Genomic DNA, 50208 nt, shown 5'->3' on the forward strand with positions numbered 1-50208 from the left:
GGCGTGGGCGGCGGCCTCGCGCTCGCGCGCCTCGGCGCGGAAGCGCTTGCGCGCGGCGCGCTCGACGGCCGCCTCCTCTTCGGAGAAGCGGCAGCCGCAGAAGTTCTGGCGGTAGAGGCCCGCCTCGCGCGAGCGGCGCGTGGCCTCGGCGTAGCAGGGGCGGTAGTCCTCGAAGAGGGGGCGGACGCCCGCAGCGCGCGCGGCCCGCCCGAGCTCCTCGCGGATGACGTCGGTGTACTGGTAGGGGCTGACCGAGAGCGTGGTGCCGAGCGCGTCGAACCCGTTCTCGGCGGCGAAGCGCGCGGCCTCCTCGAAGCGCAGGCGGTAGCACGCGCGGCAGCGCGCCTGGCGCGCGGACTCGGCCTGGGCCGAGTGCGTGGGCGTCCCGTCGCCTGCGGCTCCGCCGCGCGTTGCGCCCGCGGGCTCCGCGCTCGCGGCTGCCGTCGCTCCCGCAGCTGCCGTGCCCGCCGCAGCTTCCGCGGCCCCGCCGCCTGCCGCATCCGCCACGTCCCCGGCGATCACGCCGAAGCGCGCGCGAGCGGCGTCGCCTATGCGCCCGGCGGTCGCCTCCCAGGCCGCCACGTCGTAGCGGCCCTCGGTAAGGCTGAGCCCCACGGAGGCGGCCCACCCCCTGATCGTCTCGAGGCGGCGGGCGTACTCCGCGGGCGGGTGGATGTTCGAGTTCGCGTAGTAGACGTGCGGCTCCACCCCGCGCTCGCGCAAGAGGCGCACCGGCTCCATCGAGCAGGGCCCGCAGCAGGCGTGGAGTAGCAATTTCGTCGGGTTTTCGGCGGCTGAAGTCATGAAGGGTATACTACCATGCCACATCGAAAGCATGCGAGCGATCAGAGGAAACACCTTATGGAAGACACCCCACAGCCCGTAACCCCCCCGAAAAGCGACAAGAGCGCGCCCGCGGCGCCCCGCGCCTACCGCGCGGTGTTCTTCGACCTCGACGGCACGCTTCTGCCCATGGACATCGACGCGTTTCTGAAGGCGTACTTCGCGGGCATCGTGCGCTACGTGGCCGCGCGCGGCCTTGACGCGCAGGCGTTCCAGGCGGGGCTCGGCCGGGGAACCCGCGCCATGATGAGCCATGATATCGGCGAGGTCAACGCCGACGCGTTCTGGGGCGAGTTCTTCGAGCACGTCGACGAGCAGGCCGCCGACTGGCATGCCGTCTGCGACGGGTACTACGCCACCGAGTTCGGGGACATCGGCGCCGACGTGAGGCCGAGCGAGCCCATGGTGCGCGCCGTGCACGCGCTCGGGGAGAAGGGCTACCCGCTCCTGCTCACCACCATGCCGCTGTTCCCGCCCCGCGCCGTGGCGTGGAGGCTGGCGTGGGCGGGCCTCTCCCCCGACCTCTTCGCGCGCGTCACCGCCTACGACAACTCGACGGCCATCAAGCCCCAGCTCGCGTACTACGCCGAGAACCTCGCGGCGTGCGGCGTGGCGGGCTCCGACGTGCTCATGGTGGGCAACAACACCGTGGAGGACATGGCCGTCACGAAGCTCGGCGCCGACATATTCCTCGTGACCGACTACCTGCTCGACCCCGTGCCCGGCGGCTTCGACCTCGCAAGCGTCAAGCACGGCACGGCCGAGCAGTTCGCCGCCTGGGTTGATGAGCTCCCCGTCTGCGCGAACCCCGTCGGAGGCGCTGATGAGGGCGTCATCTCCGCCGAGGCGCGCGAGGCGGCCCTCGAGGCGAACGCGGTCGACGCGGCGGATGCGGAGGGTCCGGCCGATCCGACCCCCGCTCCCACCGCGTCCGACGCGGCGAGCCCGACCCCCGCGCCCGAGGGGGTGTCGGCCTAGTGGCGCTCTTCGAGGCAGCCTGCGACGCCACGTGCGGCCACGCCCGCGCGCTCACCTACGAGACGGCGCACGGCGCCTTCCAGACCCCCATGTTCATGCCCGTGGGCACGCACGCCACGGTGAAGGGCATCCTGCCCGACCAGCTGCGCGACCTCAAGTCCCAGGTGGTGCTCGCGAACACCTACCACCTCGCCATGCGCCCCGGCGCCGACCTGGTGGCCGAGGCGGGCGGCATCCACGCCTTCATGCGCTACGACGGCCCCATGCTCACCGACTCGGGCGGCTTCCAGGTGTTCAGCCTGGCCGACACCGTGAAGCTCTCCGACGACGGCGTCACCTTCAGGAGCATCTACGACGGCGCGAAGGTGCACTGGACGCCCGAGGAGAACATGCGCATCCAGCAGCAGATCGGCGCCGACATCGCCATGCAGCTCGACCAGTGCGCGCCGTACCCGGCCGAGCGCGCGTTCGTGCAGAAGGCGGTCGACTACTCGAGCGCCTGGGCGCGCCGCTGCCTGGCCGCGCACACGCGCGCCGACCAGACGCTCTTCGGCATCGTGCAGGGCGGCATGCACCTTGACCTGCGCCTTGAGAGCGTCCGGCGCCTGCGTGAGATCGAGGAGGACTCGCTTGCGGCGGGCGGGCGGCGCTTCGGCGGCTTCGGCATCGGCGGCTACTCGGTGGGCGAGAGCCACGAGGTGATGTTCGAGACGCTCGGCGAGGTGGCCCGCGCGCTGCCGGAGGACCGCCCGCGCTACCTCATGGGCGTGGGCAACCCCACTACGCTCGTGCGCGCGGTGGCCGAGGGCGTGGACATGTTCGACTGCGTGCTGCCCACGCGCACGGCCCGCATGGGCACCGCGTTCTCCAGCACGGGCCGCATGAACATGCGCAACGCCAAGTACACGCGCGACTTCGGGCCGCTCGACGCGCAGTGCGCCTGCCCCACGTGCCAGAACTTCACGCGCGCCTACGTGCGCCACCTGGTGAAGCAGGACGAGATGCTCGGCGGCATCCTGCTCTCCATCCACAACCTGCACTACCTGCTCGACCTCATGCGCCGCGCCCGCGCGGCGGTGCTCGCGGGCGCCTACGACGAGTTCCTGGCGGCGTGGATGGCGAGCCCGGCGGCACAGGATTATTGATGCCTGAGAATAAATTGGCTGCAAGCGGCTGCGGTCTGGCCGATGCTGCCCGTTTGTGGCACAATAGGCAAGTTAACGCATAAGACACGTGAAGCACCTCTCGGGCGGTTTGCGCAAGCGGACCGCCCGAGGGCTTTTGAGGAAGAGAAGACGAAAAGGAGCATCTCGCCCATGGCTTTGGAGCGCAACGTCAAGAAGAAGCCGGCGCGCACGCACGACCGCCGCAACATATGGCTGCTCGTCCTCACCACCGTGCTGGTGGTGGTGTCGGTGGCGCTGTTCGTGCCGCCGCAGGAGAAGATCAACCAGGGCCTCGACATCCAGGGCGGCCTGTCGGTGGTGCTCACGGCGAAGTCCGACGACGGCGGCGCGGTGACGGCTGACGACATGGAGAAGTCGCGCGCCATCATCGAGAGCCGCGTGAACGCCCTCGGCGCGTCGGAGGCCACGGTGCAGGTGCAGGGGTCTGACCAGATCCTCGTGCAGATCCCGGGCCTGTCCGACACCGAGGAGGCGCTCGCCACCATCGGGCGCACAGGCTCGCTCACCCTCGCGCGCCTCGACTCGTTCACCGACCAGGAGGTGGTGAAGCAGATCCAGAGCGGCCAGTACGCCAACGAGGCCACCTTCACGGACGACTACGGCAACACCTTCCCCACGGGCGAGACGCAGCACCTCACCGTCGAGCCGGGCACCTACACGCCGCTCGTCACGGGCGAGAACATCACCAACGTCACCATCGACCGCGCGAGCGAGACGGGCACCGACTACGCGGTGAACGTCACGCTCGACGCCGAGGGCGCCGCCGCGTTCGCCGAGGCCACGGCCGAGCTCGCGCCCACCAAGGGCGAGATCGTCATCATCCTCGACGACGAGGTGCAGTCCGCGCCGCGCGTGCAGTCCGAGATCCCCAACGGGCAAGTGCAGATCACGGGCAACTACACGCAGGAAGAGGCGAAGAACCTGCAGACCATCCTCGAGTCGGGCTCGCTGCCCGTGAGCTTCGAGTACGCCCAGAGCCAGGTGGTCGGCCCGACGCTCGGCCAGGACGCGCTGGCCTCCGGCGTGCTGGTGGCGCTCATCGGCCTGGCGGTGGTCATGCTCTACCTGCTGGTGTTCTACCACGGCCTGGGCCTCATCACGGCGGCGGCCATGCTCGTGTTCGCCGTGCTCTACCTGGGGATCCTGGCGGCGCTCTCGGCGTTCGGGCTGTTCAGCCTCTCGCTTGCGGGCGTGGCGGGCATCGTGCTCACCATCGGCATGGCGGCTGACTCCTCCATCCTCACGCTCGAGCGCTTCCGCGAGGAGATCCGCATGGGCCGCAGCGTGCGCGCCGCGTCCATCACGGGCGTGCGGCACGCCATCCTGACCTCCATCGACGCCGACCTGGTCACGCTCGTGTCGGCGCTGTCGCTGTTCTTCCTGGCGAGCGCGTCGGTCAAGGGCTTCGGCCTCACGCTGGCGCTCGGCATCCTGTGCGACATCGTGATGATGCTCCTGTTCAAGGCGCCGCTCATCCGCCTGCTCGCGCCGAAGGCCATCGCGAGGCACCCCGGCTTCTGGGGCACGCGCGACTCGGTCGAGGCCGCGCGCGCGGGCGAGGCGGCCGCGAAGGCGGCGGAGGCCGACGGGGCCGCGAAGGCCGACGGCGCCCAGGCCGCCGGAACCGCCGAGGCCGCCGGGGCTGCTGGGGCCGTGAAGGCTGCCGAGGCCGGCGCCCAGGCGGCGGGCGCGGACGCCTCGCCGGCGAAGGCGCCGGCGCCGAAGGTCAAGGGCCGCTTCATCAAGCACGACATCAACTTCCTCGGCTACCGCAAGGTGTTCCTCACCGCGGCGGCCGTCGCCATGTGCGCGTGCTTCGCCGTGGTGGGCCTGCGCGGGCTGAACTTCGGCATCGAGTTCGTGGGCGGCACCTCGGTGGCGTTCCACGACACCGGCGAGGTCACCATCGAGCAGATGCGCGACGCGTTCGCCGACGCGGGCGAGCCCGACGCGGTCATCCAGACCACCACGGCCGACGGCGAGGAGGGCTTCCTCGTGCGCACCACCACCACGAGCGCCGAGGACGCCGCGGCGAGCGCCAGCGCGGTCGCCTCCGAGCTGGGGCTGTCCACGGAGAGCTTCGAGGTGACCACCATCGGGCCCGACTGGGGCGCGAGCGTGATCCAGTCGTCGCTGATCGCGTTTCTGGTGTCGCTCGTGCTCATCATCGCCTACATCGGCATCCGCTTCCGCGACTACAAGATGGGCATCATGGCCGTGGTGGCGCTGTTCCACGACCTCATCCTGGTGATGGGCATCTACGCGCTCGTGGGCCGCGAGGTGAACCCCAACACCATCGCGGCGCTGCTCACCATCTTGGGCTACTCGCTGTACGACACGGTGGTGGTGTTCCACCGCATCAACGACAACATGAGCGGCGAGAGCATCCGCTGCACGTTCATGACCATGGCGAACCACTCCGTCAACCAGGTGCTCATCCGCACCGTCAACACCACGCTGACGTCGTTCATCCCGGTGTTCGCGATGCTTCTGTTCGGCGGCGAGACGCTGAAGGACTTCGCGTTCGCCATGTCGATCGGCCTCATCGCCGGCTCGTACTCGTCCATCGCCATCGCCACGCCGCTGTACGCGATGTGGAAGACGCGCGAGCCGAAGTTCGCCAAGCTGCAGAAGAAGTACGGGGCCGAGATCGCCCGCTTCGGGTTCGAGCACGCGGGCAGCGAGCCCATCGCGCAGGTGCCGCTGGCGCGCCTCGAGGCGGCGGCCGCGGCGGCTGCCGCGCCTGAGAAGGCGCCGCAGAAGAGCACCGGCAACAAGAAGAAGCCCAAGAAGCACGGGAGGAGCTAGCCATGGCCGAGCAGGGACGCATACGCGAGGGAAGCGCGCCGAACTTCTGCCCCCCGGTGGAGGAGGGCGTCACGTTCTCGTTCGAAGACGAGCGGGGCGACGTGGTCGAGCTCGAGTTTCTGGGGCTCGTCCTGCACGAGGGGCGCTCGTACGGGTTCTTCTTCCCGGTTGACGAGGACTCCCCGGCGTGCTCGTCGGGCGAGGTGGTGCTGCTCGAGGTGACCGAGGTCGACGAGGAGGGCCAGCCCGCCGCGTTCGAGCTGGTCGCCGACGAGGCCGTCGCGCTCGAGGTGTACGAGGCGTTCCAGAAGGCCACGCGCGACCTCTACCGCTTCGAGTAGGGAGGCGCTGGCAGCTGGCAGGCCGACGCCGGCGTGACGCCGCGCTGCTGCCGCAAGACAAGCCCATCATGCGGGGCGAGGACGGGTTCCTCGCCCCGCGCGCGTTTGCGTCCCTCGTGCCCCTTCTTCTCAACGTGTCGGAAACGCCGAGGAAAATGTCATGGGCGTGTAAGGCTGCGGTAAGGTTCGCTCTCTAGACTTTGAACCGTCGAAGACGGCGGGAGCTGGAGCGAAGGGAGACGGCCGTGGCTGAGGAGAAGACGTCGACGCTGGTCCGCGTGGTGGCGCTGGGACTCGTGCTCATGCTGGCGCTCGGGGCGGCGGGCGCGCACGCGGCCTCGGCGGTCATGGCCGACATGGTGCGCCGCGCGCCTGACGCGGCGCTTGCGGCACCCGCCCCGACGGCGCTCGCCCAGGACGCCTTCACGCGCTCGCTGGCCGTCTCGTCTGCCGAGCGCCCTGAGCCGGCCACGGTCGCCTACGCGAGCGAGCTGGCGGGCGTGGGCGGCGGGCAGGTGGCCGAGGCCCAGGTGGCCTTCGACGACGCGTGGCTCATCGGCGGCTCCCGCGCCTACAACAACGACCTGGCCGCGACGTGCGCCGCGCTAAGCGCCGCGGTGAACGCGCAGTCGAGCTACGGCGCGCCCGGCGGACGCGCCTACGCGGTCGAGGCCTTGGGGGCGCTCGGCTTCCGCGACGTCGACGTGAGCGCGTACGAGGGCCGCAGCCGCGTGGCCGACGAGGTGGCGAACATGCTCACCGGCTCGACGGACGTGGCGGCCTACGCGATCGCGCGCAAGGAGCTCGTCGCCGCCGACGGGCGCGCCTCAGGCGACGTGGTGCTCGTGGGCGTGCGCGGCACCTACGGGAGCGAGTGGCTGAGCAACTTCAACTGCGCGCTCGGACCCGAAGCGGGCGAGGCGGACCATCGCGGGTTCGCGCGCGCCGCCGACGAGGTGCGCTCGGCGCTCGGCGCCTACCTGGAGCGCTTCGGCCTCGACCCGCGCACCACCCACGTGCTCCTCTGCGGGCACAGCAGGGGAGGGGCGGTGGCGAACCTCTTGGCTGCCGACCTGATCGACGAGGGGTCGTACGCCGGCGTGCACGCCTACACGTTCGCCGCGCCGAACAGCACGCGCGCACCCGAGCGCGCCGGCGGGGCGTACGCGGGCATCTTCAACGTGGCGAACCCGGCTGACGCGGTGCCGAGCCTTCCGCTTGCCGCGTGGGGCTACGGCGCGTACGGCACGACGGTCGAGCTCCCCGCGCGGGAGCACGTAGCCTACCGCGCGGCGTACAACCGCATGAGCGCCGCTCGTTCCGCCATCACGCGCTGCGAGGTGGTGGGAGACAGGCGCCAGGGCCCGCTGCCCGCTGACGCGCTCGAGGCGTGCGCGGCGGCGCTTGCGCGGGCGTCGGAGGGCTCGGGCGGGGCGCTCGCGCTCGCGCAGGCGGCAGGTGAGCTCGCCAGCATCGACGTGACCTCGGCGCTCACGGCCCACAGCCCCGACACCTACCTCGCCTGGCTGCAGACCGCCAACCCCGCGACCTTCACCTTCAAGACCCGCTGACGCATGTCCTGCGGCCGGCTCGCTCTGCCCGAGGAGTAGCCCGCTCACCCCGCATTTTTCGCGGGGCGGGGATTTCGCCGAATCGTCGCGGCGCGGGCGCGGGCGCGAGGTTACAATGGCGAACCACTATGACTGAGATACTCAACGCCATCGACTCCTTCGTCTGGGGTCCCGCTATGATAGCCCTGCTCCTGGGCACGCACCTCTACCTCACCGTCCGCACGGGCTTCATCCAGCGCAAGCTGCCGGCCGCCATCCGCATGTCGCTCGCGAGCGACCCCGACGGCAAGGGCGACATCTCCAACTTCGGCGCGCTGGCCACGGCGCTCGCGGCCACCATCGGCACCGGCTCCATCGTGGGCGTGGCCACGGCCATCCTCGCGGGCGGGCCGGGCGCGGTGCTGTGGATGTGGATCGCCGGCGTCTTCGGCATCGCCACGAAGTACGTCGAGGTGTACGCCTCCATCAAGTACCGCGTGCGCGACCACGCCGGCCAGATGCTCGGCGGCGCCATGTACGTGTGGGAGCGCGCCTTCGCGCGCGCGGACGGCTCGACTCCCTGGTGGGCGAAGGCGGGCGCGGTGGCCTTCGCGGCGTTCGCCGTCATCGCCACCATCGGCACGGGCAGCGCGGTGCAGGCTTCCGCCATGTCGGGCATCATCACCTCGTCGATCCCGGCCATCCCCAAGGAGGCCGTGGCGGTGGTCATCGTGGTCGCGGTGTCGGCCGTCATCTTCGGAGGCGTGAGGTCGATCTCGCGCGTGTGCGAGAAGCTCGTGCCCTTCATGGCCGTGGCCTACGCGGCGGGGTGCCTCGTCATCATGGTGCTGAACTGGAGCGTCCTCGGCGAGGCGCTTCTGATGATCCTCACGTGCGCGTTCACGCCCCAGGCGGCGTTCGGCGGGGCCGTGGGGAGCGGCCTGGCGACGGCGCTGCAGTACGGCTGCGCGCGCGGGCTGTTCTCCAACGAGAGCGGCCTGGGGACCGCCCCCATCGTGGCGGCGGCCGCCAAGACCAGAAACCCCGCCGAGCAGGCGCTCATCGCCATGACGGGCACGTTCTGGTCGACGGTGGTCATCTGCCTGCTCACGGGCCTCGTGCTCGTGTCCACCATGATCAGCTACCCCGACATCCAGGCGCAGATCCTCGAGAACCCGAGCATCTACACGGGCGCGGCGCTGGCCTCGACGGCCTTCGCGAAGATCCCGTACCTGGGCACGCCGATCCTCGTGCTCGGCATGGTGGCGTTCTCCTACTCCACCATCCTGGGCTGGAGCTACTACGGCAACCGCTGCGTCACCTACCTCTTCGGCCGGCGCGCCAACATCCCGTACCAGGTGGTGTACGTGATCGTGGCGGCCTTGGGCGCCGTCGGGGTGGGGGACGTGGTCTGGACGATCTCGGACATCGGCAACGCGCTCATGGCCGTGCCGAACATCATCGCCATCCTGCTGCTCTCCGGCCTGATCGCGCGTGAGACGCGCCACTACGTCTACGAGGGCCACCTCGACGAGGCATATGACGCGCCCATCCCCGTCGTCAAGGGGAAGTAGCCCTGCCGCTTGCCGGGGCGGGCGCCCACGCTCGCGCCCGCGCCTGCGCAGCTTCGCATGTCTTCCCTTCCGCCTGCCGTTTGCCGGCGGCCGCCTTGCCACGCGGCGGCGCGTCCTCCCCGTTCGCTGACAGTTTTCAGTTTGTTAACAAATCGAGCGTTCGCTTCTGCCTATAATGCAGCTGCTTTAGCGCGTTAAAGTGCTTCTGCCGAAACGGCTTTCGCCGCACCCCGCAGGTCATCCCATCGGTTGTCCCGTCGAGCAAAACCCCTTTCGACACAAGCTCTCTCGCGTCACGGGAAACGGTTCGCCACACAAGGGAAAAGAGACGTTATGGAAGCGGTAATCGACGTCATCAATGCGGTTGACAGCTTCGTCTGGGGCATTCCGATGCTGGTCCTCCTTCTGGGCTCGCACATCTTCATGACCTTCAGGACGGGCTTCATCCAGCGCAAGCTGCCGACGGCCATCAAGCTGTCGATCACCAAGGACCCGGATGCTCCGGGTGACATCAGCCAGTTCGGCGCGCTGTGCACGGCGCTGTCGGCCACCATCGGCACGGGCAACATCGTGGGCGTGGGCACGGCCATCATCGCGGGCGGCCCGGGCGCGGTGCTGTGGATGTGGCTCACCGGCGTGTTCGGCATCGCCACCAAGTACTCCGAGACGTTCGCCGCGGTGAAGTACCGCGTGAAGGACCACAACGGCAACATGCTCGGCGGCGCCATGTACGCGTGGAAGCGCGCCTTCAAGAAGGACGACGGCACCACCCCGTGGTGGGCGATGCTCGGCGCGGGCGCGTTCGCGGCGTTCGCCGCCATCGCCTCGTTCGGCATCGGCTCGGCGGTGCAGTCCTCCGCCATGACCGAGGTCATCACCACGAACCTGCCGGGCATCCCCACCTGGGGCATCGGCCTGGCCATCGTGATCATGGTGGCGGCCGTCATCTTCGGCGGCGTGAAGGTGATCTCGCGCGTGTGCGAGAAGCTCGTGCCGTTCATGGCGCTGGCCTACGCGTGGGGCTGCATCATGATCCTCGGCATGAACTGGGAGTACGTCTGGCCGGCGCTGTGCCTGATCGTCGAGTGCGCCTTCACGCCGAAAGCGGCGTTCGGCGGCGCTCTGGGGAGCGGCCTCATGCTGGCGCTGCAGTTCGGCTGCGCGCGCGGCTTGTTCTCCAACGAGTCCGGCCTCGGCTCGGCGCCCATCGTGGCGTCCGCCGCCTCCACGCGCAACCCGGCGCGCCAGGCGCTCGTCTCCATGACGGGCACCTTCTGGGACACCGTGGTCATCTGCCTGCTCACGGGCCTCGTGCTCGTGTCCACCATGCTCGGAAACGCCGACCTGCAGGCGCAGATCGCGGCGGGCTCCATCACCGCCGGCGCGCAGCTCACGAGCGCCGCGTTCGCCGAGATCCCCTACATCGGCACGCCGATCCTCGTGTTCGGCATGATCCTGTTCGCGTACTCCACCATCCTGGGCTGGAGCTACTACGGCAACCGCTGCGTCACCTACCTGTTCGGCAAGAAGGCCATCCGCCCCTACCAGGTGCTCTACGTGATCGTGGCGTTTCTGGGCGCCATCGGCATCGGCGACGTGGTCTGGACCATCTCCGACATCACCAACGCGCTCATGGCCGTGCCCAACATCATCATGGTGCTGCTGCTCTCCGGCCTGATCGCGCGCGAGACGCGCCACTACGTCTACGAGGGCAACCTCGCCGAGCTCGACGAGACCCCGATCCCCCAGCTCGAGAGCAAGTAGGGAAGGGCGGCGCGCCCCGCATCCGCGTCCGCAAGGCGGCCCCGGGAAGCCGGGGCCGCCTTTTTCGTTGGCGGCGGAGACGCAGGCCGGCGCGCGGCGCGCGGGGCGTTGCCTTATAATGGCACCCATGACAACTCTTGCGATCATAGGCGGCGGGGCCGCCGGGCTGGCGGCTGCCGTGGCGGCTGCGGAGGACGTGCGTGCGCATGGCGGCGCGAACGCGGGCGCGCCCGCGGTCTTGACGCCAAGCGCGAGCGCGAGCTCGCCGGACGCGGGCGTGCGCGTGGCGGTGCTCGAGGCTGACGAGCGGGTGGGGCGCTCCATCCTCGCCACGGGCAACGGGCGCTGCAACTTCTCCAACGCGCGCATCGACCCGAAGCTCTACCGCAACGCGAAGTTCGTCGAGGCCGTGCTCGGCAACGCCGAGGCGCTCGCCTGCGGCCGGGAGCCCTCGCGCCGGGCGCGCTTCTCCCCCGGCCCGGGCGCCGCCGTGCTCGACTTCTTCGCCGCGCACGGCCTCATGTGGCGCGAGGAGTCGGAGGGGCGGCTGTACCCGCAGGCCAACAAGGCGTCCGCCGTGCTCGACGTGCTGCGCGCCGCGGCTGCGGCGGCGGGCGTCGAGGTGCGCTGCGACGCCCGCGTCGACGTGGTGGAGCCGCCGCGCGCGCCGGGCAAGCCCTTCACGCTGCGCCTGCACGACGGCGCGTTCTTCCGCGCGGACGCGGTGGTGGTGGCCTGCGGCGGGCGCGTGGCGCATGAGATGCTGCCCGACGCGCTCGCGTTCCGCGCGCAGCGCCCGGTGCTCGGGCCGATCGCCACTGAGACGCGCCTCGTGCGCCAGCTCGACAACATCCGCGTGCGCGGCGCGCTCGAGCTGTGGCGCGCCGGCGAGCTTCTGCGGCGCGAGCCGGGCGAGGTGATGTTCCGCAAGTACGGCGTGTCGGGCATCGCGGCGTTCAACCTGTCGCGCCACGCGCGCCCGGGCGACGAGCTTGCGGTGGACTTCCTGCCCCGCGTCGAGCCCGCGAGCGCGTCCGGCTTCCTCGCGCGCCGCCGCGCGCAGCTCGCCTCGATCTTCGGCGATGCGCTCACCTGCGAGGACTTCCTGCGCGGCATGGTGCTGCCGCAGGTGGCCCACGTGCTGCTGGAGAGCCTCGGGCACGAGGACGACACCCTGCTCGCCAGCGCCTCCCTCGACGACCTCGCGCGCGTGCTCAAGCGCTTCGCGCTGGCGGTCGAGGGGCTAGGTGACGTGCGCCAGTGCCAGGTGACGCGCGGCGGCTTCGACGTGGCGGGCTTCGACGTGCGCACGCTCGAGGCGCGCGCGGTGCCGGGGCTCTACGTGGCGGGCGAGGCGCTCGACGTGGACGCGCCCTGCGGCGGCTACAACCTGCACTGGGCGTGGGCGAGCGGCCTGCTCGCGGGCCGCAGCGCCGTGCGCGCGCTCGGCGCTGCGCAGAACGCGCGGGCGGCAGGGGTTGCGGAGGTGGCGCGGGGTCCCCAAGCGGCCGGGCGCGCGGAGGCGGCGCGGAGCTCGCGAAACGCGCAGAATGCGCAGGGCGCGGAAGGCGCGGTGCGCGCATGACGCGGTGCGTGGAGGCGTCGAACGTCCCGGTGTCGCTTGACGCCCTGCTGCCTGATCGCGCGAGCCTTCTGCGCCGGGAGGTCGCCGCGGCGCTCGGCGTCGCGCCTGACGCGGTCAGGGACGTGCGCCTGCTTCGGCGCAGCGTCGACGCGCGCAGGAAGAGAAGCGTCCACTTCGTGGTGACCTGCGCCGTCGAGGTGCCGAACGCCGTCTCGCCGCGCCCCGCCAAGGGCGTGAGCGTGAAGCCCCACGTGCCGCCCGAGCCCCTGCGCGTGCCGGACTGCGCCGCCGCGTTCGCCGAGGCGGGCGAGACGCGGCCCGTCGTGGTGGGCACGGGCCCCGCGGGCCTGTTCTGCGCGCTCTACCTCGCGCGCGCCGGCCTGCGTCCGCTCGTGGTCGAGCGCGGCGCCGCGGTCGAGGAGCGCCTCGCCGCCATCGAGGCGTTCGCGGCGGGCGGCGAGCTCGACGTGGCGGCGAACGTCCAGTTCGGCGAAGGCGGCGCGGGCACGTTCTCCGACGGGAAGCTCACCACGGGGACGAGAAGCCCCCACATCCGCCACGTGCTCGAGGCGTTCGCCGAGGCCGGCGCGCCGCGCGACATCCTCGTGGCGGCCAAGCCCCACATCGGCACCGACAAGCTCGCGGGCGTGGTGCGCAACCTGCGCGAGCGCGTCATCGCCGAAGGCGGGGAGGTGCGCTTCCTCACCCAGCTTGACGGCATCGACGTCATGGGCGGGCGCGTGGCCGCGGTGCGCCTGCGCGACGTGCGCACGGGCGCGGTGCGCGTCGAGCCCGCCTGCCGCCTCGTGCTGGCCTGCGGGCACTCCGCGCGCGACACCTACGAGATGCTGCGATGGGCCGGCGCGGCGCTCGAGCGCAAGCCCTTCGCCGTCGGCGTGCGCATCGAGCACCCGCAGGAGCTCATCGACCAGGCGCAGTACGGCGCGGCGGCGGGCCATCCGGCGCTCGGCGCGGCCGACTACAAGCTCGCGGCGCACACGAGGGCGGGCCGCGGCGTGTACACGTTCTGCATGTGCCCCGGCGGCGAGGTGGTGGCCGCGGCGAGCGAGGAGGGCGGCGTGTGCGTGAACGGCATGAGCCGCTTCGCGCGCGACGGCGCCAACGCCAACAGCGCGCTGCTCGTGGGCATCGAGCCCGACGACTTCCCCGGCGAGGACGTGCTCGCCGGCGTGGCGTTCCAGCGCCAGGTCGAGCGCGCGGCGTTCGGGCTGGGAAGCGCCGGCGGGCGGGCGCCCTACACGGCGCCCGCGCAGACGGTCGGCGACTTCTTGGCGAACGAGAGCGGGCACGAGAGCACGCTCGTGCGCCCGAGCTATCCGCGCGGCGTGGCGTGGGCCGACCTGCGCGCGTGCCTGCCGCCGCTCGTCACTGACGCCCTGGCCGAGGGGCTGCCCGCGCTCGACGCCAAGCTGCGCGGGTTCGCGCACCCGCAGGCTGTGATGACGGGCGTCGAGGCGCGCAGCTCGGCCCCCGTGCGTATCCTGCGCGGCGACGACCTCCAGTCGAAGACGATCGCCGGCCTCTACCCCTGCGGCGAGGGCGCGGGCTACGCCGGCGGCATCATGAGCGCCGCCACGGACGGCCTGCGCGTGGCGGAGGCGATCTGCGCGGACCTCTCCGCATGCGCGGACGCGGGGGAGGCGCCTCGTGGCTGAGTTCTCGGACCAGGTGTTTGACCAGGTGCGGCGCATACCGCGCGGCAAGGTGGCCACCTACGGGCAGATCGCGCGGCTCGTCGGGCGCCCGCGCTCGGCGCGCTACGTGGGCTTCGCCCTGCACGCCAACCCCGCCCCCGGCTCGGACGCCGCCTCCATCCCGTGCCATCGCGTGGTGTTCAAGGACGGCGGCCTGTGCCGCGGCTTCGCCTTCGGCGGCCCCGAGGTGCAGCGCGCGATGCTCGAGGAGGAGGGCGTCGCCTTCGCCGACGAGGAGCACGTCGACATGGGCGCCTGCCAGTGGGATCCCGCCGAGGCGGCTGGGGGCGCGCCTCTCGCGGGCGCCTCCGGCGAGGCGGTCCCCACCGCCCCGCCTCCCGGGTTCGACTGGTCGCGCGAGCTCGGCGAGCTCTGAGCGGCAGGGCGCAGCCCTCCAGCCGCGAGCAGCCAGGCACCCAATCGCCCGAAGGGGGAGGACGCGGCCGAAGCGGGGTCGAACCGCGGGCGGCGCCGTCGCGCCCCGCCCCGCCCGCGCCCTGCGCGCTCCCGTCCGATGAAAGCGGGCCCGCGGTTCCATCGCGGGCCCGCTTTGCCTTATACTGGCGGATAACGGCTCAGCATTCGAAGGCAGAAGGAGAGGCGCCGTGAACCATCCCGCCACCGCCGCCGAGGCCGTTGCCGCCCTCGAGCGCGGCGAGGCCGTGATCTTTCCCACCGACACCGTCTACGGCGTGGGCGTGTCGGTCCGCCATGCGGAAAGCCCCGAGAAGCTCTACCAGCTCAAGCAGCGCGACGCGCGCAAGCCCGTCGCCTGGCTCGTGGGGTCAGCCGGCGACCTGGCGCGCTTCGGCGAGGACGTCCCGGCGCTCGCCTCCGCGCTCGCGCGGGCGTTCTGGCCCGGCCCGCTCACGCTCATCGTGCGCGCGAGCGAAAGCGTGCCGCGCGCGTTCTGCTCGGCGGCGGGCACCGTCGGGCTGCGCATGCCGGACAGCGCCACGGCGCTCGAGCTTCTGCGCCTCGTGGGCGCGCCTCTGGCCACCACCTCGGCGAACCCGTCCGGCGCGCCCGCGCCGCGCTCCTTCGCCGACGTCGACGCCGCCTTCGCCGCGCAGGTCGGCTGCGTGGTCGTCGACGACGCGCCGCGAAGCGGCGTGGCCTCCACCATCCTCGACTGCACGGGCGACCATCCCCTCCTCGTGCGCGAGGGAGGGATCACCGTCGCCGACATGCGGGCGGTGGGCTAGGCGCCGGCGCGCCCGGAGCCGCCTGGCGGGCTGGGCGCTGGAGCGTCCGCCCGCGACGCGGCGCGCCCTTGCGGCCCGCATGCTGACGCAGGCATGCCGCGCAGGCACGCGCGCGGCTTTGACGAGACGCGAAAGGAGGGCTCATGCTCTACCCCGTGGAGCGCACTGCGCTGGGATTCTCATCCGCTGACGGGAAAAGCCAGATCAAGGGTCTGCTGTGGCGCCCGGCGGGCGCCGCGCCGAGCGTGCGCGGCATCGTGCAGATCGTGCACGGCATGTCCGAGCATGCGGGCCGCTACGACGCGTTCGCGCGCGAGCTGGCCGCGCACGGCTACGTGGCGTGCGCGCACGACCACATCGGCCACGGCAAGAGCGTCACGGACCCCGAGGACTGGGGGCACATGCCCGCGCGCGGGGGCGCCGAGGTGCTCGTGGAGGACGTCGACGCGCTCAGGCGCCTGGTGAGCGCCCGCTTCGCGCGCAGCGTCCCGTACTTCGTGTTCGGCCACTCCATGGGCAGCTTCGTCACGCGCGTCTACCTCACGCGCCACGCCGAGGGGCTCGCGGGCGCCATCCTGTGCGGCACGGGGAACAAGCCGCGCGCGGTGTCGAAGGCGGGCAACGTGATCGCGCGCACGATCGCGCGGGTGTCGGGCGAGCGCGCGGCGAGCCCCTTTCTGCGCTCGGTGGCCGACGGGGCCTACTCCCGCGCCGTGGAGAACGCGCGCACGCCGTTCGACTGGCTGTCGGCGAACGAGGCCAACGTCGACGCGTTCATCGCCGACGAGCTGTGCGGGCGCCCGTTCACGGCGGGCGGCTACGCCGCGCTCACCGCGCTCACCTACGACGCGGCGCGCCTCGACCTCGCGGCGAAGATACCGCCCGACCTGCCGATCCTGTTCATCGCGGGCTCACATGACCCCGTCGGCGACAACGGCGAGGGCGTGCGCGCCTCCGCCGAGATCATGCGCGCCGCCGGCGTGGAGTCGGTCGAGGTGGTGCTCTACCAGGGCATGCGCCACGAGATCCTGAACGAGGACGGGCGCGAGCGCGTGTACGCCGACGTGCTCACCTGGCTCGAGGCCCACCGCGCCCCCGCCGCGTAGGCGCCCCGCGCGCCGCTGACACGCCGGCCTCACACGCGCATCACCCCGCCGACACGCCGCCGCCCGCTGCGTCCCTCCGCCGCGCCCGCCCGTGGAGCGCGTGAGAAGCCTCCGAATCCGGCTTCCTGAGCGAGGCGATTCGTCATACAATGCAATCTGCCCAAAACGAGCACGACCGTAAACGAGCACGAGCGCGCCGCATCCCCTCCGCAAGACGCGGGCGCGGCGCCCGAGGGAAAGGTGCAGACCCATGCGCATCAGCATCGCAAGCGACCACGCGGGCTTCGAGCAGAAGCAGCGCCTCGTCGACTACCTGGCCGCCGAGGGGCATGACGTGGCGGACCGCGGCCCCGACTCCGACGCGCGCGTCGACTACCCGGACTACGCCGCGCTCGTGGCCCGCGATGTGGCGCGCGGCGACGCCGAGGCCGGCGTGCTGGTGTGCGGCACGGGCATCGGCATGGCGGTGGCGGCCAACAAGGTGCGCGGCATCCGCGCCGTGAACGTCATCAACACGCAGTTCGCCGCCCTCGCGCGCGAGCACAACGACGCCAACGTGGTCACGCTGTCGGGCCGCTTCGTCGAGCTCGAGGAGAACGAGCGCATCCTGGACGCGTTCCTCTCCACTGGGTTCGGCGGCGGGCGCCACGCGGGCCGCGTCGAGAAGATCATGCAGCTCGAGGACAACTAGCGCGACGTAAGCGACGCAAGCGACGTAAGGAGACCATGCCCCATGACCTTGGAATTCCTCGCCCAGACCGATCCCGAGGTGCGCGCCGCGCTCGCTGACGAGCTCTCTCGCCAGCGCGGCAGCATCGAGCTCATCGCGTCGGAGAACTTCACCTCGCGCGCCGTGATGGAGGCGGTCGGCAGCGTGCTCACCAACAAGTACGCCGAAGGCTACCCGTCCAAGCGCTACTACGGCGGCTGCGAGAAGGTCGACGTGGTGGAGAACCTCGCGCGCGACCGCGCCTGCGCGCTCTTCGGCGCGAAGCACGCCAACGTGCAGCCCCACTCGGGCGCGAGCGCGAACTTCGGCGCGTACCTGTCCCTCGTCGAGCCGGGCGACGTGGTGCTCGGCATGAGCCTCGACCACGGCGGGCACCTCACGCACGGCTCGCCGGTGAACTTCTCGGGCCTTCTGTACCGCGTCGCGTCCTACGGCGTGGACCCCGCCACCGAGCTCATCGACTACGACGAGGTCGAGTGCATCGCCAAGGAGGTGCGCCCGAAGGTTCTCGTGGCCGGCGCCTCCGCCTACCCGCGCGTCATCGACTTCGAGCGCATGGCGCGCATCGCGCACGAGGTGGGCGCCTTCCTCATGGTGGACATGGCCCACATCGCGGGCCTGGTGGCCACCGGCGCGCACCCGAGCCCGGTGCCGCATGCCGACGTGGTCACCTCCACGAGCCACAAGACGCTGCGCGGCCCGCGCGGCGGCTTCATCCTCACGAACTCCGACGAGATCGCGAGGAAGGTCGACAAGGCGATCTTCCCCGGCGCGCAGGGCGGCCCGCTCATGCACGTGATCGCCGGCAAGGCCGTGGCCTTCGGCGAGGCGCTCACGCCCGAGTACGCCGCCTACGTCGACCACGTGGTGGAGAACGCGCGCGCGATGGGGCAGGGCATGGCCGACGGGGGGCTGCGCCTCGTGTCGGGCGGCACCGACAACCACCTGTGCCTCGTGGACCTCACCCCCGCGGGCGTCACCGGCAAGGACGCCGAGCGGCTGCTGGAGGGCGTGGGGCTCACGGCCAACAAGAACACCATCCCCAACGAGCAGCGCTCGCCGTTCGTCACGAGCGGCATCCGCGTGGGCTCGGCGGCGGGCACGACGCGCGGGCTCGGCGCAGACGACTTCTACCAGGTGGGAGAGCTCATCGCCCGCGCGGTGTTCAACGCCGGCGACCCCGGCGTGCTCGCCGGCGTGCGCGCCGAGGTGGACGGCATCCTCAAGGCGCATCCGCTCTACCCGGGCTTGGAGTACTAGCTTTTCGCCTATCGGGAGGACTTTTCGGGTGGGCGGCGCGTCGTCGGATCGAAGCCGAGCCGTCGCCTGCCGCTCACCCGAAAATCATGCGGGTTTGTTATGGAGCCTTCGCAAGTTCTTCACATTCCGCTATGATACGGAAGGCTCTGATAGGGCGCATTGTGTGCAGAGACGAACGAGAAAGTGAGCTATGGCGATAGCAGTCATCGTGGCGATCATCGTGGGCTTCGTGAGCCTCATCCCGTTTCGGGTGGCCACGAAGAAGATCCGCACGGTCAACCCCACGCATTCCATCGACATGCTCGCCCCGTTTCTGCTCACCATCATCGCGTCGTTCGTCATCCTCATCGCGGGCATGATCGCGTGCAAGCTCATCGCGCCTGACGTGGTCGTCGCCTACTCAGTAGCCGAGCTTCTGGCGTTCGTCGTCGGGGTTATCGTCTTCGGCTTGGTCTTGTCGAAGCGTCGATAGAGAAGGGTAAAGGAGAGGTACATGGCTTTTGAACTTACGGGCAATCCCCTGGCGGATATCGCTGGCCCGATTGAGGAGCTGAGCGAGTCGTTCAACTCCACGTTCGTCGTCGACTTCGGCAACGGCTTCGGCATCACGCAGTACACCGTGTGGATGTGCATCATCTGCGTGATAGTGCTGGCGGTCGTGCTCGCCGGCGTGCGCAAGGTCGACATCGCGCCGAAGGGCAAGTTCGCCGGCCTCATCGACTGGGGATACGACGCCATCTGCCGCAACATGGGCGAGGGCGCCATCGGGCACGGCTACAAGAAGCACATCCCGTTTCTGGCCACGCTGTTCTTCTTCATCTTCATCAGCAACGTGATCGGCCTCATCCCGGGCACGAAGACCCCGACCGGCTCGCTGTCCGTCACCTGGGCGCTCGCTCTGGTGTCCTTCATCTACTTCAACTTCTACGGCATCAAGGCGAAGGGCGGCCTGGGCTACCTCAAGTCGATCGCCCCGTCCGGCCTTCCCGTGGTGATGGTTCCGATCATCTGGTTCTTCGAGTTCTTCTCCCTGGTCGTCCGTCTGCTCACGCTGGCCGTCCGACTCTACGGCAACATGTTCGCGGGGCACGTGATCCTCGGCGTGTTCGCCATCATGACCCAGTTCTTCATCCTGGACCTCATCAACTTCGCCAATCCCGTGGGCGTGGCGTCCATCGCCTGGTTCGCGTTCTTGTTCATCATGTACGTGCTCGAGTGCCTGGTCGCGTTCTTGCAGGCTTACGTGTTCACCATCCTGTCGGCGGTCTACGTCGGCCTGGCGACGTCCGAGCACTAAGCGCCCCGCGCGCCCCGCGCGCACAGCGCCCGGGCGGCAAGCCCGCGCGCCCGAAGCGGACCTCGTCCGCACCCCTTGCTTCGGTTTCACCAGCGTAATCCTTGCGCTGAGAGACATATGTACAAGTGTTTTTGAGAAACAGGCTCAAAAACGGTAAAAGGAGGAAACTGTGGAAATTACAATGGTTCTCGCTGCCCTCAAGGTAGTCGGCTACGGCATCGGCACCCTTGGCCCCGGCATCGGCCTCGGTCTGTGCGGCTACGGCCTGTGCATCGGCTCCGCGCGTCAGCCTGAGATCGCCGGCAAGCTGTTCACCAACGCCCTGATCTTCGGCGCTCTGGCCGAGGCTCTGGCGCTCATCGGCTTCGTTCTCACCTTCATCTTCTAAAGACGCCTGATCGTACGATTACATCAAGCTTTAGGAAAGAAGGTGGATAAGTGAAAGCGAAACTGAACAAGAAGTTGGCAAAGGCCGGTGCCGCTGCAGCTGCTGCAGCAAGCCTTGCGTGTGCTTTCCCCACCCTCGCGTTCGCTTCTGAAAAAGAGGGCATCGCGGTGCTCATTCCCGATATGAACGAGTTCATCCCGATGCTCGTCGCCTTCGTTATCATTCTCGTCATCCTCGCGAAGTTCGGCTGGCCGGTGATCGACAACATCGTCACCAAGCGCGAGCACAACATCAGGGAAGCCCTGAAGAAGTCCGAGGAAGCGCAGATCGAGAGCGAGCGTGTGCTTGCGGAGTACCAGAAGCAGCTGGCTGACGCGAAAGCGCAGTCCGCGCAGATCATGGCTGAGGCTCGTGCCACGGGCGATGCGGTCAAGGCTGACATCACCGCCAAGGCCCAGGCCGAGGCCGCTGACATGATCGCCAAGGCGAAGGTGGCCATCGAGGCCGAGAAGAAGCAGGCTATCGCCGACCTTCAGGCGTCTGTCGCTGACACCTCGGTTGACGTTGCCGCGCGCTTGATCGGTGAGGACCTCACCGAGGGCGAGCATCGCCAGATCATCGAGCGCTACGTCAAAGAGGCAGGTAGCTTCAATGCCAACTAATCGTCTTGTCGTCAAAGAGGAAGTTGCTGCGTACGCCGCCGTCATGTTTGACGCCGCGAACGAAGCTGGCGGGCAGGATGCCGTGCTCGAAGTGCGCAACCAGATGGAGGAGATCATCCACCTGATGCACTCCGACATGGACCTCTCCGGGGCCCTGTCTGACACCTCCTATGTCCCTGAGCAGCGCAACGCGCTTGCCCACGCGGTGTTCGCCGAGTGCAACCCGGCGTTCACCGAGGTCATGGCGGTCATGGCAGAGCGCGGGGACGCGGGTCTCCTGAATCGCGTCTTCGCAGCCTACGGGGACGAGCTTGATACCAAGCTGAATTTGTGTGTGGTAGACGTTACGACCGTCGTTGCACTCGACGACAACCTGCGCCACATCATTATTGAGAAAGCTGAGGCCGAGCTGGGAAAGAAGGCGGTGCTGCGCGAGCGCATCGACCCTTCCATCTTGGGCGGCATCATCATGAGCGTGAACGGCAAGCGCATCGACGCGAGCGTCATCTCGCAGCTGAACAACGCGCGCCACGTGCTCAAGGAAACAACAGATGGAGGTGAATGCTAGTGACTGAAATCACCGCTCAGGCTATTGACGCCGCACTGCGCAAGCAGCTTGACTCGCTGAACGTCAGCGTAGAGTCCCGCGAGGTCGGCACGGTCATCCAGGTCGGCGACGGCATCGCGCGCGTCGACGGTCTGCGTGACGCCATGGCCGGTGAGCTTCTCGAGTTCGTCGGGGAGGGTGGCAAGACCGTCTACGGTCTGGCCCAGAACCTCGAAGAGGACGAGGTAGGCGCCGTTCTTCTCGGTGACGTCACCGCAATCAAGGAAAACGACCAGGTCCGCACGACCGGCCGTATCGTGGAGGTTCCCTCGGGCAAGGGCATGCTCGGCCGCGTGGTGAACCCCCTGGGCATGCCGATCGACGGCAAGGGCCCCATCAAGGCCGAGGGTATGCGCCCCGTCGAGTTCAAGGCTCCGGGCGTCATCTCCCGCCAGCCCGTGCACGAGCCCATGCAGACCGGCATCCTGGCCATCGACTCGATGATCCCGATTGGCCGCGGCCAGCGCGAGCTCATCATCGGCGACCGCCAGACCGGCAAGACCGCTATCGCGATCGACGCCATCATCAACCAAAAGGGCACCGACATGATCTGCATCTATGTCGCTGTCGGCCAGAAGGCCTCCACGGTTGCCGGCGTCGTCGAGACCCTCGAGCGCCACGGCGCCATGGAGAACACCATCATCGTGGCTGCCTCCGCGTCCGACTCGGCGCCGCTGCAGTACATCGCGCCGATGGCTGGCGCCGCCATGGGCGAGTTCTTCATCTACAACGGCGAGGACGGCAAGCCGGCCTCCAAGGAGAACCCGGGCCGCGCGGTCCTCATCGTCTACGATGACCTGTCCAAGCAGGCGGTGGCCTACCGCCAGATGTCGCTGACCCTGCGCCGCCCGCCGGGACGCGAGGCTTACCCGGGCGACGTGTTCTACCTGCACTCTCGCCTGCTCGAGCGCGCGGTCAAGATGTCCGAGGAGAACGGCTCCGGCTCCATGACCGCTCTGCCGATCATCGAGACGCAGGCCGGCGACGTGTCCGCCTACATCCCGACCAACGTGATCTCCATCACCGACGGCCAGATCTTCCTGCAGACCGACATGTTCTTCCAGGGTCAGCGCCCCGCAGTCGACGTGGGCATCTCCGTGTCCCGCGTAGGCGGCTCCGCGCAGATCAAGGCCATGAAGCAGGTTGCCGGCTCCCTGCGCCTCGACCTCGCGTCCTACCGCGAGCTCAAGGCGTTCACCCAGTTCGGCAGCGACCTCGACAAGGCCACCCAGGACCAGCTGACCCGCGGCGCCCACATGACCGAGCTTCTGAAGCAGGGCCGCTACTTCCCGATGCCGGTTGCCGAGCAGGTTGCCGCCATCTACGCGGGCAACGAGGGCTTCCTCGACGACCTGCCGCTCGGCGACGTCGTGCGCTTCCGCAACGAGCTGCTCGACTACCTGCGCGCCTCCAAGCCGGAGGTCCTCGCGGCCATCGTCAAGGAGAAGAAGCTGACCGACGAGATCAAGGCTGACTTGACTGCCGCCATCGAGGCATTCAAGAAGTCCTTCGCGACGACGGCATAAGGGACGGTCACTATGCCCAACCTTCACGACATTGAAAGGCGTATCAACTCCGTCACCTCGACGAAGCAGATCACGCGCACCATGGAAATGGTTGCTGCTGCAAAGATTCGCCGCTCGTCTGAGCGGGTGGCGAACGCCCTGCCGTGGGCATGCGCCATCTCGGACATGCTCATCAGCACGGCGAAGTACGCGCCCATTGACTCCGAGCCTCTTCTGCAGACGCATGCGGAGGTCAAGCGCGCCCTCATCGTTGTGGTGACGTCTGACCGCGGCCTTGCTGGCGGCTTCAACAGCAACGTGCTGCGTCACGCCGAAAAACTCATCAAGGAGAAGGAGCGTCAGGGCGTCGAAGTCGAAGTGGCCGCCTGTGGCAAGAAGGCCATCGGCTACTTCAGCTACCGTGGCATCAAGCCGGTGTTCGAGTTCGCAGGGCTATCCGCCGACCCGACGTACGAGCAGGCAGCCGAGCTGTCGATCTACGCCGGCGACGGCTACCATTACGGCAGGCTCGACGAGGTCTACATCGTGTACAACCACGCGAGGAACGCTGCCGAGCAGACGCTGGTCGAGCAGCAGGTCCTGCCGATCAACCAGCAGTCCTACGCTGAGCTCTTAGGGCTCACGCCCAAGGAGGAGGACGTCCTTGACGCCTACCGCGACAAGGACGAAACCATCATGGGCGACATTGATTTCGAGCCTGATGCCGAGTCGGTCATGTTCTATCTGATGCAGGCGTACTTGCGCAACGCGTTCTTCTACGCCCTTCTCGACTCGGCCTCAGGTGAGCAAGGCGCTCGCCGCAACGCAATGAAGTCGGCAACTGACAACGCGACCGAGATGGTCTCGACCTTGACCCGCGTGTACAACCGCGTGCGCCAGGGTGCAATCACCACCGAGATCACCGAGATCGTTGGCGGTGCCGCAGCTTTGGAGGAATAAATGGCTGAAACTAACGAAAAGACGGTCAGCCAGGGTGCCACGGGACGCGTTGTCCGCATCGTTGGCGCTGTTGTGGATGTGGAGTTTCCGCCGGACCAGATGCCGGCCATCTACAACGCCCTGACCGTTAACGCAAAGACCCCGTCGGGGGAGATCAGCACGGTGCTCGAGGTGCAGACGCACCTCCCGGGCGACTTGGTCCGCACCGTCGCCATGTCTTCGACCGACGGCATGGTGCGCGGTATCGAGGCTGTCGACACCGGCGCCCCCATCATGATGCCCGTGGGTCCCGCGACCCTGGGCCGCATCTGGAACGTCATGGGCGAGCCGGTTGACGGCAAGCCCATGCCCGAGAACGTCGAGTGGCTGCCGATCCACCATCCGGCACCGGCGTTCGACACCCTGACCACCACGACCGAGGTGTTCGAGACCGGCATCAAGGTCATCGACCTCATCGAGCCCTACGTCAAGGGCGGCAAGACGGGCCTGTTCGGCGGCGCTGGCGTCGGCAAGACCGTGTGCATCCAGGAGCTCATCAACAACCTCGCCCAGGAGCATGGCGGCACGTCCGTGTTCACCGGCGTGGGCGAGCGCACCCGCGAGGGCACCGACCTGTTCCTCGAGATGAGCGAGTCGGGCGTCATCAACAAGACCTGCCTGGTCTACGGCCAGATGAACGAGCCCCCGGGAGCGCGTCTGCGCGTCGGCCTGGCGGGCCTGACCGAGGCCGAGTACTTCCGTGACCAGGGCCAGGACGTTCTGCTGTTCGTGGACAACATCTTCCGCTTCACGCAGGCCGGCTCCGAGGTGTCCGCGCTTCTGGGCCGCATGCCCTCCGCCGTGGGCTACCAGCCCACGCTGGCAACCGAGATGGGCGACCTGCAGGAGCGCATCTGCTCCACCACCACCGGCTCCATCACCTCGGTGCAGGCCGTCTATGTTCCCGCTGACGACCTGACCGACCCGGCTCCGGCCACCACGTTCACCCACCTCGACGCGAAGACGGTTCTGTCCCGCTCCATCGCCGAGCTGGGCATCTACCCGGCCGTCGACCCGCTGGAGTCCACCTCCCGCGCGCTCGACCCCGAGATCGTCGGCGAGGAGCACTACCGCGTGGCCGTGGGCGTGCAGCAGATCCTCCAGCAGTACAAGGACCTGCAGGACATCATCGCCATCCTGGGCATGGACGAGCTCTCCGAGGAGCAGAAGCTTACCGTGAACCGCGCGCGTAAGATCCAGAAGTTCCTGGGCCAGCCGTTCCACGTGGCCGAGGTGTTCACGGGCAACCCGGGCAAGTACGTGCGCGTTGAGGACACGGTGCGCTCGTTCGCCGAGATCCTCGACGGCAAGTGCGACCACATCCCGGAGCAGTGCTTCGTGTACAAGGGGGCCATCGAGGACGTCCACGCTGCTTACGAGGCTATGCAGAAGGATGAGGACTAATGGCTACGCTCCACTGCACAGTGGCTATTCCTACGCGTGAGCTGTTCTCGGGCGAGATCTACTACGCGAACATCCCGGGCATCGACGGCGCCTACGGTGTCCTTCCGGGCCATGAGATGCTCGTGGCGACGAACAAGTCTGGCGGCGTCCTCACCATCAACCTCGATGCTGCGGGCAACGACCAGAAGAAGTTCATCCTGTACCAGGGTGCTGCCCAGGTCTACAACGACGTGGTCACGGTGCTCGGCCGCTTCGGCAAGGACGTCGAGTTGATCGACGTCGCTGAGATCCGCCAGAAGGCTGATCGGCTGCGCCTGCGCCTCGAGGGGCTTGAGAAGAAGCCGCACCCCGACAAGCAGGACGAAGCTGAGCTAAGCACAGGCCGCGTCAAGCTGGAGTGGTATCAGATGCAGCTTGACTACGCGAACGGATCCACTAAATAAAAACCTCTAACCGAGAGCCTGTTTGAGGGGCCCGCGCCGCAAGGCGCGGGCCCCTTCATTGTCGGGGGAGGGCTCGGGCGCGCGCGGGCGCACGCAGGCCGCAGGCGCCGCTCGGTCAAACTCATGCAAACCTCACCGTTTGTTCGCCTCGAATGCTGGTATCATGACACGCGAACGTAAGTTGGCTTTTTCGCGCACATCCTCCCTAACTCCAGCATGCGCATACGCGATACGTAAGCGAGGCGGTACCCCCATGGCTTTCGTCCATCTGCATAACCACACCGAATACTCCCTGCTCGACGGCGCCACCCACGTGAAGGACATGGTGCGCCGCGCGGCTGACCTCGACATGCCGGCGGTGGCCATCACCGACCACGGCGTGATGAGCGGCGTGCCGGAGCTGTGCGACGCGTGCGCCGCGGTGGAGAAGGAGACGGGCAAGAAGGTCAAGCCCATCTACGGCTGCGAGGTGTACTTCACCACCGACGAGGAGCTGCGCACCGACGTCAAGCCGCGCCTCTACCACCTGCTGCTGCTCGCGAAGAACAACGAGGGCTACCACAACCTGCTCAAGCTCGTGAGCGAGTCACACGTCGACAACTTCTACTACAAGCCGCGCACCACCTTCTCCATGCTGCAGAAGTACGGCCACGGCATCATCGGCTCGTCGGCCTGCATCGCCGGCATCATCCCGAAGCTTCTGGATAACCGCCAGTTCGACGACGCGGTGGAGTGGGCGCGCCGGTTCGCGAGCTGCTTCGATCCGGGCGACTTCTACATCGAGCTGCAGAACCAGGGCATCCGCACGGACGCGGGCTTCACGCAGACCGAGCTCAACCACCTGCTCACCGACGTGGCCCGCGCCGCGGGCCTCAAGACCATCGCCACGAACGACTTCCACTACCTTCTGCAGGAGGACGCCCGCGCGCAGGACATCATGCTGTGCATCGGCACGGGCTCGCTCGTGAACGAGACGAAGCGCATGAAGTTCGCCAACGACCAGTTCTACATGAAGACGGAAGAGGAGATGCGCGAGGCGCTGCGCGACTTCCCCGAGGCGTGCGACAACACCGTCGAGGTGGCGAGCAAGGTCAACGTCGAGCTCGAGCGCGACTCCATCCTGCCGCGCTTCCCCTTGCCGGAGGGCGAGACGGAGGAGAGCTGGTTCCGCAAGCGCGTCGACGAGGGCCTCGTCCACCGCTACGGCGAGCCGGTGCCGCCCGAGGTGCGCGAGCGCGCCGACTACGAGATGGGCATCATCATCCAGCAGGGCTTCCCGGCGTACTTCCTCATCGTGCAGGAGTACATCGAGTGGGCGCGCAGCCAGGGCATCGGCGTCGGGCCGGGCCGCGGCTCGGCCGCAGGCGCCATCGTGGCGTATGCCATGGGCATCACCGACCTCGACCCGCTCTCGAACGGCCTGCTGTTCGAGCGCTTCCTGAGCCCCGAGCGCGTGGAGATGCCCGATATCGACGTCGACTTCGAGGACGAGCGCCGCGGCGAGGTCATCGAGCACATCAAGGAGGTGTACGGCGAGGACCACGTGTCGGGCGTCATCACGTTCGGCAAGCTGCAGGCCAAGAACGCCGTGCGCGACGCGGCGCGCGTGCTCGACTACCCGTACTCCACGGGCGACAAGATCACCAAGATGATCGGCGACGAGCTCGGCATCACCATCGACAAGGCGCTCGACACCAACCCCGACCTCAAGAAGGCCTACCAGACCGAGGAGGACGTGAAGGCCGTCATCGACGCGGCCAAGTCCATCGAGGGGCACGTGCGCGGCGAGGGCGTGCACGCGTGCGCCACCATCATCTGCCGCGACCCCATGAGCGACCACGTGCCCATGAAGCGCGACACCAAGGGCGGCGGCATCATCACGCAGTACGACGGCCACTACACGCCTGACCTGGGCCTGCTCAAGATGGACTTCCTGGGCCTGCGCACGCTGGGCGTGCTGTCGCGCGCCTGCCGCAACATCGAGGCGCGCTACGGCACCAAGGTGGTCCCCGAGGAGATCCCCACCGACGACGAGGGCGCCTTCGCGCTCATGCGCACGGGCAACATGGACGGGCTGTTCCAGGTGGAGGGCGCGCTCTACGTGAGCCTGTTCGCGCGCCTCCCACCGCACCGCTTCTCCGACATCGTGGCCTCCATCGCGCTGAACCGCCCGGGCCCGCTCGAGTCGGGCATGGTGGAGGACTACATCAAGGTGGCCTCCGGCAAGACGGCCATCCACTACTACGACGACCGCCTGCGCCCCATCTTGGAGGAGACCTACGGCACCATGGTCTACCAAGAGCAGATCATGCAGATCTCCATGGCCATGAGCGGCTTCTCCGCCGGCAAGGCCGACAAGCTGCGCAAGGCCATGGGCAAGAAGAAGCTCGACGTCATGCGCGCGCTGCAGGAGGACTGGAACACCGGCGCGGTGGAGAACGGCTTCTCGCTCGAGATAGCGAAGCAGATCTGGGAGGACGCCGAGAAGTTCGCGAAGTACGCGTTCAACAAGTCGCACTCGGCGGCGTACGCCATCCTGGTCATGCGCACGGCGTATCTGAAGGCGCACTACCCGAACGAGTTCATGGCCGCCGTGCTGTCCAGCTACATGGGCAACACTGACCGCCTCATCAAGTACATCGCGAGCTGCAACCACAACGGCACGCCCGTGCTGCCGCCTGACATCAACTCGTCCAACGCCGAGTTCACCCCCGTTGACGAGGGCATCCGCTTCGGCCTGGTCGGCGTGCGCGGCGTGGGCAAGAACGTGGCCGACGCCATCATCGCCGAGCGCGAGGCGAACGGGCCCTACACGAGCCTACACGACTTCGTGAACCGCCTCGATGCCAAGTGCTACAACCGCAAGACGCTCGAGGCGCTCATCAAGGGCGGGGCGTTCGACTCCACGGGCTACACGCGCAAGCAGCTCATGCACTTCGTGGACGAGACGCCGCTGCTCGAGGGCGCGGCCAAGCGCCAGAAGGACCGCGACGCCGGCCAGATGGACATGTTCAGCATGTTCGCCGACACGGACGACTCCTTCAAGGAAGACGTGCCCGAGCCCGACGGCGTGGAGTGGGACAAGCGCACGAAGCTCGCCTACGAGAAGGAGATCATGAAGATCTACGTCTCGGAGCACCCGCTGGCGCCGTACGAGGGCGCGATCGCCCGCATGACGAAGTACCAGCTGGGGGACTTGGCCGAGCGCACGAAGGAGATCAAGAACGCCACGTTCGTGGGCATGATCTCGAACGTGGTGGTGAAGCTCACCAAGCGCGGCACGAAGATGGCCACGTTCACGCTCGAGGACACCACGGGGCACGTCGAGTGCATCTGCTTCAAGTACGACGACTTCTCCGAGGTCATCCAGGAGGACGTGATCGCCAAGGTCAAGGGCAAGTTCGAGCACAGCGACCGCGGCAACCAGATCATGTGCTTTGAGCTGGAGTCCATCGAGCTGTCTGACGAGGACGCGCGCCCCGCGCACCTCGAGCTGCGCATCTCCTCGGCCGAGTTCGACCAGAACCGCAGCCTGCGCCTCAACCGCATCCTGAGGTCCTACCCGGGGCGCGACGGCGTGGTGCTGTTCGTGCAGCAGTCCGACGGCCGCAAGTTCCGCGCTGAGCTGCCCGTGAGCGTGGACGCGCGCAGCCCCATCATGCGCAGCGAGCTCTCCGAGCTCTTCGGCCGGGCCGTGTAAGGGGGGCGAGAGGCGCTCTGCTCAGCAGCATGAGGGTGGATCTCGCGTAAGGTGACTCACGCAGGAAGCCAAACGAAAAAAAGCGCCGACGCGGTTGCGTCGGCGCTTCTGCTGCTTGAGCTGTGCTGCTCGAGCTATTCGACGGGCGTGTAGTAGACGTCGAGGACGGTCTGGTAGACGGCGTCCTTGTCGAGGATGAACTGCTCCCAGGGGCTCTCCTCGTTGTAAACTGATTCGCCTTGCAGGCTCGTGAGGTCGAGGGACTCGACGCCGTGCCCGACGACGATCGAGGCAAGGTAGCTGAACTCCGCCGCGCCGAGGTTGGTGGTAGAGTACGCAGACATGGTGTTGAAGAGGTCGACGAGTACGGAAGGGTTGCTCTTCGCCGTCTCGAGGGCCTGTGAGGCCAGCGCGGATACGAACTGCTGCTGGCGCGCTTGACGGTCGAGCGCTGAGCCGTACTCGGTCGCGTCACGCCACTGCACGTAGCGCAGCGCCTCTTTGCCGTACAGTATCACCGTCTCGCCCTCGCGAATGCTTGTGTTGGGGATGGTTTCCAGCGCCTCCACGGTGACGCCGTCGACGGCGTCTGCGAGGGCGGCGATGCCTGACATGCTTATGGTGTAGTAGTAGTTGATCGGGATGTTGTAGAGGATGCGCGAGGCGGCCGTGCACACGAGCTCGCTGCTCGCCTCGTCGGATGTGCCGTAGGCGTAGGCAAGACTTATCTGCAGGCGCTTCGTGTCGTAGAGCTTGTCGCTGCCGTGGTAGTTTCGGTTGACCTCGACCATCGAATCACGGGGGATGGATATGCCCGTGATCTCGCCTGTCTCGGTGTCGAGCGCCATCACCATGATAACGTCGGCTTGACCGTTGAACCCCTCGGCGGGCACGCTGCTCTCCTGGTCGTTGCCGATGACGCAGATGGAGGTGACGTTCTCGTTGAGCCTGTACGTTTTGCCGTTGTACGTGACGGTCTTGCCGTCGTCGTGCGAGACGGCGTCCTCGCTCGTCTCTACGGTGGCAGCTTCCTGGAGGAGGCTGCTTCGCCCGGCGTTGATGAGGCATGCCGCTGCCACGCCAACCATGATGATGACGAGGATGATGGCGATGGCTGCGATGAGCACCGCGCGCTTGACCTTGCGCTTGTGCCGTCGCTTGCGCCGCCGTGTGTAGTGCGCGGGAGCTTCCTGGGAGGCGTGCTCCGCGTCGGCATCGCGCGAGGATGCTGCGCCCGCTTCTTGGAGGATGCGCCTCGCGCTGGCCCTGTGAGCTGCGTCAGCTTCTTGAGGAGCAGGCTGGGGCAGCGGCTGCGCGACGGCGGGTCTCGCGTGTCGCGCGCGCGAGACCTTGGCGTCGGGGTTACTCGGTTGCTTGGGCATCGACCAGGACCCCCGTGACGAGGTAACGTGCCGCGTCGTTGGCAGGACGCGTGCAGGTGCTCAGCTGTACGATGGTGTCCTCGCCGGCGACGAGCTGCTCGCCCTCGCGCACGTTCTTCACCATCGAGTCGGGGTTGACCACGTAGTCGTAGTACTCCTGCACGACGGCGGGGTCTTCGAAGTCAAACGAGTTCAGGATGTGGCGGTTGTCGTATTCGTAAGCCGACACGATCTCGTAGGTGAGCACCTGCGTGGGCGTGTAGATGTAGAAGTTCGGGTGGTTGTCGAAGAACTCGGCGTCTTCGAAGTTGTGCAGGGTGCCGAACATCTCGTCACGCCATTCCTGGTTGACTTCGAACGTATGCCCGTAGAGGACGGTGACCGGGTCGGTGAAGTCGGTGGAATTGACTGACTGCGAGTAGATGGCGCCGAGCTCCGACTCGTTGCCATGGACGTCGTGGACGAGGTAGTAGTTGTCGGCGACGGCATTCTGCAGCACCGGCAGGTTGACTTCGGTGTCGGGGACGTAGATCCACGCGTACACGTCAGCGTTCTCCTCCTGCAGGGTCGCGAAGTCGATGGGGTTCTCGGCCTTCTCCTCAGAGGGAAGGGCGGGCAGGTCGTTGGCATCGAGCGAGTCGATGTTCGGTCCTTCCGCAGGAGCAGGGGAGCAGCCCGTCAAGCAGAGGGCGAGCGCCGCTGCGAGGGCGACGACAGTCGCGAGGCGTGCTGTGCGTTTCTTCAAGATCGTGGGGGAAAGGGATGATATGCGCATGATGGGTCTCCTTCGTAGCCTCAAGGCATGTTGCCTTCTTGCTGCCTGAGAGATGGCGACATGCCTTGAGGCATGCGGCCTCGTTGTTCAGGCAGCAAGAAGACAGTACGCAAAAGAGAGGCCCGCTTGCGCAAGCCTCTCTTTCATCTGATCTCCAATAAGAGGGGAGTTAGCTCTTAGAGCGCGTCGCCCGTCTTCGGGGACTTTGCGCTATTGTCGACAGCCTGAGCCTTGCCACCGTTGTTGTGCTTCGCATTGTACTTATCGGCAGCATCCTGGTTGAACTTCTGGTCGGTCAGACCGAACGTGACGGTGGACAGGTTGCCCATGGTGAGCGTCACTTTGCCCTCCTCGTCAACAGGGAGGCAGAACGACTCAGACTTGGTGCCGTCACCATGCTCAACGTAGACGTAGCAGACGTAGCCAATAGCATCCTCGTAAGGCCTCCATACGACGGTCACAAGCTCGTCTCCAGCCTTGAAATCCTTAGAGGTGATCTCGAAGGACTGCATCCTCGTATACTCGATGGACTCATCGACGTTGGACGCCTTCTTGTCGGTCGGCACAATCGTAACGTCCTTGGCGTCTTTAAGCGTGACAGTGGCAGAATAAGGGTTGCTGTCCTTGTCGGTGCCGCTTATTTCCCCCACAACCTTGTTGAGCTCGGAATAGTAGTTGACATCACTGTAGTAAACCGTATTCGGCTTCGGGCCAAGATCGTCGTCTCCCTGGTTGTCCGGCGCAGTGGGGGTGTCAGTGCCCGGCCCGCCGCCTTGATTGCTGCCCGTGGCAAATGCCAGCGTCGGCATGGACAGCGCGAGCGCAGCGGCGCAGGCCACTGCAACAAACTTCTTACGCATGCGTCTCCTTCTTTCTCTAGGTTTTCTATGCGCGCACGAAAACGTACGCCGAAATTCTACGCCTGGAAGCTGAAGCGACTCAAGGATAAAAGACGCCCTTTGCTCGGCTTGCGACGAAAAGATGAGTTTTTTGTCACGTACGCCACCGTTCTGACGTGATATGTGAAAAAATTGTGAAGTGCCTGATGGGAGGCGTGCTTGCTCAGTTGCTGCGCTGGTTTGGCGAAAGAGCGCCCTAGTCGCGCCGAAAGTGCGGAGAAGCCTTGCGCAACGTCTCCTTCGCCTGTCCGTTCGCTACAATAGCCTCCATGGACGCCAACGCCACATATTCACATGACCTCACGCTTTCATGTACGGTGGCGTATGACGGGGCGCCGTTCTGCGGGTTCGCGCGGCAGCCGGGGCAGCTCACGGTGCAGGGCGAGCTCGAGCGCGCGCTCGCCCTGCTGTTCCGCCGCGAGGTTCCCACGACGTGCGCGGGGCGCACCGACGCGGGCGTGCACGCCCGCGGCCAGGTGGTGAGCTTCGACGTTGACGCGGCCGAGCTGCGCGACCGCACGCCGCACAGCCTGCGGCGCTCGATGAACGCTCTCACGCACGAGGGCATCGTCGTGCGCGCGGTCGAGGAGCGCCCGCGCGGCTTCTCGGCGCGCTTCGACGCCGTCGCGCGCGAGTACCGCTACCACATCTGCACGGGCGACGTGCCACCCATCTTCATGCGCGACTTCTCGTGGCACATCCCCGCGTCGCTCGACGTGGGGGCCATGGAGGCCGCCGCCGCGCACCTCATCGGCGAGCACGACTTCAAGAGCTTCTGCATGGCGGCGAGCGCCGTGGGCAAGCCCACGTGCCGCAACGTGAGCGAGGTCTCGTTTGCGCGCGAGCGCGTGATGGGGGAGGACGTGCTCGTTATCACGGTGGTGGGGAACGCGTTTCTGCACTCCATGGTGCGCACCATCGTGGGCACGCTCGTGATGGTGGGGCGCGGGCAGCGCGAGCCCGGCTGGGTGCGCGACGTGCTCGCGGCGCGCGACCGCACGGCGGCGGGCGAGAACGCGCCGGCGCGCGGCCTCGTGTTCTGGCAGGTGCGGTACTGATGGCGCCGCACGGCGGCGGGCGCGGGGACGTCGGCATGGGCGGCGCGGACGCGGCGCCTGCCGAGGAGCGCTTCGGGCGCGAGCGCCCTGCGTCCCCCGCCACGTTCAGCATGCTCTACGAGAGCCATGACGGCCGCCTGTGCCTCTTCGAGGACGAGGACGGACATCTGACCTCCGTCGACGCCTCGAAGCTCGCCTAGGGGAGCGCGCCCGCTCGATGCGGCAGCCCGCGCGAAAGCGAGGGGCCGGATCTCCGGCCCCCTTCGCGTCATTCTTCGCGCTATGACACCGCCTGCGCGGCCTCCTCGGCGCTGCCCACGTGCGCGCCGCCGAAGTAGATCTTGTGCCACATGAGGAACATGTAGATGATCCAGATCTTGCGGCTGCGGTCGGCGCCGGCTCGGTGCTCGTCGAGGAGCTTCAAGAGCTCGTCGACGTTGAAGAACCGCTGCGCGGTCTCGCTCGTGAACCACGCGCGCACGAGGTCGTAGTAGCGCTCCTCGCGCAGCCAGCTCACCACGGGCACGGGGAACCCGAGCTTCTCCTTCTGCGCCCAGTCCGGGGGGATGGCGCGCTCGGCGGCCTCGCGCAGCGTGAGCTTGGTCTGCTCGGCGTCGACCTTCAGGCGCGTGGGGATGGTGCGCGAGACGTTGAACACCTCCTTGTCCAGGAACGGCACGCGGCTCTCGAGCGAGTGGGCCATCGACATCTTGTCGGTCTTGAGCAGGATGTCGCCCACGAGCCAGAAGTACAGGTCCACGTACTGCATGCGCGTGGTCTCGTCGAGCCCGGCCGCCTCGGCGTACGCGGGCGCGGTGAGCTCTTGGGGGGACGGCCCGCTCACGGGGCGCTTGAGCAGCCGCGCGCGCTCCTCGGGCGTGAACGCCACGCCGTTGGCGTTGGTGTAGTACCAGTCCTCGCACGTCTCGCTCGCGCGCTCGAGGTAGTTCGCGCCGCGGAGGCGCGCCGCGCGCATCACCTTCGACGCGCCGCGCAGAAGCCCCTTCGGCGCCCACGCCACCTTCTGGTTCGCGAAGGGCACCTGGTAGATGCGGTAGCCGCCGAAGAACTCGTCGGCCCCCTCACCCGAGAGCACGGCCTTCACCTGCTTCGCGGCGATCTGGTCCACGAAGTACAGGGCCACGGCGCTCGGGTCGGCCGAGGGCTCGTCCATGTGCCACTGCACGGCGGGCAGGCTCGCCCAGTATTCATCCTCGCCGATGTGCTTGCTCGCGTTCGCGATGCCGAGCTGGTCGGCCAGCTCGCCGGCCCAGCTGATCTCGTCGCGCTCGCCCTCGTACTCGGCGAACCCCACGGTGAACGTCTTGATCGCGGGGTTCTCCTTCGCGAGGCACGCCGCCATGTAGCTCGAGTCGATGCCGCTCGACAGGAAGCTGCCCACCTCCACGTCGGCCACGTTGTGGTAGCGCACGCTCTCGCGCATGGCGTCGTCGATGGCGCTCACCGTGTCCGCGCGGCTGCGCCCCTCGTCGAAGTCGTAGGTGGGGCGCCAGTAGCGCGTGGTCTCGAGGCGCCCGTCGGCGTGCACGCGCAGGCAGTGGGCGGGCGCGAGCTTGAAGATGCCCTTGAAGAACGTCTCGGGCAGCGCCGAGAACTGGAAGCACAAGTAGCTCTCGAGCGCCTCCTCGTTGAGCGCGCGGGTGTAGGCGGGGTGCTCCAGGATGCACTTGATCTCGCTGCCGAAGATGAACTGCGCGCCGCGGTCCGTGCGCTGCAGCGTGTAGTAGAACGGCTTGATGCCGAAGAAGTCGCGCGCGCAGAAGAGCTCGCGCGCCTCGGCGTCCCAGACGGCGAAGGCGAACATGCCGCGCAGGCGGTTCAGGGCCGCCTCGCCCCAGGCGAGGTAGGCCACGAGCAGCACCTCGGTGTCGGAGTTGGTGGAGAACTCCCAGCCGTCCGCCTCGAGCTCGGCGCGCAGGTCGCGGTAGTTGTAGATCTCGCCGTTGAACACGATCGCGTGGCGGCCGCGCGCCATCCCGCGCGCCTCGCCCTGGATGAAGCTGCCGTCGGCGGCGAGCGCGGGGGAGGTCACCGCGCTTACGTGCTCGCCGGTGGCGCGCACCATGGGCTGGTTGCCGCCCTCGAGGTCGATGAGCGAGAGGCGGCGGTGCCCGAGCGCGATGCCCGCGTCGAGGTACTGGCCCTCGCCGTCAGGCCCGCGATGCGCCATGACGTCGCACATCGACTTCAGGGTGGGCAGATCTTCGGGCGCCGCGCCCGTGAAACCGCAGATACCGCACATAGCTTGCAAGCTCCTTCGCCAGGGTCCGCCCACCGGGCGGGCCTCTCGTCTTTTCGCGAGACTTCATGATACCGCGCGCGGCTGGCACCGTGGCGGCGCGTCATGCAATGCGCATAGGTTCGGCGCGGGATTCAGCGCGCAGGGCCTCCGGCGGCTCCCGGCCGTCCCTGGCGTCCCCGACCGCCCCCAGCCGCCGATCGCTCCCGACCGTCCCGACCGCCCGCGGGCTTCGCGGAATCGTTTCGGAAATGTTTGGCAACTTGGACGCATGCGGGCCCGTTCGCCGCTATAATCTGATGGCTTTACATCTCGAGCACCCTCGTCCGCGCGCACCTTCGCGCAAGACGCGCGAGGAGGTCGGTGCTCCGCAAGGGGTTGGCGCGCTGCGCCAACGTGGAACGAACGGAGTAACATCATGGCTACAAAAGAGACGGCCCGCGCCACCTGGTCTGGCAAGTGGGCGTTCATCTTGGCCGCAGCCGCCTCGGCGGTGGGCCTGGGGAACATGTGGCGCTTCCCGTACCTGGCCGCCAAGTACGGCGGCGGCGCGTTTCTGCTGGTCTACGTCATCCTGGTGGTGACGTTCGGCTTCGCGCTCATGATGGCCGAGACGGCGCTCGGGCGCCGGACGGGCCAGAGCGCCATCGGCGCGTTCAAGTGCTTCGGCAAGAAGTACGCGATCATCGGCATCCTCGCCAGCGCGGTTCCCTTCATCATCACGCCGTACTACGCGCTGATCGGCGGCTGGGTGACCAAGTACATGGCGGCCTACCTGTTCGAGCCGGCCAGCGTCATCGCGGGGGAGGACTACTTCACCGGCTTCATCCTGCAGAACCCCGAGACGTACGTGTGGATGCTCGTGTTCATCGCCTTGGTGGTGGTCGTGGTCGCCCTCGGCGTGAAGCGCGGCATCGAGCGCGTGAACAAGGTGCTCATGATCGCCCTCATCGTGATGGCCGTCGGCATCTCGGCCTTCTCGCTCACGCTGCCCGGCGCGCTTGACGGCGTGGCGTACTACCTCATCCCCGACTTCTCGAAGTTCAGCGTGGAGCTCGTGGTGGCGGCCATGGGGCAGATGTTCTTCAGCCTGTCGCTGGCCATGGGCATCATGATCACGTACGGCTCCTACTTCCAGAAGGACGAGGACCTCGAGCACTCCGTGCGCCGCATCGAGGTGTTCGACACGGGCATTGCCATCCTCGCGGGCTTCATGATCATCCCGGCGGCCGTGGCCGTGCAGGGCGGCGCCGAGGCCGTGGCCACCAAGGCCGGCCCGGGCCTCATGTTCGGCGTGCTTCCCCAGGTGTTCGAGGGCTTCGGCTTCGCGGCGAACGCCGTGGGCTTCGCGTTCTTCGCGCTCGTGTTCTTCGCGGCGCTCACGAGCTGCATCTCGCTGTTCGAGACGCTCGTCTCCATCGTGGAGGACGGCGCCAAGCGCGGCCGCACGTTCGCCATCGCCACGTGCGCGGTGTTCGTCGTCGTGGTGGGCGTCATCGTGAACATGGGCTACAACAACCTGCTGTCGGTCGACCTCATGTACTCGGTCTTCGGCATCGGCGAGTACCAGGACGCGCAGCTGCTCGACTTCTTCGACTTCCTGTCCAACACCATCATGATGCCCATCGTGGCGCTGCTCACGTGCGTCTTCGTGGGCTGGATCATCAAGCCGCAGGTCATCATCTCCGAGGTGAGGCAGTCGAGCAAGTTCGTCGCCGAGAAGCTGTTCGTCGTGATGATCAAGTACATCGCGCCGGTGTTCGTGGTGGTGATCCTCGTGGCCTACGTGATGAACACGATGGGCCTCATCACGCTGTAATAGACGTCATTCCCAATCAAGCGGCCGCATGGGGCGGCCGTCTACGGCAAGGAGTTCTCGTGTCCCTCTCCATCGGTATCGTCGGGCTGCCCAACGTGGGCAAGTCCACGCTGTTCACCGCGCTCACCAACAAGGGCGGCCTGGCTGCCAACTACCCGTTCGCCACCATCGAGCCCAACGTCGGCATCGTGCCGGTGCCCGACGCGCGCCTCGACGCGCTGGCCGCCATCGACAACCCGGCCAAGATCGTGCCGGCCACCGTCGAGTTCGTGGACATCGCGGGCTTGGTGGCGGGCGCCAGCCAGGGCGAGGGCCTCGGCAACCAGTTCCTCGCGAACATCCGCGAGACCGACGCCATTGCCGAGGTGGTGCGCTTCTTCGGCGACCCCGACGTCACGCACGTGGCCGGGCGCGTCGACCCGCAAAGCGACGTGGAGACCATCAAGACCGAGCTCATCCTGGCTGACATCGCCACGCTCGAGAAGGCCGTCCCGCGCCTCGAGAAGGAGGCCAAGCGCGACAAGGCGGGCGCAAACAAGCTCGAGGTGGCGCGCCGCGTGCTCGAGGGCCTCAACGAGGGCCACCGCGCGCGCACGCTCGACCTCTCGGAGGAGGACGCCGCGGCGATCTACGAGCTGCACCTGCTCACGATGAAGCCGATGCTCTACATCGCGAACGTCGACGAGGGCGCCGTCGACGCCGAGCTGCCCGAGATCGACGGCTGCGTCCCCGTGCCCATCTGCGCGAAGGTGGAGGCCGACATCGCCGAGCTCGCCGAGATGGACCCCGAGGAGGCGGCCGAGTACATGGAGGTGCTCGGGCTGTCCGAGAGCGGCCTGGCGCGCCTCATCCGCGAGGCGTACCACCTGCTCGGGCTCCAGAGCTACTTCACGAGCGGCGTCACCGAGACGCGCGCGTGGACCGTGCCCATCGGCGCGAAGGCCCCGCAGGCCGCCGGCGTGATCCACACCGACTTCGAGCGCGGCTTCATCAAGGCGGAGACGGCCAGCTTCGAGGACTACGTGGCGCTCGGCGGCGAGAAGGGCTGCCGCGACGCGGGCAAGCTCCGCCAGGAGGGGAAGGACTACGTCGTCCAAGACGGCGACGTCATGCACTTCAAGTTCAACGTATAGGAGGAGCTGACAGAATCGGCTCTGCAAAAGAGCAAGCATCCTGCCGCCGGGTAGGGTTTCGAGCACTCGAAACTTCTTTCATCGTTAGGCCTTTGAAGATGAAAGATCGTTTCGGGTGCTTTTTGGCTTTAGGTACATGACGAGCACGCACGTTGGTTTGGAGGCTTGGCTATGGACTGGATCGTACTCGTAGGCGCAGGCGTCATGGAGTCTGTTTGGGCCGTGTCGTTGGATAAATCGCAGGGATTTACGCAGATGCTTCCCACTGTCGTGTTCGCGATAGCGCTCGTGCTCAGCATGCTCGGCCTGTCGTTCGCGCTCAAAACCCTTCCCGTCGGTACTGCGTACGCGGTTTGGGTCGGCATCGGCGCGGCGCTCACCGTCGTCTACGGAATGGTTACTGGAATCGAGCCGGTCAGCATCGCAAAGATCGCGCTGCTGGCAGGGCTTGTTGCTTGCATCATCGGACTGAAGCTGGTCGGCGGGGATGACGTTGCCGCATAGATAAGCTAAGGGGTGAGACCTTTGAAGAAGTTTGTTGCTGAGGATTCATTTTGGGAGTTGTTCCCGGATGCGCAAATAGGCGTTGTTGTCGCAAGGGGCATGAGACCTGGGGTTGAAGTGCCGAAGGAGGACTCTGAGGCCATTGCGAAAATGCTCGAAGATGCGAATGCGAAGGCCGATGAGCTGCTGACATCGGATACCATCTCCCAAAACGAGGTCGTGGCCGTTTGGCGCGGCGCCTATCAGAAGTTCAAGACGAAGAAGGGCGCGCGCTCGTCAATCGAGAACCTGTTGAAGCGCGTGCTCAAGGGAAATCCTGTCAAGCCTATCTCACCTGCGGTGGATATATACAACACCGTGTCGCTCAGCTATGCGCTGCCTGTAGGCGGTGAGGACATCGATGCGATAGAAGGTGACGTCAGGCTCGGCATCACGGAAGGTGGGGATGCGTTTCGCGCGCTTGGGGATGAGGAAGACTCACCGACGCTCGAGGGCGAGCTTTGCTATCGCGATGAAGCCGGAGCTGTATGCCGCTGCCTTAATTGGCGCGATGGCCAACGTACGGCGCTGACAGATGAATCGAGCAACGCGCTGCTTGTCATCGAATCGGTCGATCCATCTCGAGCTGACGAGCTCGCGCAGGCTGTCGATGAGTTGGCTGCTCTCATCGAGCAATACCTCGGTGGAGAAATCGCCGCTAAGGCAATCATCACCAGGGATAGCCCCGAGCTTGCCATCGATGAGTGAATGCGGTTTTGGCTTGAGGAGTGGCTCGCCCCTCCGAAGATAGCGTCTCGTTTCGCCGAGTTTGCTGTAATCTTGTTGTAGAGTTTGCTGTGCAAGCGTCTCTGCTGCGCGATCTCGGAGCGCTTTGCGAGTTGAGGCAGAAATGACGCCGAGGATGCATTATTCTGCACCCATCTGTGAAAAGCGAGAAGAGCTGCTGCGACGCGGGCTTCGAGGGAGCCGCGCGGGCCGAGGCTTGGGGAGGAGCTCATCATGGCTGACGTTATGAATGACACTGCGGCTGGCATCAGGGGCGGTGCGGGCAACGCCGCATCTGACGCCCGAGGCGGCGATGCGGGCGGCATCAAGAAGCTGGGGTTCGGGCTCATGCGCCTGCCGGTCTGCGCGAGCGGCAGCGCGCGCAACATCGGCGAGGCGGCCGACCGGGGCGGGGAGCCCATCGACGTCGAGCAGGTGTGCGCCATGGTCGACGAGTTCATGGGCGCCGGCTTCTCCTACTTCGACACGGCGTTCACCTACCACGACGGCGCGTCGGAGCCCGCCATCAAGCGCGCGCTCGTGGACCGCTACCCGCGCGAGAGCTTCCAGCTGGCCACCAAGCTGCCCGCCTGGGCGGCGAAGAGCGCCGCGGAGGCGCGCGGCATGCTCGACATCTCGCTTGCGCGCACGGGCGCGGGGTACTTCGACTACTACCTGCTGCACAACCTCGGCGGCGAGCTCTCGCAGCCGTTCGAGGACTACGGGCTCTGGGAGTTCGTGCAGCAGAAGAAGGCCGAGGGGCTCATCCGCCACGCGGGCTTCTCCATCCACGACAACGCCGCCGCGCTTGACGCGCTGCTCACCGCGCATCCCGAGGTGGACTTCGTGCAGCTGCAGATCAACTACGCCGACTGGGAGAACCCCAAGGTGGAGTCGCGCAAGTGCTACGAGGTGGCCCGCGCGCACGGCCTGCCCGTCATCGTGATGGAGCCGGTGAAGGGCGGATCGCTCGTGAAGCTGCCGCCCGCCGCGCGCGCCGTGCTCGCCGAGGCGAACCCCTCGGCCCCGCTCGCCTCGTGGGCGCTGCGCTTCGCCGCGTCGCTGCCCGGCGTGCTCACGGTGCTCTCGGGCATGTCGAACATCGAGCAGATGCGCGAGAACGTGGGCGTCATGCGCGACTTCAAGCCGCTCACCGCCGAGGAGGCGGCCGTGGTCGAGCGCGTGCGCGGCATCTTGGACGAGGCTCCCACCGTGCCGTGCACCGACTGCCGCTACTGCGTGAAGGGCTGCCCCCAGCACATCGGCATCCCCGCCGCGCTCGAGAGCCTGAACATCATGGCGCAGTTCGGCGACGAGCGCCGCGCGAAGGAGAACTACGCGTGGAGCACCGGCTCGCATCCCGCGTCGAGCTGCATCGGCTGCGGGGCGTGCGAGCGCGTGTGTCCCCAGCACATCGCGATCACGTCCGAGCTCGCCCGCGCCGCCGAGCTGTTCGAGTAGCGGCCCATGATCGAGCATCCCGCGGAGCGCGCGGTGGCTCCTGACGCGGCGTGGGTGGGGGAGGGGCAGCGCCTCGGCGCGGAGCCGCTCGAGGCGTTTTTCGCCCGCACGCCGCGCCTCGCGGTGGCCTTCTCGGGCGGCGCCGACTCGTCCTACCTGCTCGCAGCCGCCCGCGCGGCGGGCTGCGAGGTGGGGGCGTACCTGGTGAGCACGGCCTTCCAGCCGGCCTTCGAGCTCGCCGACGCCCGCGCGGTGGCCGCGCGCGTCGGCGTGCCCCTGCGCGTGATCGAGGCCGACGTGCTCTCCCAGGCCGACATCTGCGCGAACCCGCCTGACCGCTGCCGCCTCTGCAAGCGCTTCATCTTCGCGCGCGTCTGGCAGGCGGCCCGCGCCGACGGATTCTCCGTGCTCGCCGACGGCACCAACGCGAGCGACGACCCGGCGCGCCGCCCGGGCTTCCGCTCGCTCGACGAGGCGGGCGTCACCTCGCCTCTGCGCCGCGCGGGGCTTGCCAAGGCCGACGTGCGCGCCGCCTCCCGCGCCCTCGCCGCCCGGGCGGGCCTGCCCGCGGACGCCTACCTCGCCGACAAGCCGCGCTTCTCCTGCCTCGCCACCCACGTGCCGGCCGGCGAGCCCCTCACGCGCGCGACCCTCGCCGCAGCCGCGCGCGAGCTCGGGATGTGACGCGGCCGCGGCTGGCGCGCGACCCTCGGCGTCGCGGCTGGCATGCCGCCCCCGGTGTCGCGGCTGGCGCGCCGCCCTCGCCGCCGCGGCTTCCGTGTTAAATCTCTAACGCGCGCGCCACGTGCGGGTTCATCGGTTCGCGGGTTTGCTATCATGGTTTGCTATGAGTCCGCCGCGCGCTGCGGCGATGAGCAATCCGAAAGAGGACCGACCAACCATGACACAGCACCTATCCGAGCATGATGTGCGCGGCATCGCCGAATACACGCGCATCGGCCTCGACGATGAGGAAGTCAAGCAGATGACGGTTGACCTGAACGCCATCATCGACTCGCTGGCCCCCATCACCGAATACGACCTCGAGGGCGTCGAGCCCACGTTCCATCCCATCGGCGACTTGTCCAACGTCATGCGCGAGGACGTGGAGCGCGCGGGCTTCACGCAGGACGTGGCGCTCGAGAACGCCCCCAAGCAGCAGGACGGCTGCTTCCTCATCCCGTCCATCCTGGGCGAGGGGGGTGACCGCTGATGGCATCTTCGCAGACGTTCGGCTCCATGAGCGTGCGCGCCATCCAGGCGGGCCTCGCCGCCAGGGAGTTCTCGGCCGCCGAGGTGGCGCGCGGCACGTTCGAGCGCATCGGCGCCGCCGACGCGCGGGTGCACGCCTTCCTCGAGACCACCGAGGCCGCGGCGCTCGAGGCCGCGGCGCGCGTCGACGCGGCGCTCGCGGCGGGCGGGGACCTCTCCGAGCTCGGGCCCCTCGCCGGCGTGCCCGTGGGGTACAAGGACAACATGAACCTTCTGGGCACGCACACCACGTGCTCCTCGCGCATGCTGGAGAGCTACGTGTCGCCCTACACGGCCACGTGCGTGGCGCGCACGCTCGAGGCGGGCGCGCTGCCCGTCGGCAAGCTCAACATGGACGAGTTCGCGTTCGGCTCCTCCACCGAGACCTCGGCGTTCGGCCCCACGCGCAACCCGTGGGACCTCGACCGCGTCCCGGGCGGCTCCTCGGGCGGCAGCGCCGCGGCCGTGGCGGCGGGCCTCGTGCCCGTGACGCTCGGCTCCGACACGGGCGGCTCCATCCGCCAGCCGGGCAGCTTCTGCGGCATCGTGGCCGTCAAGCCCACCTACGGCGTGGTCTCGCGCTACGGCGTGGTGGCCTTCGGCAGCTCGCTCGACCAGGTGGGCCCCTTCGCCCGCACGGTGGAGGACGCGGCGCTCACCTTGAACGCCATCTCCGGCCGCGACGAGCTCGACTGCACGAGCCAGGAGGTCGCGGTCGACTTCACGGCCAACCTCGCCGAGGGCGTGCGCGGCATGAGGATCGGCGTGGTCCCGGCGTTCATGGACGCCGCCGGCCTCACCTCAGAGGTGCACGACAAGGTGGCCGAGGCGGCCGCCAAGCTCGAGGGGCTCGGCGCCGAGCTCGTGGAGGTGGAGCTCCCCAACGCGCAGGCCGCCATGAGCGCCTACTACGTGCTCGGCCCCTGCGAGGCGTTCTCGAACCTCGCGCGCTTCGACAGCGTGCGCTACGGCTACTGCGACCCGGGGCACAAGGACCTCGGCGGCCAGTACGAGGCCAGCCGCGCGAACGGCTTCGGCCCCGAGGCGCGCCGCCGCATCATGCTCGGCAGCTACCTTCTGTCCGCGGGCGTGTACGACAAGTACTACTACCCGGCCCAGCAGGTGCGCACCCTCATCACGCAGGACTACGCGCGCGCCTTCGAGCAGGTCGACTGCATCCTGGCGCCGGTGGCGCCGCGCACGGCGTTTCGCTTCGGCGAGATCGCCGACCCCACCGAGATGTACCTGTCCGACATGTTCACCATCTCCATCAACATCGCGGGCAACGGCGGCATGTCGATGCCGATCGGCCTCGGCGCCGAGACGGGCATGCCGGTCGGCGCGCAGCTCATCGCGCCGGCCTTCCGCGACAAGAACATGCTGCGCGTGGCCGCGGCTCTCGAGACGGTCTACGGCCCGGCGCCCGTCGCGCCTGACTTCGCCGACGGAAAGGCGGGTGAGTAGCTCGTGAAGAAGCTCGAAGAGGTTTTTGAGACGTGGGAGGCGGTCATCGGCCTCGAGATCCACGCCGAGCTGACCACGCTTGACACGAAGATGTTCTGCGGCTGCAAGCTGGAGTTCGGCGCCGACCCGAACACCCACACCTGCCCCGTGTGCCTGGGGCTGCCGGGCGCCCTGCCCGTGCCGAACAAGGCCGCCATCGAGTCCATCGTGCTGGCGGGCCTGGCCACCAACTGCGACATCGAGAAGCACTCGATGTTCTACCGCAAGAACTACATGTACCCCGACATGGCGAAGAACTTCCAGACCACCCAGGGCCCCGTGGCGTTCTGCATGCGCGGGCACCTGGACCTCGACGTCGACGGCCCGGCCGCGCGCGAGCGCTACCGCCTGGACGACCTGGCCGCGGGCGAGAGCGACGGCAACATCACGCGCACCGAGGACGGCTACGTGGCGCACGTGGGCATCACGCGCATCCACATGGAGGAGGACGCGGGCAAGATGGTGCACGTCGGCGGCGGCGAGGGCCGCATCGCGGGCGCCACGCACTCGCTCGTGGACTACAACCGCGCGGGCACGCCCCTGATCGAGCTCGTAACCGAGCCCGACCTGCGCACGCCCGAGGAGGCGCGCCTGTTCATGCAGAAGCTGCGCCAGATCTACCTGGCCATCGGCATCTCGGACTGCTCCATGGAGGAGGGCTCGCTGCGCTGCGACGGCAACGTGAGCCTGCGCCGCCGTGGGGCCAAGGAGTTCGGCACGAAGACCGAGCTCAAGAACATGAACTCGTTCAAGAACCTGCACGACGGCCTGGCCTACGAGATCTGCCGCCAGGCGGAGGTGCTCGAGGAGGGCGGCGTCATCTACCAGGAGACGCGCCACTGGGATCCTTCCGCCAAGCGCACCATCGTGATGCGCGTGAAGGAGACGGCCGACGACTACCGCCTGTTCCCCGAGCCCGACCTGGCGCCCTACGACCTGTCCGACGCGTTCGTCGAGCGCGTGCGCGCCAAGCTGCCCGAGCTGCCCGACCAGAAGGCCCGCCGCTTCGAGGAGGCGTTCGGGCTTACGGCCTACGACGCGCGCCATCTGGTGGAGCACCGCGAGACGTCCCGCTTCTTCGAGGCGTGTATGGAGGCGGCCGGCGACGAGGCGGCCAAGCTCGCCAAGCCGGTGGCGAACCTCGTCATCAACGACGTCACGGCGTACCTGAACGCGGAGGGCGTGGCGCTGGCCGCCACGCCGCTTTCCCCCGCGCGCGCCGTCGAGCTCGTGCGGCTGCAGGCGTCCGATGCCATCTCGTCCAAGCAGGCCAAGCAGGTCTTCGCCGCGGTGCTCGCCGAGGACAAGGACCCGGAGGCCATCGTGGAGGAGCGCGGCATGAAGCAGGTGTCCGACGCGGGCGCCATCGAGGCCGTGGTCGCCGAGGTGATCGCCGCGAACCCCGACGAGGTGGCGCGCTACAAGGACGGCAACACCAAGGTCATAGGGTTCTTCGTGGGACAGTGCATGAAGAAGATGCGAGGACAAGGCAACCCGAAGGTCATCAACGAGCTGCTGGCGAGGAGGCTTGCCGAGTAGCGGAGGGGAGGCGTCATGGGCGACGAGCGCAGGCCGGGCGACTGGCAGCACCGCAGCCATCGGGAGGCGAACACCATCGTTCGCGACCCTTCTGCCAAGAAGTGGTACCAGGAGACGTTCTGGATCATCTTCTTCCTGGTGGTGTTCTGGCCCGTGGGCTTGGTGCTCATGTGGCGCGGCGACTGGCCCCTGCCCGTGAAGTGCGTGGTGACGGCAGTGCTCGCCTTCATCGTCTTCATGGTGTGGAGCATGTACCAGGCGGTGCTGCTCGCTTCGTGACCCTGCCTTCGGCGCCCTTTCGGCCGGGAAGCGCCGCCGCGTGAGCGCGGATTTGGCGCGGCTCGGCGGCGGTCGGGCTTCGGCTCGAGCCTGCATGGGGCGCGGCTTCTCCTTTGTGGAGGAATCGTGCCCTACGCGGGCGGAATCATTGCGCGTGTATTGACTTGCAGTTAACTCCATATGGTGTAATACGCCCTATTGGATGTGGGGAAAATTACGTTTTGCAAATTAATGTGGGGATGATTACGTTTGCAAATTAAGGAGCGCAATGAAGATTGCAGAAGTGAGCAAACGGTACGATATCTCTGCCGACACCCTTCGGTACTACGAAAGGATCGGACTCCTCCGCCACGTGCCGCGCAACAAGAGCGGCATTCGTGACTACGACGAGAGCAGCTGCCGAACAGTTGAGTTCGTCAAGTGCATGCGCGATGCGGGCATGTCCATCGAGGCTCTCGTCGAGTACATGGAGCTGCTCGAGCAGGGTGACGTCACGTTGCTTCAGCGCAGGGATCTGCTCGAGCAGCAGCGCAGCCGCCTCAGGGGACGCATCCGAGAGCTTCAGGAAGCTCTTGCGAAACTTGACTACAAGATCGAGAATTACGAGGAGACGGTGTTGGCGGGTGAGAACGCCATCCGCTTCACGGAGGAGAACTGCTAGCGCTTCATGGTTTGCAAGGCACGGGAAATCGAATACATGCTGCGCGCCGTCGCAGAGGGAAGCCTCGCCGTTGACGAGGCTTCTCGTGCGTTGTGCGCCGAGATCGACCAGGCGCGCGGCTTCGCCGACCTCGGGTACGCGCGGGCTGACCTCGCGCGCGCCGCGCGGCAGGGCGCCGGCGAGGTGGTCTTCGGCGAGGGGAAGACGCCCGCGCAGGTCGCGGGCATCGTGCGGGCGCTGCTCGAGGGCGGCCAGCCGCGCGTGCTGGTGACGCGGCTCGACGAGGAGAAGCGCGCCGCGGCGCAGGAGCTTCTGGGGGGCGCGTGCGAGCTGGCGTACTACCCCGAGGCGCGCCTGGGCGTGGCGGGCGGCATGCCCGAGCCCGACGGCGACGGCGTGGTCGTGGTCGCCGCGGCGGGCACGAGCGACGTCGGCGTGGCCGAGGAGGCGGCGCTCACGGCGCAGTTCCTCGGCAACGAGGTGGTGCGCCTGCTCGACGTGGGCGTGGCGGGCATCCACCGGCTGCTCGCGTGCTCGGACGAGCTCGCCCGCGCGCAGGTGGTCATCGCCGTGGCGGGCATGGAGGGCGCGCTCGCCAGCGTGATCGGCGGCATGGTGGCGTGCCCGGTGATCGCGGTGCCCACGTCCGTGGGCTACGGGGCGGCGTTCGGCGGCGTGACGGCGCTGCTCGCGATGTTGAACTCGTGTGCGAGCGGGGTGTCGGTGGTCAACATCGACAACGGGTTCGGCGCGGCCTACCAGGCGAGCCTCATCAACCACCTCTCCGCCCGCGCGGACGCATAGGGCCGGTGGCGGGCGCGGCGTGTGAGGGCGCGCGGCACGCAGCGTGAGCAGCCGGGCGATCGCGCGGTCGTCCAGTCGAGCGTGTTTCACGTGAGACATTCGTTTGTGCGAACCGATGTTTTACGTGAAACATCGTGGGCTGCGCAGCGCCGGCGGGCGCGGCGCGTTGTGAGCATGACGCTTTGGGAAGGGAGTTTGAGTGGGAAGCGTTTTATGGCTGGAGTGCTCGTCGGGCATCAGCGGCGACATGTGCGCGGCGGCGCTGCTCGACGCGGGCGCTGACGAGCAGGCGGTGCGCCGCGCCCTCGAGAGCCTGCCGGTCGAGGGGTTCGAGGTGCGCATCACGCGCGTGGTGAAGTCGGGCCTGGACGTGTGCGACTTCGACGTGGTGCTCGACGCGGAGCACGAGAACCACGACCACGACATGGAGTACCTGCACGGCGCAGGTCGCGAGCCCGGGCATTCGCACGAGGGCGCTCAGGCGCATGCGCATGAGGGCGCTCGTGCGAATGAGGGCGTGGGCGATCAGGCGCATGCGCATCCGCAGGGCTGCTCGTGCGAAGGGGATCACGCGCACCCGCGCGAAGGCGCTGGCGCACCCGCGCATCTGCATCCGCACGAGGGCGCTCAGGCGCACGAGCACCGCGGGATGGCGGAGATCGCCGCGCTCATCGACGCCGCCGACATGACTCCCCATGCGAGGGAGATCGCGCGCGAGGTGTTCGCGATCATAGCCGAGGCCGAGGCGCAGGCGCACGGCGTGCCCGTCGGCGAAGTCCACTTCCACGAGGTGGGAGCCGTCGACTCCATCGCTGACGTGGTGGCCGTCGCCGCGGCGCTCGACAGCCTGCACGTGGAGGAGGTGGTGGTCACCGAGCTCGCGGAGGGGCGCGGCACGGTGCGCTGCCAGCACGGCGTCATCCCCGTGCCCGTTCCCGCGGTGGTCAACATCGCCGCCGCCCATGGCCTCGTGCTGCGCGTGCTCGACGTGCGCGGCGAGCTCGTGACGCCGACAGGCGCCGCTGTGGCGGCCGCCGTGCGCACGACCGACAAGCTCCCCGAGCGCTTCGCCGTGAAGCGCGTGGGCATGGGCGCGGGCAAGCGCGCCTACGAGACCCCCGGCATCCTGCGCGCCCTCGTCATCGAGCCGGTGGAGTAGGGCTCGCTCCCTGCCTTTCGGCAGCCTTCTTGCACGCAATTGAGCGTGCGTGCTTGCTTTATCACTCTACTGTGCTAAAGTATGGGACGCTGTCGGGATCACACGCCGACGGCGCATGCTGAAAATCCGCTGTTTTCGCCGCGCTGCTTACCCGGGCGGCGCGCGAGCAGTACCATAAGCTGTCTGAGAATACGTTGGAGAAGGAAAGCACCTGTGAACCTTGTCACCCCCTCTGGTTTCCGCGACGTCCTCACGCAGGAGGCGCGCGCGAGAGAGACGATCACGCGCGCGGTGCAGCAGCTCTTCGCTGACCGCGGCTACCTCCCCATAGAGACCCCCACGCTCGAGGTCCTCGACGTCATGCGCGCCGGCGGGCGCCTGCCGGGCTCGTCGTTCAAGTTCTTCGACTCGCGCGGCGACCTTCTGGCCATGCGCCCCGACGTCACGCTGCAGATCGCGCGCATGTGCGCCACGCGCCTGCGCAACGAGGAGGGGCCGCTGCGCTTCCGCTACACGCAGCGCGTCTTCCGCGAGACGGAGGCCGACGCGCAGGCTGCCGAGCGCGAGGTGACGCAGTTCGGCGTTGAGTGCATCGGCGAGGAGGGCTTTGAGGCCGACGCCGAGATCGTGGGGCTGTTCATCGACGCGGTGTGCGAGAGCGGCGTGGACGACTTCTCGCTGGCGCTCGCCACGGTGGGCGTCCTGCGCGCGCTGCTCGACCGCTCGGGCGCGCCCGAGGCGTGGAAGGCCGCCGTGCTCGAGGCGTACCACGCGTCCGACTTCGTGGAGCTCGACCGCCTGACCGACCTCGACGGCGCCGCGCTCGAGGTGGACGTCGCGGGCGTGGCCCCGGCCTACGCCGACGCCATCCGCGCGCTGCCGCGCATCCGCGGCGGCGTCGAGGCCATCGAGGCCGTGCGCTCGCTCGTGGTGCCGCTCGGCTGCGCCGACGGCCTCGACGAGTTCGAGCGCACGTTCAACGCGCTGGCCGACCGCGGCCTGGCCGACCGCATCCTGATCGACTTCTCGGTCATGAGCTCGTTCGACTACTACACGGGCATCGTGTTCGCGGCGTACTCGCCGCACCTCGGCTCGCCGCTCGGCTCGGGCGGGCGCTACGACCACATGATCGGCGCCTACGGCGTGGAGCGCCCGGCGGCGGGCTTCGCGTTCTACCTCGAGCAGGTGATGAGCGCCGCCGCCGCGGAGAGGTCCGCGCAGGCTGCGTTGGCCGCGCCGGCCGCGGGGGGCTGCGAGGCCGCCATCGCGCCCGGCGCCGCGAGCCGCACGACCGCCGCCCCTGCC

General features: G+C 68.0%; 45 protein-coding genes. 40 read left to right on the forward strand and 5 right to left on the reverse strand.

Going from position 1 to position 50208, the window contains the following annotated elements; translation table 11 throughout:
* A partial coding sequence (locus G7Y49_RS12240) for an epoxyqueuosine reductase QueH (protein WP_255465922.1) occupies nucleotides 1-804 on the reverse strand: 804 nt, incomplete at its 3' end.
* A gap of 57 nt (nucleotides 805-861) precedes the next feature.
* On the opposite strand from G7Y49_RS12240, the gene G7Y49_RS06045 reads away from it, so the two are divergent.
* The 24 genes from G7Y49_RS06045 to dnaE all read left to right on the forward strand — a co-directional run bounded on the left by G7Y49_RS06045 (nucleotide 862) and on the right by dnaE (nucleotide 29651).
* The gene (locus tag G7Y49_RS06045; protein ID WP_165172063.1) at nucleotides 862-1821 is read left to right on the forward strand and encodes an HAD family hydrolase; all 960 of its coding nucleotides are present in this window, start codon (nucleotides 862-864) and stop codon (nucleotides 1819-1821) included.
* Nucleotides 1821-2966: a tRNA guanosine(34) transglycosylase Tgt gene (gene tgt / locus G7Y49_RS06050; RefSeq protein WP_165172064.1), complete on the forward strand. Its 1146-nt coding sequence runs from the start codon at nucleotides 1821-1823 to the stop codon at nucleotides 2964-2966. The genes G7Y49_RS06045 and tgt overlap by 1 nt, the downstream gene beginning before the upstream one ends.
* A 171-nt stretch (nucleotides 2967-3137) precedes the next feature.
* Nucleotides 3138-5816: a protein translocase subunit SecD gene (gene secD, locus G7Y49_RS06055; RefSeq protein WP_165172065.1), complete on the forward strand. Its 2679-nt coding sequence runs from the start codon at nucleotides 3138-3140 to the stop codon at nucleotides 5814-5816.
* Nucleotides 5817-5818: 2 nt separating this feature from the next.
* Nucleotides 5819-6157: a DUF1292 domain-containing protein gene (locus G7Y49_RS06060; RefSeq protein ID WP_165172066.1), complete on the forward strand. Its 339-nt coding sequence runs from the start codon at nucleotides 5819-5821 to the stop codon at nucleotides 6155-6157.
* Nucleotides 6158-6402: 245 nt separating this feature from the next.
* The gene (locus G7Y49_RS06065; RefSeq protein ID WP_165172067.1) at nucleotides 6403-7728 is read left to right on the forward strand and encodes a lipase family protein; all 1326 of its coding nucleotides are present in this window, start codon (nucleotides 6403-6405) and stop codon (nucleotides 7726-7728) included.
* A gap of 128 nt (nucleotides 7729-7856) precedes the next feature.
* Nucleotides 7857-9281, forward strand: coding sequence for a sodium:alanine symporter family protein (locus G7Y49_RS06070; RefSeq protein ID WP_165172068.1), 1425 nt, complete (start codon nucleotides 7857-7859; stop codon nucleotides 9279-9281).
* Nucleotides 9282-9614: 333 nt separating this feature from the next.
* Complete coding sequence (locus G7Y49_RS06075; protein ID WP_165172070.1) at nucleotides 9615-11045, forward strand: sodium:alanine symporter family protein; 1431 nt, start codon at nucleotides 9615-9617, stop codon at nucleotides 11043-11045.
* A 127-nt stretch (nucleotides 11046-11172) separates the two neighbouring features.
* The gene (locus G7Y49_RS06080; protein WP_241157291.1) at nucleotides 11173-12630 is read left to right on the forward strand and encodes an aminoacetone oxidase family FAD-binding enzyme; all 1458 of its coding nucleotides are present in this window, start codon (nucleotides 11173-11175) and stop codon (nucleotides 12628-12630) included.
* Nucleotides 12627-14306 (forward strand): NAD(P)/FAD-dependent oxidoreductase, encoded by a 1680-nt coding sequence (locus G7Y49_RS06085; protein ID WP_165172072.1) that lies wholly within the window; start codon nucleotides 12627-12629, stop codon nucleotides 14304-14306. The genes G7Y49_RS06080 and G7Y49_RS06085 overlap by 4 nt, the downstream gene beginning before the upstream one ends.
* Complete coding sequence (locus G7Y49_RS06090; protein WP_165172074.1) at nucleotides 14299-14721, forward strand: MGMT family protein; 423 nt, start codon at nucleotides 14299-14301, stop codon at nucleotides 14719-14721. The genes G7Y49_RS06085 and G7Y49_RS06090 overlap by 8 nt, the downstream gene beginning before the upstream one ends.
* A gap of 229 nt (nucleotides 14722-14950) precedes the next feature.
* On the forward strand, nucleotides 14951-15550 hold the full coding sequence (locus G7Y49_RS06095; protein WP_165172076.1) for an L-threonylcarbamoyladenylate synthase: 600 nt from the start codon (nucleotides 14951-14953) through the stop codon (nucleotides 15548-15550).
* A 143-nt stretch (nucleotides 15551-15693) separates the two neighbouring features.
* A complete protein-coding gene (locus tag G7Y49_RS06100) occupies nucleotides 15694-16656 on the forward strand; it encodes an alpha/beta fold hydrolase (RefSeq protein ID WP_165172077.1) in 963 nt (320 codons plus the stop codon).
* Nucleotides 16657-16906: 250 nt separating this feature from the next.
* The gene (gene rpiB / locus G7Y49_RS06105; protein WP_165172079.1) at nucleotides 16907-17347 is read left to right on the forward strand and encodes a ribose 5-phosphate isomerase B; all 441 of its coding nucleotides are present in this window, start codon (nucleotides 16907-16909) and stop codon (nucleotides 17345-17347) included.
* A gap of 42 nt (nucleotides 17348-17389) precedes the next feature.
* Nucleotides 17390-18646 (forward strand): serine hydroxymethyltransferase, encoded by a 1257-nt coding sequence (glyA, locus tag G7Y49_RS06110; protein WP_165172081.1) that lies wholly within the window; start codon nucleotides 17390-17392, stop codon nucleotides 18644-18646.
* A 190-nt stretch (nucleotides 18647-18836) separates the two neighbouring features.
* Entirely contained in the window at nucleotides 18837-19118 is a 282-nt protein-coding gene (locus G7Y49_RS06115; protein WP_165055233.1) for a hypothetical protein, read from the forward strand.
* A gap of 21 nt (nucleotides 19119-19139) precedes the next feature.
* Nucleotides 19140-19943, forward strand: coding sequence for a F0F1 ATP synthase subunit A (gene atpB / locus G7Y49_RS06120; protein ID WP_165172082.1), 804 nt, complete (start codon nucleotides 19140-19142; stop codon nucleotides 19941-19943).
* 169 nt (nucleotides 19944-20112) lie between these two features.
* Nucleotides 20113-20331 carry a F0F1 ATP synthase subunit C gene (locus G7Y49_RS06125; protein WP_206214578.1) on the forward strand — a complete coding sequence of 73 codons (219 nt, stop codon included), beginning with the start codon at nucleotides 20113-20115 and terminating at the stop codon, nucleotides 20329-20331.
* A gap of 167 nt (nucleotides 20332-20498) precedes the next feature.
* A complete protein-coding gene (gene atpF, locus G7Y49_RS06130; protein ID WP_241157292.1) occupies nucleotides 20499-20993 on the forward strand; it encodes a F0F1 ATP synthase subunit B in 495 nt (164 codons plus the stop codon).
* A complete protein-coding gene (gene atpH / locus G7Y49_RS06135) occupies nucleotides 20983-21561 on the forward strand; it encodes an ATP synthase F1 subunit delta (RefSeq protein WP_165172092.1) in 579 nt (192 codons plus the stop codon). The genes atpF and atpH overlap by 11 nt, the downstream gene beginning before the upstream one ends.
* Nucleotides 21555-23126 (forward strand): F0F1 ATP synthase subunit alpha, encoded by a 1572-nt coding sequence (gene atpA, locus G7Y49_RS06140; RefSeq protein ID WP_172136396.1) that lies wholly within the window; start codon nucleotides 21555-21557, stop codon nucleotides 23124-23126. Before atpH ends, atpA begins: the two co-directional genes overlap by 7 nt.
* Before the next feature lie 12 nt (nucleotides 23127-23138).
* A complete protein-coding gene (gene atpG / locus G7Y49_RS06145; protein ID WP_165172094.1) occupies nucleotides 23139-24065 on the forward strand; it encodes an ATP synthase F1 subunit gamma in 927 nt (308 codons plus the stop codon).
* Entirely contained in the window at nucleotides 24066-25508 is a 1443-nt protein-coding gene (gene atpD / locus G7Y49_RS06150) for a F0F1 ATP synthase subunit beta (protein ID WP_165172095.1), read from the forward strand.
* On the forward strand, nucleotides 25508-25951 hold the full coding sequence (locus G7Y49_RS06155) for a F0F1 ATP synthase subunit epsilon (RefSeq protein WP_165172096.1): 444 nt from the start codon (nucleotides 25508-25510) through the stop codon (nucleotides 25949-25951). Before atpD ends, G7Y49_RS06155 begins: the two co-directional genes overlap by 1 nt.
* A 253-nt stretch (nucleotides 25952-26204) precedes the next feature.
* Nucleotides 26205-29651 carry a DNA polymerase III subunit alpha gene (gene dnaE, locus G7Y49_RS06160; RefSeq protein WP_165172098.1) on the forward strand — a complete coding sequence of 1149 codons (3447 nt, stop codon included), beginning with the start codon at nucleotides 26205-26207 and terminating at the stop codon, nucleotides 29649-29651.
* A gap of 134 nt (nucleotides 29652-29785) precedes the next feature.
* On the opposite strand, the gene G7Y49_RS06165 is transcribed toward dnaE, so the two are convergent.
* From G7Y49_RS06165 to G7Y49_RS06175, 3 genes are all read right to left on the reverse strand, one after another.
* Nucleotides 29786-30778, reverse strand: a complete 993-nt coding sequence (locus tag G7Y49_RS06165; protein ID WP_165172100.1) for an LCP family protein — start codon at nucleotides 30776-30778, stop codon at nucleotides 29786-29788.
* A gap of 235 nt (nucleotides 30779-31013) precedes the next feature.
* Entirely contained in the window at nucleotides 31014-31808 is a 795-nt protein-coding gene (locus tag G7Y49_RS06170; protein ID WP_165172102.1) for a class B sortase, read from the reverse strand.
* 176 nt (nucleotides 31809-31984) lie between these two features.
* Nucleotides 31985-32668 (reverse strand): hypothetical protein, encoded by a 684-nt coding sequence (locus G7Y49_RS06175; protein WP_165172103.1) that lies wholly within the window; start codon nucleotides 32666-32668, stop codon nucleotides 31985-31987.
* Nucleotides 32669-32976: 308 nt separating this feature from the next.
* Between G7Y49_RS06175 and truA the strand changes: the two genes are divergently transcribed.
* Together truA and G7Y49_RS06185 are read left to right on the forward strand one after the other, a co-directional pair.
* Complete coding sequence (gene truA, locus G7Y49_RS06180) at nucleotides 32977-33765, forward strand: tRNA pseudouridine(38-40) synthase TruA (RefSeq protein ID WP_165172126.1); 789 nt, start codon at nucleotides 32977-32979, stop codon at nucleotides 33763-33765.
* Nucleotides 33765-33965 carry a hypothetical protein gene (locus G7Y49_RS06185; RefSeq protein WP_165172062.1) on the forward strand — a complete coding sequence of 67 codons (201 nt, stop codon included), beginning with the start codon at nucleotides 33765-33767 and terminating at the stop codon, nucleotides 33963-33965. Before truA ends, G7Y49_RS06185 begins: the two co-directional genes overlap by 1 nt.
* 80 nt (nucleotides 33966-34045) lie before the next feature.
* Here the strand turns inward: G7Y49_RS06185 and asnB are convergent, their stop codons facing one another.
* The gene (gene asnB, locus G7Y49_RS06190) at nucleotides 34046-36028 is read right to left on the reverse strand and encodes an asparagine synthase (glutamine-hydrolyzing) (RefSeq protein ID WP_165172104.1); all 1983 of its coding nucleotides are present in this window, start codon (nucleotides 36026-36028) and stop codon (nucleotides 34046-34048) included.
* A 415-nt stretch (nucleotides 36029-36443) separates the two neighbouring features.
* On the opposite strand from asnB, the gene G7Y49_RS06195 reads away from it, so the two are divergent.
* The 14 genes from G7Y49_RS06195 to hisZ all read left to right on the forward strand — a co-directional run.
* Complete coding sequence (locus tag G7Y49_RS06195) at nucleotides 36444-37844, forward strand: sodium-dependent transporter (RefSeq protein ID WP_165172105.1); 1401 nt, start codon at nucleotides 36444-36446, stop codon at nucleotides 37842-37844.
* A 59-nt stretch (nucleotides 37845-37903) separates the two neighbouring features.
* Nucleotides 37904-38977, forward strand: coding sequence for a redox-regulated ATPase YchF (gene ychF, locus G7Y49_RS06200; RefSeq protein ID WP_165172106.1), 1074 nt, complete (start codon nucleotides 37904-37906; stop codon nucleotides 38975-38977).
* A gap of 171 nt (nucleotides 38978-39148) precedes the next feature.
* Nucleotides 39149-39481 (forward strand): multidrug efflux SMR transporter, encoded by a 333-nt coding sequence (locus G7Y49_RS06205; protein ID WP_165172107.1) that lies wholly within the window; start codon nucleotides 39149-39151, stop codon nucleotides 39479-39481.
* A gap of 21 nt (nucleotides 39482-39502) precedes the next feature.
* Nucleotides 39503-40228 (forward strand): B3/4 domain-containing protein, encoded by a 726-nt coding sequence (locus tag G7Y49_RS06210; protein ID WP_165172108.1) that lies wholly within the window; start codon nucleotides 39503-39505, stop codon nucleotides 40226-40228.
* 366 nt (nucleotides 40229-40594) lie between these two features.
* On the forward strand, nucleotides 40595-41707 hold the full coding sequence (locus G7Y49_RS06215; RefSeq protein ID WP_165172128.1) for an aldo/keto reductase: 1113 nt from the start codon (nucleotides 40595-40597) through the stop codon (nucleotides 41705-41707).
* Nucleotides 41708-41713: 6 nt separating this feature from the next.
* The gene (locus G7Y49_RS06220; protein WP_165172109.1) at nucleotides 41714-42391 is read left to right on the forward strand and encodes an ExsB family transcriptional regulator; all 678 of its coding nucleotides are present in this window, start codon (nucleotides 41714-41716) and stop codon (nucleotides 42389-42391) included.
* A gap of 217 nt (nucleotides 42392-42608) precedes the next feature.
* On the forward strand, nucleotides 42609-42920 hold the full coding sequence (gatC, locus tag G7Y49_RS06225) for an Asp-tRNA(Asn)/Glu-tRNA(Gln) amidotransferase subunit GatC (RefSeq protein ID WP_165172110.1): 312 nt from the start codon (nucleotides 42609-42611) through the stop codon (nucleotides 42918-42920).
* Nucleotides 42920-44422 (forward strand): Asp-tRNA(Asn)/Glu-tRNA(Gln) amidotransferase subunit GatA, encoded by a 1503-nt coding sequence (gatA, locus tag G7Y49_RS06230; protein ID WP_165172112.1) that lies wholly within the window; start codon nucleotides 42920-42922, stop codon nucleotides 44420-44422. The genes gatC and gatA overlap by 1 nt, the downstream gene beginning before the upstream one ends.
* Before the next feature lie 3 nt (nucleotides 44423-44425).
* Nucleotides 44426-46000 carry an Asp-tRNA(Asn)/Glu-tRNA(Gln) amidotransferase subunit GatB gene (gene gatB / locus G7Y49_RS06235; RefSeq protein ID WP_165172114.1) on the forward strand — a complete coding sequence of 525 codons (1575 nt, stop codon included), beginning with the start codon at nucleotides 44426-44428 and terminating at the stop codon, nucleotides 45998-46000.
* Nucleotides 46001-46015: 15 nt separating this feature from the next.
* Nucleotides 46016-46279: a holotricin-3 gene (locus G7Y49_RS06240; RefSeq protein WP_165172116.1), complete on the forward strand. Its 264-nt coding sequence runs from the start codon at nucleotides 46016-46018 to the stop codon at nucleotides 46277-46279.
* Between the two features lie 268 nt (nucleotides 46280-46547).
* Nucleotides 46548-46940 carry a MerR family transcriptional regulator gene (locus G7Y49_RS06245; RefSeq protein ID WP_165172118.1) on the forward strand — a complete coding sequence of 131 codons (393 nt, stop codon included), beginning with the start codon at nucleotides 46548-46550 and terminating at the stop codon, nucleotides 46938-46940.
* A gap of 36 nt (nucleotides 46941-46976) precedes the next feature.
* Nucleotides 46977-47744 (forward strand): nickel pincer cofactor biosynthesis protein LarB, encoded by a 768-nt coding sequence (larB, locus tag G7Y49_RS06250; protein ID WP_241157294.1) that lies wholly within the window; start codon nucleotides 46977-46979, stop codon nucleotides 47742-47744.
* A 199-nt stretch (nucleotides 47745-47943) separates the two neighbouring features.
* Nucleotides 47944-48903 carry a nickel insertion protein gene (larC, locus tag G7Y49_RS06255; RefSeq protein ID WP_165172122.1) on the forward strand — a complete coding sequence of 320 codons (960 nt, stop codon included), beginning with the start codon at nucleotides 47944-47946 and terminating at the stop codon, nucleotides 48901-48903.
* A 213-nt stretch (nucleotides 48904-49116) separates the two neighbouring features.
* On the forward strand, nucleotides 49117-50208 hold a 1092-nt coding region (gene hisZ, locus G7Y49_RS06260), incomplete at its 3' end, for an ATP phosphoribosyltransferase regulatory subunit (protein ID WP_165172124.1).

It is taken from the genome of Adlercreutzia sp. ZJ242, from assembly GCF_011038995.1.
Lineage (GTDB): Bacteria > Actinomycetota > Coriobacteriia > Coriobacteriales > Eggerthellaceae > CAAEEV01.

Bases quoted from the DNA above. Each gene is read 5' to 3' on its own strand.
- G7Y49_RS06045 (WP_165172063.1), top strand. From the start codon at position 862: ATGGAAGACACCCCACAGCCCGTAACCCCCCCGAAAAGCGACAAGAGC.
- secD (WP_165172065.1), top strand. From the start codon at position 3,138: ATGGCTTTGGAGCGCAACGTCAAGAAGAAGCCGGCGCGCACGCACGAC.
- G7Y49_RS06060 (WP_165172066.1), top strand. From the start codon at position 5,819: ATGGCCGAGCAGGGACGCATACGCGAGGGAAGCGCGCCGAACTTCTGC.
- G7Y49_RS06070 (WP_165172068.1), top strand. From the start codon at position 7,857: ATGACTGAGATACTCAACGCCATCGACTCCTTCGTCTGGGGTCCCGCT.
- G7Y49_RS06075 (WP_165172070.1), top strand. From the start codon at position 9,615: ATGGAAGCGGTAATCGACGTCATCAATGCGGTTGACAGCTTCGTCTGG.
- G7Y49_RS06080 (WP_241157291.1), top strand. From the start codon at position 11,173: ATGACAACTCTTGCGATCATAGGCGGCGGGGCCGCCGGGCTGGCGGCT.
- G7Y49_RS06085 (WP_165172072.1), top strand. From the start codon at position 12,627: ATGACGCGGTGCGTGGAGGCGTCGAACGTCCCGGTGTCGCTTGACGCC.
- G7Y49_RS06100 (WP_165172077.1), top strand. From the start codon at position 15,694: ATGCTCTACCCCGTGGAGCGCACTGCGCTGGGATTCTCATCCGCTGAC.
- rpiB (WP_165172079.1), top strand. From the start codon at position 16,907: ATGCGCATCAGCATCGCAAGCGACCACGCGGGCTTCGAGCAGAAGCAG.
- glyA (WP_165172081.1), top strand. From the start codon at position 17,390: ATGACCTTGGAATTCCTCGCCCAGACCGATCCCGAGGTGCGCGCCGCG.
- G7Y49_RS06115 (WP_165055233.1), top strand. From the start codon at position 18,837: ATGGCGATAGCAGTCATCGTGGCGATCATCGTGGGCTTCGTGAGCCTC.
- atpB (WP_165172082.1), top strand. From the start codon at position 19,140: ATGGCTTTTGAACTTACGGGCAATCCCCTGGCGGATATCGCTGGCCCG.
- atpH (WP_165172092.1), top strand. From the start codon at position 20,983: ATGCCAACTAATCGTCTTGTCGTCAAAGAGGAAGTTGCTGCGTACGCC.
- atpA (WP_172136396.1), top strand. From the start codon at position 21,555: ATGCTAGTGACTGAAATCACCGCTCAGGCTATTGACGCCGCACTGCGC.
- atpG (WP_165172094.1), top strand. From the start codon at position 23,139: ATGCCCAACCTTCACGACATTGAAAGGCGTATCAACTCCGTCACCTCG.
- atpD (WP_165172095.1), top strand. From the start codon at position 24,066: ATGGCTGAAACTAACGAAAAGACGGTCAGCCAGGGTGCCACGGGACGC.
- G7Y49_RS06155 (WP_165172096.1), top strand. From the start codon at position 25,508: ATGGCTACGCTCCACTGCACAGTGGCTATTCCTACGCGTGAGCTGTTC.
- dnaE (WP_165172098.1), top strand. From the start codon at position 26,205: ATGGCTTTCGTCCATCTGCATAACCACACCGAATACTCCCTGCTCGAC.
- G7Y49_RS06170 (WP_165172102.1), bottom strand. From the start codon at position 31,808: ATGCGCATATCATCCCTTTCCCCCACGATCTTGAAGAAACGCACAGCA.
- G7Y49_RS06175 (WP_165172103.1), bottom strand. From the start codon at position 32,668: ATGCGTAAGAAGTTTGTTGCAGTGGCCTGCGCCGCTGCGCTCGCGCTG.
- truA (WP_165172126.1), top strand. From the start codon at position 32,977: ATGGACGCCAACGCCACATATTCACATGACCTCACGCTTTCATGTACG.
- G7Y49_RS06185 (WP_165172062.1), top strand. From the start codon at position 33,765: ATGGCGCCGCACGGCGGCGGGCGCGGGGACGTCGGCATGGGCGGCGCG.
- asnB (WP_165172104.1), bottom strand. From the start codon at position 36,028: ATGTGCGGTATCTGCGGTTTCACGGGCGCGGCGCCCGAAGATCTGCCC.
- G7Y49_RS06195 (WP_165172105.1), top strand. From the start codon at position 36,444: ATGGCTACAAAAGAGACGGCCCGCGCCACCTGGTCTGGCAAGTGGGCG.
- G7Y49_RS06205 (WP_165172107.1), top strand. From the start codon at position 39,149: ATGGACTGGATCGTACTCGTAGGCGCAGGCGTCATGGAGTCTGTTTGG.
- G7Y49_RS06215 (WP_165172128.1), top strand. From the start codon at position 40,595: ATGCGCCTGCCGGTCTGCGCGAGCGGCAGCGCGCGCAACATCGGCGAG.
- G7Y49_RS06220 (WP_165172109.1), top strand. From the start codon at position 41,714: ATGATCGAGCATCCCGCGGAGCGCGCGGTGGCTCCTGACGCGGCGTGG.
- gatC (WP_165172110.1), top strand. From the start codon at position 42,609: ATGACACAGCACCTATCCGAGCATGATGTGCGCGGCATCGCCGAATAC.
- gatA (WP_165172112.1), top strand. From the start codon at position 42,920: ATGGCATCTTCGCAGACGTTCGGCTCCATGAGCGTGCGCGCCATCCAG.
- G7Y49_RS06240 (WP_165172116.1), top strand. From the start codon at position 46,016: ATGGGCGACGAGCGCAGGCCGGGCGACTGGCAGCACCGCAGCCATCGG.
- G7Y49_RS06245 (WP_165172118.1), top strand. From the start codon at position 46,548: ATGAAGATTGCAGAAGTGAGCAAACGGTACGATATCTCTGCCGACACC.
- larB (WP_241157294.1), top strand. From the start codon at position 46,977: ATGCTGCGCGCCGTCGCAGAGGGAAGCCTCGCCGTTGACGAGGCTTCT.